The sequence below is a fragment of the Massilia sp. Root335 genome (assembly GCF_001425685.1).
GTDB classification, from domain to species: domain Bacteria; phylum Pseudomonadota; class Gammaproteobacteria; order Burkholderiales; family Burkholderiaceae_D; genus Telluria; species Telluria luteola.
Window position 1 is genome coordinate 56942 of sequence record NZ_LMCY01000005.1, and the last position, 57671, is coordinate 114612.

General features: G+C 65.1%; 43 protein-coding genes, 2 tRNA genes and 1 pseudogene (2 of these 46 running past the window's edge). 32 read left to right on the plus strand and 14 right to left on the minus strand.

The features are described from left to right. The 8 genes from hisA to tatC all read left to right on the plus strand — a co-directional run. Window positions 1-277: the 3' portion of a 1-(5-phosphoribosyl)-5-[(5-phosphoribosylamino)methylideneamino]imidazole-4-carboxamide isomerase gene (gene hisA, locus ASC93_RS04490; RefSeq protein ID WP_056437724.1), read on the plus strand. 500 nt of this gene lie to the left of the window's left edge; the window shows 277 of its 777 coding nt (coding positions 501-777); its start codon lies off the left edge, out of view; it ends in the stop codon at window positions 275-277. Window positions 278-401: 124 nt separating this feature from the next. After that, on the plus strand, window positions 402-1163 hold the full coding sequence (hisF, locus tag ASC93_RS04495; protein ID WP_056437728.1) for an imidazole glycerol phosphate synthase subunit HisF: 762 nt from the start codon (window positions 402-404) through the stop codon (window positions 1161-1163). 18 nt (window positions 1164-1181) lie between these two features. Continuing rightward, on the plus strand, window positions 1182-1613 hold the full coding sequence (gene hisI / locus ASC93_RS04500) for a phosphoribosyl-AMP cyclohydrolase (RefSeq protein ID WP_056438072.1): 432 nt from the start codon (window positions 1182-1184) through the stop codon (window positions 1611-1613). 9 nt (window positions 1614-1622) lie between these two features. Then, on the plus strand, window positions 1623-1964 hold the full coding sequence (locus ASC93_RS04505; protein WP_056437731.1) for a phosphoribosyl-ATP diphosphatase: 342 nt from the start codon (window positions 1623-1625) through the stop codon (window positions 1962-1964). Window positions 1965-1982: 18 nt separating this feature from the next. Continuing rightward, complete coding sequence (locus ASC93_RS04510) at window positions 1983-2357, plus strand: histidine triad nucleotide-binding protein (RefSeq protein WP_056437734.1); 375 nt, start codon at window positions 1983-1985, stop codon at window positions 2355-2357. A gap of 97 nt (window positions 2358-2454) precedes the next feature. Then, window positions 2455-2691 carry a Sec-independent protein translocase subunit TatA gene (tatA, locus tag ASC93_RS04515; RefSeq protein WP_056437737.1) on the plus strand — a complete coding sequence of 79 codons (237 nt, stop codon included), beginning with the start codon at window positions 2455-2457 and terminating at the stop codon, window positions 2689-2691. Window positions 2692-2706: 15 nt separating this feature from the next. Further along, window positions 2707-3213: a Sec-independent protein translocase protein TatB gene (tatB, locus tag ASC93_RS04520; protein ID WP_056437740.1), complete on the plus strand. Its 507-nt coding sequence runs from the start codon at window positions 2707-2709 to the stop codon at window positions 3211-3213. 37 nt (window positions 3214-3250) lie between these two features. Further along, a complete protein-coding gene (gene tatC / locus ASC93_RS04525; protein WP_056437743.1) occupies window positions 3251-4006 on the plus strand; it encodes a twin-arginine translocase subunit TatC in 756 nt (251 codons plus the stop codon). Window positions 4007-4194: 188 nt separating this feature from the next. Here the strand turns inward: tatC and ASC93_RS04530 are convergent, their stop codons facing one another. The 4 genes from ASC93_RS04530 to ASC93_RS04545 all read right to left on the minus strand — a co-directional run bounded on the left by ASC93_RS04530 (window position 4195) and on the right by ASC93_RS04545 (window position 14411). Next, the gene (locus ASC93_RS04530) at window positions 4195-6246 is read right to left on the minus strand and encodes a gluconolaconase (RefSeq protein WP_056437745.1); all 2052 of its coding nucleotides are present in this window, start codon (window positions 6244-6246) and stop codon (window positions 4195-4197) included. Beyond that, entirely contained in the window at window positions 6247-8133 is a 1887-nt protein-coding gene (locus ASC93_RS04535) for a DUF885 domain-containing protein (RefSeq protein WP_056437747.1), read from the minus strand. It abuts the gene before it with no gap. Between the two features lie 168 nt (window positions 8134-8301). Continuing rightward, window positions 8302-12471 (minus strand): DEAD/DEAH box helicase, encoded by a 4170-nt coding sequence (locus ASC93_RS04540; protein ID WP_056437751.1) that lies wholly within the window; start codon window positions 12469-12471, stop codon window positions 8302-8304. Next, entirely contained in the window at window positions 12468-14411 is a 1944-nt protein-coding gene (locus tag ASC93_RS04545; protein ID WP_056437754.1) for a S9 family peptidase, read from the minus strand. The genes ASC93_RS04540 and ASC93_RS04545 overlap by 4 nt, the downstream gene beginning before the upstream one ends. A 144-nt stretch (window positions 14412-14555) precedes the next feature. Between ASC93_RS04545 and hemE the strand changes: the two genes are divergently transcribed. The 3 genes from hemE (at window position 14556) to ASC93_RS04560 (ending at window position 19709) form a co-directional block, all read left to right on the plus strand. Beyond that, window positions 14556-15638, plus strand: a complete 1083-nt coding sequence (hemE, locus tag ASC93_RS04550) for a uroporphyrinogen decarboxylase (RefSeq protein ID WP_056437758.1) — start codon at window positions 14556-14558, stop codon at window positions 15636-15638. A 558-nt stretch (window positions 15639-16196) separates the two neighbouring features. Then, entirely contained in the window at window positions 16197-18203 is a 2007-nt protein-coding gene (locus tag ASC93_RS04555) for a primosomal protein N' (protein WP_056437760.1), read from the plus strand. Between the two features lie 69 nt (window positions 18204-18272). Beyond that, a complete protein-coding gene (locus ASC93_RS04560) occupies window positions 18273-19709 on the plus strand; it encodes a dihydrolipoyl dehydrogenase (RefSeq protein ID WP_056437763.1) in 1437 nt (478 codons plus the stop codon). Between the two features lie 43 nt (window positions 19710-19752). Here the strand turns inward: ASC93_RS04560 and ASC93_RS04565 are convergent, their stop codons facing one another. Continuing rightward, window positions 19753-20238, minus strand: a complete 486-nt coding sequence (locus tag ASC93_RS04565) for an SRPBCC family protein (protein ID WP_056437765.1) — start codon at window positions 20236-20238, stop codon at window positions 19753-19755. 181 nt (window positions 20239-20419) lie between these two features. On the opposite strand from ASC93_RS04565, the gene ASC93_RS04570 reads away from it, so the two are divergent. The 12 genes and pseudogenes from ASC93_RS04570 to ASC93_RS04620 all read left to right on the plus strand — a co-directional run bounded on the left by ASC93_RS04570 (window position 20420) and on the right by ASC93_RS04620 (window position 35144). Continuing rightward, window positions 20420-21301: a hypothetical protein gene (locus ASC93_RS04570; RefSeq protein WP_157201746.1), complete on the plus strand. Its 882-nt coding sequence runs from the start codon at window positions 20420-20422 to the stop codon at window positions 21299-21301. Window positions 21302-21423: 122 nt separating this feature from the next. Continuing rightward, window positions 21424-23484: a UvrD-helicase domain-containing protein gene (locus ASC93_RS04575; protein WP_056437771.1), complete on the plus strand. Its 2061-nt coding sequence runs from the start codon at window positions 21424-21426 to the stop codon at window positions 23482-23484. 112 nt (window positions 23485-23596) lie between these two features. Then, window positions 23597-25783 (plus strand): DUF4214 domain-containing protein, encoded by a 2187-nt coding sequence (locus ASC93_RS04580; protein ID WP_157201747.1) that lies wholly within the window; start codon window positions 23597-23599, stop codon window positions 25781-25783. A 111-nt stretch (window positions 25784-25894) separates the two neighbouring features. Then, complete coding sequence (locus tag ASC93_RS04585) at window positions 25895-26098, plus strand: SlyX family protein (protein ID WP_056437778.1); 204 nt, start codon at window positions 25895-25897, stop codon at window positions 26096-26098. A gap of 496 nt (window positions 26099-26594) precedes the next feature. Further along, window positions 26595-27839: a GNAT family N-acetyltransferase gene (locus tag ASC93_RS04590; protein ID WP_162251793.1), complete on the plus strand. Its 1245-nt coding sequence runs from the start codon at window positions 26595-26597 to the stop codon at window positions 27837-27839. A gap of 166 nt (window positions 27840-28005) precedes the next feature. Continuing rightward, window positions 28006-28506 carry a hypothetical protein gene (locus tag ASC93_RS04595; RefSeq protein WP_056437783.1) on the plus strand — a complete coding sequence of 167 codons (501 nt, stop codon included), beginning with the start codon at window positions 28006-28008 and terminating at the stop codon, window positions 28504-28506. A 212-nt stretch (window positions 28507-28718) separates the two neighbouring features. Beyond that, window positions 28719-28863 (plus strand): annotated as a pseudogene (locus ASC93_RS29440) (TMEM175 family protein); the annotation flags it as partial. A gap of 86 nt (window positions 28864-28949) precedes the next feature. After that, a complete protein-coding gene (locus tag ASC93_RS04600; RefSeq protein ID WP_082547768.1) occupies window positions 28950-29387 on the plus strand; it encodes a DUF4279 domain-containing protein in 438 nt (145 codons plus the stop codon). A gap of 31 nt (window positions 29388-29418) precedes the next feature. After that, a complete protein-coding gene (locus ASC93_RS04605) occupies window positions 29419-30027 on the plus strand; it encodes a TMEM175 family protein (RefSeq protein ID WP_056437786.1) in 609 nt (202 codons plus the stop codon). A gap of 226 nt (window positions 30028-30253) precedes the next feature. After that, window positions 30254-32380: a M3 family metallopeptidase gene (locus ASC93_RS04610; protein WP_056437789.1), complete on the plus strand. Its 2127-nt coding sequence runs from the start codon at window positions 30254-30256 to the stop codon at window positions 32378-32380. Between the two features lie 128 nt (window positions 32381-32508). Beyond that, complete coding sequence (locus tag ASC93_RS04615) at window positions 32509-32790, plus strand: DUF4404 family protein (RefSeq protein ID WP_056437793.1); 282 nt, start codon at window positions 32509-32511, stop codon at window positions 32788-32790. A 77-nt stretch (window positions 32791-32867) separates the two neighbouring features. Next, window positions 32868-35144, plus strand: coding sequence for a YgiQ family radical SAM protein (locus tag ASC93_RS04620; RefSeq protein ID WP_082547769.1), 2277 nt, complete (start codon window positions 32868-32870; stop codon window positions 35142-35144). Between the two features lie 81 nt (window positions 35145-35225). Here the strand turns inward: ASC93_RS04620 and ASC93_RS04625 are convergent, their stop codons facing one another. Continuing rightward, the gene (locus ASC93_RS04625; RefSeq protein ID WP_157201748.1) at window positions 35226-36362 is read right to left on the minus strand and encodes an AI-2E family transporter; all 1137 of its coding nucleotides are present in this window, start codon (window positions 36360-36362) and stop codon (window positions 35226-35228) included. Continuing rightward, entirely contained in the window at window positions 36359-36841 is a 483-nt protein-coding gene (locus tag ASC93_RS04630; RefSeq protein ID WP_056437798.1) for a cyclic nucleotide-binding domain-containing protein, read from the minus strand. The genes ASC93_RS04625 and ASC93_RS04630 overlap by 4 nt, the downstream gene beginning before the upstream one ends. Before the next feature lie 224 nt (window positions 36842-37065). On the opposite strand from ASC93_RS04630, the gene ASC93_RS04635 reads away from it, so the two are divergent. Then, window positions 37066-38220 carry a GGDEF domain-containing protein gene (locus ASC93_RS04635; RefSeq protein ID WP_056437803.1) on the plus strand — a complete coding sequence of 385 codons (1155 nt, stop codon included), beginning with the start codon at window positions 37066-37068 and terminating at the stop codon, window positions 38218-38220. A gap of 11 nt (window positions 38221-38231) precedes the next feature. Here the strand turns inward: ASC93_RS04635 and ASC93_RS04640 are convergent, their stop codons facing one another. The 4 genes from ASC93_RS04640 to ASC93_RS04655 form a co-directional block, all read right to left on the minus strand. Next, window positions 38232-38864, minus strand: a complete 633-nt coding sequence (locus ASC93_RS04640) for an ATP-binding cassette domain-containing protein (protein ID WP_229412594.1) — start codon at window positions 38862-38864, stop codon at window positions 38232-38234. Beyond that, window positions 38861-39934 carry a hypothetical protein gene (locus ASC93_RS04645; protein ID WP_056437809.1) on the minus strand — a complete coding sequence of 358 codons (1074 nt, stop codon included), beginning with the start codon at window positions 39932-39934 and terminating at the stop codon, window positions 38861-38863. Before ASC93_RS04645 ends, ASC93_RS04640 begins: the two co-directional genes overlap by 4 nt. A gap of 61 nt (window positions 39935-39995) precedes the next feature. Continuing rightward, window positions 39996-40072 (minus strand) — tRNA-Asp (locus tag ASC93_RS04650). A gap of 42 nt (window positions 40073-40114) precedes the next feature. Continuing rightward, window positions 40115-40190 (minus strand) — tRNA-Val (locus ASC93_RS04655). 353 nt (window positions 40191-40543) lie between these two features. Here ASC93_RS04655 and ASC93_RS04660 point away from each other — a divergent pair. The 5 genes from ASC93_RS04660 to ASC93_RS04680 all read left to right on the plus strand — a co-directional run bounded on the left by ASC93_RS04660 (window position 40544) and on the right by ASC93_RS04680 (window position 49057). Beyond that, window positions 40544-42766: a TonB-dependent receptor gene (locus ASC93_RS04660; protein WP_056437813.1), complete on the plus strand. Its 2223-nt coding sequence runs from the start codon at window positions 40544-40546 to the stop codon at window positions 42764-42766. 475 nt (window positions 42767-43241) lie between these two features. Next, complete coding sequence (locus tag ASC93_RS04665; RefSeq protein WP_056437817.1) at window positions 43242-45083, plus strand: S8 family peptidase; 1842 nt, start codon at window positions 43242-43244, stop codon at window positions 45081-45083. A gap of 150 nt (window positions 45084-45233) precedes the next feature. After that, a complete protein-coding gene (locus ASC93_RS04670) occupies window positions 45234-46880 on the plus strand; it encodes a S8 family peptidase (protein ID WP_056437820.1) in 1647 nt (548 codons plus the stop codon). 114 nt (window positions 46881-46994) lie between these two features. After that, the gene (gene dinB / locus ASC93_RS04675; RefSeq protein ID WP_056437823.1) at window positions 46995-48071 is read left to right on the plus strand and encodes a DNA polymerase IV; all 1077 of its coding nucleotides are present in this window, start codon (window positions 46995-46997) and stop codon (window positions 48069-48071) included. Window positions 48072-48160: 89 nt separating this feature from the next. Continuing rightward, window positions 48161-49057, plus strand: a complete 897-nt coding sequence (locus ASC93_RS04680) for a recombination-associated protein RdgC (RefSeq protein WP_056437827.1) — start codon at window positions 48161-48163, stop codon at window positions 49055-49057. Window positions 49058-49146: 89 nt separating this feature from the next. Here ASC93_RS04680 and ASC93_RS04685 read toward each other — a convergent pair whose 3' ends face one another. Continuing rightward, entirely contained in the window at window positions 49147-50769 is a 1623-nt protein-coding gene (locus ASC93_RS04685; protein ID WP_056437832.1) for a catalase, read from the minus strand. Window positions 50770-50900: 131 nt separating this feature from the next. Next, a complete protein-coding gene (locus tag ASC93_RS04690; protein WP_056437836.1) occupies window positions 50901-51386 on the minus strand; it encodes an asparaginase domain-containing protein in 486 nt (161 codons plus the stop codon). Between the two features lie 135 nt (window positions 51387-51521). Between ASC93_RS04690 and ASC93_RS04695 the strand changes: the two genes are divergently transcribed. Further along, window positions 51522-52286: a hypothetical protein gene (locus tag ASC93_RS04695; RefSeq protein WP_056437840.1), complete on the plus strand. Its 765-nt coding sequence runs from the start codon at window positions 51522-51524 to the stop codon at window positions 52284-52286. Between the two features lie 62 nt (window positions 52287-52348). Here the strand turns inward: ASC93_RS04695 and ASC93_RS04700 are convergent, their stop codons facing one another. Next, a complete protein-coding gene (locus tag ASC93_RS04700; protein ID WP_056437846.1) occupies window positions 52349-53335 on the minus strand; it encodes a D-2-hydroxyacid dehydrogenase family protein in 987 nt (328 codons plus the stop codon). A gap of 443 nt (window positions 53336-53778) precedes the next feature. Here ASC93_RS04700 and ASC93_RS04705 point away from each other — a divergent pair, with 443 nt between their 5' ends. Together ASC93_RS04705 and ASC93_RS04710 are read left to right on the plus strand one after the other, a co-directional pair. Continuing rightward, complete coding sequence (locus ASC93_RS04705) at window positions 53779-55644, plus strand: phosphoenolpyruvate carboxykinase (GTP) (protein ID WP_056437848.1); 1866 nt, start codon at window positions 53779-53781, stop codon at window positions 55642-55644. 237 nt (window positions 55645-55881) lie between these two features. Next, window positions 55882-57671, plus strand: the 5' portion of a protein-coding gene (locus ASC93_RS04710) for a phosphatase PAP2 family protein (protein WP_229412595.1). It continues 94 nt past the right edge of the window; the window shows 1790 of its 1884 coding nt (coding positions 1-1790); its start codon is at window positions 55882-55884; its stop codon lies beyond the right edge, outside the window.

The following is a 57671-nucleotide window of genomic DNA, read 5'->3' on the forward strand; positions in this document are numbered from 1 at the left end:
CTACGGCGTGGAATCGATCGTCTACACCGACATCGGCCGCGACGGCATGATGGGCGGCGTGAACATCGAAGCGACCGTGCGCCTGGCCCAGGCCGTGCGCATCCCGATCATCGCCTCGGGCGGCCTGCACAACCTGGCCGACGTGGAAGCGCTGTGCGCCGTGCAGGACGAGGGCATCGAGGGCGTGATCTGCGGCCGTTCGATCTACGAAGGCACGCTCGACCTGGCCAGCGCGCAGGAACGCGCGGACGCATTGACCGAGGGCGCGCAGGCGTAAAGGCCGCCACCCCTAAAACCGTCGTCCCCGCGAAGGCGGGGACCCAAGTTTTGCGCGCATATCGACTGCGCGTGCAAATTGGGCCCCTGCCTGCGCAGGGGCGACGAGCTAACTTAGTAATCTTATGCTCACAAAACGCATCATCCCCTGCCTGGACGTCACCGGCGGCCGCGTCGTCAAGGGCGTCAACTTCACCGAATTGCGCGACGCCGGCGACCCGGTCGAGATCGCACGCCGCTACAACGAGCAGGGCGCCGACGAACTCACCTTCCTCGACATCACCGCGTCTTCCGACGGCCGCGACCTGATCCTGCCGATCATCGAGGCCGTGGCATCGACCGTGTTCATTCCGCTGACCGTGGGCGGCGGCGTGCGCAAGGTCGAGGACGTGCGCCGGCTGCTGAACGCCGGCGCCGACAAGGTGTCGATGAACACCTCGGCCGTGACCAATCCGCAGCTCGTGTACGACGCCTCGCAGAAGCACGGCTCGCAATGCATCGTCGTCGCCATCGACGCCAAGCAGGTCGCGCCCGGCAAGTGGGAAGTGTTTACCCACGGCGGCCGCAACGCGACCGGCATCGATGCCGTCGAATGGGCCCGCAAGATGGAAAGCCTGGGCGCCGGCGAACTGCTGCTGACCAGCATGGACCGCGACGGCACCAAGTCCGGCTTCGACCTGGGCCTGACGCGTGCCGTATCGGACGCGGTCGGCATCTCCGTGATCGCGTCCGGCGGCGTGGGCGGCCTGCAGGACCTGGCCGACGGCGTACTGAAAGGCCATGCCGACGCCGTGCTGGCCGCCAGCATCTTCCACTATGGGCAGCACACGGTCGGCGAGGCGAAGCGCTTCATGGCGGACCGCGGCATCCCGATGCGCCTCGACTGACTGATGGAACCGACGACCATGGTGACTCCGACCACCCCCCCGACGATCCCGGCCCAACCCTGGCTCAAGAAAGTCCAATGGGACGAGCACGGCCTCGTGCCGGTGATCGCCCAGGAAGCCGGCAGCGGCGACATCCTGATGTTCGCCTGGATGAACCGCGAAGCGCTGGCCAAGACCGTGGAGCTGGGCGAGGCCGTGTACTGGAGCCGCTCGCGCAAGAAGCTGTGGCACAAGGGCGAAGAGTCCGGCCACGTGCAGAAAGTGCTGGAAATCCGCCTCGACTGCGACGAAGACGTGGTGCTGCTGAAGGTCGAGCAGGCCGGCGGCATCGCCTGCCACACCGGCCGCCATTCCTGCTTCTTCCAGAAGTTCGAGGACGGCGACTGGCACAGCGTCGAGCCGGTGCTGCAGGACCCGGACACCATCTATACCAACCCGAAAAAGAAATAGCAGGAATAAATGAGCACGCAACTGGAACGCCTGGCGGCGCTGATCGAAACCCGCAAGCCGGCCAACGGCGGCGACCCGTCGTCCTCGTACGTGGCCAAGCTGTTCGCCAAGGGCGACGACGCGATCCTGAAAAAGATCGGCGAGGAAGCCGTCGAGACCGTGATGGCCGCGAAGGACGTGCGCGCCGGCGCGGACGTCTCGAAGCTGCTGTACGAAACGGCCGACCTGTGGTTCCATTCGATCGTCCTGCTGGCGCAGTTCGGCCTCACGCCGCAGCAGGTGCTGGACGAACTGGCGCGGCGCGAAGGCATTTCCGGCATCGAAGAAAAAGCGTCGCGCCCACAAGACTGAAGGAAACCTGGAGAGACCATGGATAACTGCATCTTCTGCAAGATCGCCGCCAAGCAGATTCCGGCCAGCGTGGTGTACGAGGACGACGAATTGCTCGCGTTCAAGGACATCAACCCGGCGGCACCCGTTCACCTGCTCGTGATCCCGAAGCTGCACGTGGCCACCCTGTCCGATTGCACGGACGCGCACGCGGCCATCCTCGGCAAGATGCTGGCGCTGGCGCCGAAGCTGGCGGCCGAACACGGCATTGCCGTCAAGACGGGCCCGGACGGCCAGCGCAGCGGCGGTTATAAAACACTGTTCAACGTCGGTCCGGACGGCGGCCAGGAGGTCTATCACCTGCACCTGCACGTGTACGGCGGCCCGCGTCCGTGGCGCGGCCTGGGCACGTAATTCCCCAAAGGAAAGAGGGCATTCCCGCCCTGCATGGCTTATACTGGCGTAGCTTTAGCTTACGCTGATCGGGCTGCTGCCCGGCAAGGAGAAAACAATGGGTTCGATGAGTATCTGGCACTGGCTGATCGTGCTGGTCGTGGTGGTGGTGGTGTTCGGTACGGGCAAGCTGCGCAATGCGGGCTCGGACCTGGGCAAGGCCGTCAAGGGTTTCAAGGATGGCGTGAAGGGCGAGGAAGACAAGGCCCCGGGCCAGACGACCGCGCAGCCGCCGCAGCAGGTGGCCGACAAGTCGACGATCGACGTCGACGCGCGCGAAAAAACGCGCCACTGATCCCGTCAGCCGTCCATGATCGATCTCGGTCTTACCAAACTCGCCATCATCGGCGCGGTGGCGCTGGTCGTGATTGGCCCCGAGAAATTGCCTAAGGTGGCGCGCATGGCCGGCACCCTGTACGGCCGCGCCCAGCGCTACCTGCACGAGGTGAAATCCGAGGTCTCGCGCGAGATCGAGATGGAAGAGTTGCGCAACCTGCACAAGGATATCCAGGACAGCGCGCAAAGCTTCAAGTCCGAGGTGGAGACGTTCAAGTCCGAGGTCGAGACCACCGTCTCGAGCCATATGGGCGAGGTCGAGTCCGCCTGGCGCGGCGACACGGCCGTCATGCCCACGACGGCCACGCCGGACGACATCGAGCGCAAGGCGCGCGACTTCCGCCGCAAGAAGCTGGCCAGGACGTCGAGCATGCCGGCCTGGTACAAGAACCGCCAGGGCACGCGCCAGCACGTGCTGTCCGGCGCCGCGCGCGTGCGCAAATTCCGCCCCGGCGCCACCTCCAACACCACATTTTTCTAGATGACGGCCGCCTCCGGGCGCCGCACCCTTGCGCCAGATGACTGAAGAAACCGCGGGCGAAGAAACCTTCATCTCCCACCTGGTCGAGCTGCGCGACCGCCTGATCAAGGCGACGTACGGCATCGTCCTCGCATGCATCGGGCTGCTGGTGTGGCCGGGCCCGGCGCGCATCTACGATTTCCTTGCCGCGCCCATGCTGGCCGCGCTGCCGGCCGGCTCCAAGATGATCGCCACGGGCGTCGTCTCGCCGTTCCTCGTGCCGATGAAGGTCACGTTGCTGATCGCCTTCATCCTCGCGCTGCCGTGGGTGTTCTACCAGGTCTGGGCGTTCGTCGCGCCCGGGCTGTACGCGCACGAAAAACGGCTCGTGCTGCCGCTCGTGATCTCGTCGTCGGTGCTGTTCATCGCGGGCGTGGCGTTCTGCTATTTCTTCGTGTTCGGCCGCGTGTTCCACTTCATCGGCAATTTTTCTCCGAATTCCATCGCCGTGATGCCGGACATCGAGAACTACCTCGATTTCGTGATGTCCATGTGCCTCGCGTTCGGCGCCACGTTCGAGGTGCCCGTCGTCGTCGTGATCCTCGTGCGCATGGGCATCGTCAGCGTCGAGAAGCTGCGCTCGATCCGTCCGTACGCCATCGTCGGCGCATTCGTGATCGCCGCCGTCGTCACGCCGCCGGACGCCGTCAGCCAACTGGCGCTGGCCGTGCCGATGTGCCTGCTGTTCGAGCTGGGCCTCATCATGGCGCCGATCTTCGTGCGTGTGTCGCGGGCGCCGGAGGAACACGCCTGAGCGTGCATACCGCTCCCTGAACGACGGCGCCTGCGGGCGCCGTTTTCGTTGTAAACAAGCGCAAATGAGGACGCAGAGGTGCCGGGACCGGATCGGCCCCGTCCCCGGCATGCCGCTGACGATCCGGCGGCTCCGTCGTACATGTCGCCCGAGCCTGTTCGTGCCGGCGGAGCCTTCACCGCCCGTTCCTATTCCACCGTGATCGGCAGGTCGCGCCCTTCCAGCGCCACCTGTCCCGCGAAATCCGCCGCGTAGATGCGCAGCACGTAGTCGCCCGGTTCCAGGCTGTCTACTTTCCAGCTGCCGGGCAGCGCGACGCCATCCTGCAGCGTGTTGTTGACGGCATAGGCGAACACCGTGGCCTTGCTGCCGTAGACCGTGATGCCGCTGTTTTCCGCGTACAGCAGCTTCACCGCTTCGCGCTCGCGCGGCAGGCGGTCGTAGGTTTGCGTGATGCGCGGCGCCTCGAACCCGGCGACCGGGCTGCCGTCCGCATGCAGCAGCTGGTAGCCCAATTTGTACAGGCCGAGGCGGCGCCGCGCCAGGTTGCCGTCCATCCGGTCGTAGGTGGCGGCCACGATCGTGAGGTCGCCGAGCGCGCGCGCCACGTGCAGGCGCTTGCCCCTTTTGCCAGGCAGGCGCTGGCCGCCGGCGTCGTACAGCGCGATGCTCTGGATGCGGGGCGGCACCGTGTCGCGCAGGCCGACGAACGGCAGCGCCAGCGCGTTGACGGCGCGGCCGCCGGGGTAGTACTCCATGTGCACGTGCGCCATCGGATTGATCGTGCCGAGCGCGTCGCCGACGGCAAAGCGCGTGCCGCGCCGCACGCGTACGCGTTCCGGCTTGCCGTTCGCGCCGGCCAGCACCTGGAAGCGCGGGTCGAGCGCATTGCCCTTGGCGTCGCGGCCCACGCGCATGTGGATGTACGACAGCGGCCCGATGCTCATACCTTCGCCCAGCTGGCCGAACGCCCAGTTGGGATCAGGGTCGCCGACCGTCGCCGGCAGGACCGCCAGCACGCGCGCGCCCACGTCGGCGCGGATGTCCAGGCCCGCATGGAAGTGGTCGCGGTTCTCGCCGTCGTAGCTGCCGCGCACCTCGCCCAGCACGCCGACCACTTCGTGCGGTTCCCGTTGCGGGGCCACGGGCCAGGGCATGGATGCCACCGCGGGCAGCGCCGGTTTCGCGTACACGGGCGGCGCGCCCGGCCGGGGAGGCGCCAGCACGAACACCTGCTGCGCCTGGCCGTCCGCCACCAGCAGCGCACCGTCGCGCCTGACCGCGATGCCGCGCGGCGCGTACAGCCGCACGCTGCCGTCGCTGGCGTAGCTCGTGCCCGGCGGATGGTCGGCATCCGCCAGCGCGTGATACTGCCCGGCCGGGTCGAACTGGAGGATGCGTCCGCCCGCGCCGCTCGCGTACAGATAGCCGTCGTGCGTCAGCGCCAGCGCGACGGGGCGCCGCAGCAGCGGACGCCGCTCGGCCTCGGGTGCGCGCGCCAGCGTCGTCACGGCGCCGGCCGTGTCGATGCGCCGGATCGCGTTGTTGCCGGTATCGGCGACGAACAGCACGCCGTGCTTGTCGACCGCGATGGCGCAGGGCGTATCGAATGCCGCCGCGACGCCGACGCCGTCCAGGTAGGCGGGCGTGCCGCTGCCGGCCACCGTCGTCACCGCGCCGTCCCTGGCGATGCGCCGGATGCGGTCGTTGTAGGTGTCGGCCACGTAGACGTTGCCGTCGCGGTCGACGGCCACGCCGACCGGCCCGTCGAAACCGGCGCCGCCGCCCGCCAGCGTGCTCACCCTGCCGTCGGGCGCCACCTTGCGGATCGCGTTGTTGCGGGTGTCGGCCACGTAGAGGTTGCCCAGGCGGTCGATGGCCAGCGCCGACGGCGTGTCGAACGCGGCGGCGGCGCCCAGGCCGTCCGCGAAGCCCGCGCGGCCGCCGGCGAAGGTCGTCATCCGGCCGTCGGGCGCAATGCGGCGGATGCAGCTGCAGTCGCCGCCGTCGGCCACGAACACGTTGCCGTGGGCGTCGACGACGGTGCCGAACGGATCGCCGAAGCGGCCCGCCAGCGGCATCACGCGTGCGCTCCACGCGGCCCTGGTCGGCGCGTCCGCGGGGCGCCAGAAGGGCCGTCCCGGCGTGGCGTCCTGGCGGGCGTTGAAGACGTACAGCGCCGTACCCCCGGCCAGCACGACGGCGCCCGCGAGCGCCGCGGCGAGAGGTTTGCGCTTCACTTACCGCATCAACTCGCCGATGATCTTGACCGGCGCATTCCCGTACCCCAGGAACTGGTCGTGGAACTGCTTGAGGTCGAAGCGGTCGCCCAGCTGCTGCTTGCGGCGTTCGCGCAGTTCCATGATGTCGCTGTAGCCGCTGAAATAGCTGGACAGCTGCACGGACGACAGCTGCGCGCGACGCCATTTTTCGGCCGCTTCCTGCGGGGTCTGGAAGGCCTGGCGCACCAGCAGGTCCATGGCCTGCTCGCGCGTCATGCCCAGCACGTGCACGCTGTAGTCGAGGATCGTGTTGGAGACGCTGCGCAGGTTCCACTTGCACCACATCAGCCACAGCTCCGGCGCGTTGTCGCCGTAGCCCGAATCCAGCATCATGCGCTCGCCGTACACGGCCCAGCCCTCGACCATCGCGCCGTTGCCGAACAGGGTTTTCACCAGCGAGGGCGAACGGTTGGCGTTCATCAGCTGCGTGTAGTGGCCCGGGATCGCCTCGTGGATGTTCAGGATTTGCAGCATCCAGTTGTTGTACTCGCGCAGGCTGCTTTCGGCCTGCTCGGGCGTGAGGCCGTCCAGCGGCGTCACGTTGTAATAGGTTTTATCCTTCGGACGGTACGGCCCCGGCGCATCGATGCTGGCGCCGGCGACGCCGCGCTGGTACAGCGGCGTCTCGCGCACGACGAGCGGCTTGCTCGGATCGATCGTCACGAGGTTGTTCTTGACGACCCAGTCCTGCAACTGCGGGATCTGGCGGCGGATCTCGGACAGGAAGTTCGCCGGCGTCGTGTGCTGCAGCGAGAGCTTGTCGATCACCATGCCGATCTTCTTGTAGCGGTCGGCCGGCTTGGCGGTGCCGGCACCCACGGTCTTGTCCCACAACTGGTCCGACAAAGCGTCCATGCGCGTAAGGAGTTCGTCGCGCGCGGCCAGCGCCTTGCGGTAGGTCTGTTCGCCCGTGTTGGACGACTGGATCTCGAAGGCGAACTTTTGTTCGTACAGGTCCTTCCCGATGCGGAACGAGCGGGCGCGCTGCATTTGCACCTGCGATTTATCGAGGTCCGTCAAAAAGTCGACCCAGCCCAGCACCGCCGTGCCGGCGTTCGCGATGCGCACGGCGAAGATCGCCTTTTCCTGCGGCGAGAGAATCGATTCCTGCGCGGCCTTGCCGAGGTCCGCCAGCACGACGAGCGTGCCCGGCGCCTGCTGGATCGCCAGTTGCGTGTGTTCGTGCGTCGGGTTGACGATGGACGCCTGCGCCGCCTGGTAATAGGCCGGCACGTCGGCCAGGCGTTTCAGGATCGTGCGCAGGCGCTGTGCCTTGGCCGCGTATTCCGTATTCAGGATCAGGTCGAAGGCCTGCGCCACGTTGTATTCGGCCGGGTTCCATTCGAACTCGCGGAACGTGGTCAGCTGCCAGCGGTCGTATTTGAGTTTGTTGAGGAGGACGGCGAGGTCGGTGCGCTGGTTCGGCGACAGCTTGTCGGCGTTCAGCTTGCCGAACTTGTCGAGCCATTCGTCGATGAAGGCGAGGCGCTTCGCGCGCGAGGCGGCGTCCGGAATCGTCAGCCTGGCGGCCGCATCGAACTTGCCGACGTAGATGCCGTCTTCCGGATCGATGCGCCACAGCGCGGTGAGGAATTGCATGGACAGCGAGTCCATGAAGCGGTCGTTGCGGTTCTGCGGCGCGGCGACGACGGATGGCGCGGTCTTGTTGCGCGCTTCGTTGTGGGAGCGCCCTTTGGCGGCGGGCGCCCTGGCCTTGCTCTTCGACGAGACCTTGGCCTTCGTGCTGTGTGGCGAGGCCTTGTGATGGGGTTTGGTGCGCGCACTCGCCGGCGCCAGCGCGACGCTGGTCAGCAGTACGGCAAGCGCGATTTTCGATTTCATCATGTTCGATCTGCCTGGTTGAATAAAGGGCCAGATGGCACGCATCACGCGGGACGCGCGCGGGGGCGCCAGATTAGCATCATTCGGCCTGCTTGCGGGTATCTGAAACAATCGGTCACGCCCGTGTCTTGACGCGAACCGCCGCCAACGCCCTCGCAACGGCGCTTATCGTCACCCGGACCGCCATTCGGCGGCCGACGGCGCGCGCGGGCCCGCGCCACCGGACAGCCCCGCCTGCAGCATGGCCAGCATGTCCGCCGGCGACATGCGCGCGGCCATGTCCGTGCCTTCCAGCAGGCTGTCGGCGAGGTCGCGCTTGTGGCGGTGCAGGTCGACGATGCCTTCCTCGATCGTGTGGCGTGCGACGAGCCGGTAGATCGTGACGGGCCGTTGCTGGCCCATGCGGTGCGCGCGGTCGCTCGCCTGGTCTTCCACCGCCGGATTCCACCACGGGTCCATGTGGATCACGTAGTCGGCCGCCGTCAGGTTGATGCCGACGCCGCCGGCCTTGAGCGAGATGAGGAATAAATCGCCGTCGCCGGCCTGGAACGCATCCACGCGGCGCTTGCGTTCCTGCATCGGGGTCGAGCCGTCGAGGTACTGGTAGCGGATGCCGCGTTCATCCAGATGCTTGCGGATCAGGGTGAGGTGGTCGACGAACTGGCTGAACACGAGCGCCTTGTGGCGGTTCTCCAGCAGTTCGTCGACGAGGCGCGCGAACGTTTCCAGCTTGCTGCTGCGGATGCCGCTGTCGGGCGCGACGAGCACCGGATTGCAGCACGCGCGGCGCAGCTTCATCATCTCGGCCAGGATCTGGATCTGTTTTTGCGACTGCGGCGTTTCCAGACTCGCGATGCGTTCCAGCGCTTCGCGCCGCAGCGATTCGTACAGCGCCATCTCTTCTTCCGAGAGCTGCACGGGCAGATTGACCTCGGTGCGCGGCGGCAGCTCGGACAGCACCTGCGCCTTGGTGCGGCGCAGGATGAACGGCTGCGTGAGGCGGCGCAGGCGCGTGCGTGCCGCCAGTTCCGCACGCTTGTCCGACGCCTTTTCGATGGGGCCGGCGAAGCGCAACTGAAACTGGTCGCTCGTCCCGAGCAGGCCCGGATTGATGAACCGGAACAGATTCCACAGCTCGCCCAGGTGATTCTCCAGCGGCGTGCCGGTGGCGACCATTTTGAAATCGCCTTGCAGGGCCATCACGGCCGCCGAGCGGCGCGTGTACGGGTTCTTGACGGCCTGCGCTTCGTCCAGCACGATCGTGTGCCAGCGGATGCCCTCGAACAGCGCGGACTCCAGTTGCAGCAGGCCGTAGCTGGCGACGATCACGTCGAACGGGCCCGCTTCCTTCAGCATCGCGGCGCGGTCGCCGGGGCCGAACAGGCGCACGTTCAGCGTGGGCGCGAAGCGCTCGGCTTCCGCCAGCCAGTTGGTCGCGACGGACGTCGGCGCCACCACGAGCGTCGGCCCGCCCGGTGCGCGCGCCAGGATCAGCGCGAGCGCCTGCAACGTCTTGCCGAGGCCCATATCGTCCGCGAGGCAGGCGCCGACGCCCCAGTGCGCGAGGCGGGACAGCCACTCGAAGCCTTCGATCTGGTAGTCGCGCAGTTCGGCCTGCAGGGTGCCGGGCAACTGCGGCTTGTATTCCGCATTCGCCTGCATGTGTTTCAGATGCGCGCGCCACGCCTTGTCGGCATCGACGCCGCCCGCGTCCTGGGCCATCTCTTCCAGCGCGAAGCTGGCGAGCGGATGGAAGCGCAGCGCGTCCTTGTCCGCATCGCTGTAGGCGGACAAATCCAGCAGGCGGCGGTGCAGTTCGTGCGTGAGCGCGAGGAACTGGTTGTCGCCGAGCGCGATGAAACGGTCCTCGCGCACGCGCGCGAGCAGCTCGCGCAAGTCCATCACCTTGTTCTCGTCGACCTGCACGTCGCCGTTGGCCGCGAACCAGTCCTTGTCGCGCCGGATCTGCAGGCGCACGGACTTCGACGTGATCTTCTTCGACACGCGGAACGATTCGCCCTCGGGCCACGCGACGAGGACCCGGGAGGCATCCAGTTCCTGCAGCTGGACGACCAGTTCCAGGCAGTGGATCGGCGCCGCGAGCAGCCACTCGCCGTGTTCCATCTCCGCCTGCTCCAGCGCGGGCAGGTCGGCCAGCAGCTGGCGCTCGGCCTCGCGTTCGCCATTGAGATCGCGGCGCGCTTCCGTGCGCACGCCCGCCAAGTCGGCGATCACGCTTTCCGCGCCGTCGCCCGGACGGAAGTACGGACCGGCAGCGGGCAGCGGCCGCACCATCACCTGGATGCGCAAGCCCTGCTGGTAAGGCAGCAGGTTGACGTGCAGGCGCGGGTCGGCCGCCACCTGCTCGATGTCCGCCGCGCTGCCGCCGATGTCCGACTGCACGGTGACGATGGAGGCGATGGCGCTGATCGCCTGCAGCACGCGCTTCTCCGCTTCGAGCGGCACTTCCAGTCCGTCGCCGACGATGGCGCCGATGCGGCGGTGCTCGTCTTTTACGCGCACGATGCGCAATCGCGTCGGCGTCTCCTTCGTGACGACGACGTCGCCCTGCTGCTCGCGCAAGGGCGGCACCAGCGAGATCCGGACCTTGCCGCCGCCGGCGCGCACGACCAGCTGCGGTTCGCCCGGCAGCAGTTCGATGCGCGTGCCCGGCGAATCCATCCAGAACAGCAGCGGGTGGCCGGCCAGCGCGGCCACGGCCTTGTCCAGGTCGAATTCATAGCGCGTGCCGGTGCCGCTGTAGTAGCGGAAGGCGCCGATGCTGGCGGCCACCTGCACGTCCTGCGCGGTGAGAAAGTCCAGCTCCGCCGCGTCTTCCGCGAGGCGCTTGAGGCCCAGCGGACGGCCGCGCGTCCAGCCGCCCTGCACGTCGCGTTTCTGTTCCCTCGGTTCGATGGCGCGCACGCCCAGGTGCGCGTCCCACGCGACCAGCCAGGCGAGGCGCGATTCCTTCACGACTTCCACGTTCACGGCCGGCTGCAGGTTGATGAGGGCGTTCAGCTGGCGCTCCCACGGCTGTTCGCGCTCGAACCACAGGGCGAGGTCGACGAAGCGGTGCTGCTGGCGCAGCGCGATCGCCTGCCGCTCGATGCCGATCATCCCCAATTGGCCCAGCACGGACGCGATCTGCGCCGCGATGAAATCGAAGCCCGCGGCCAGCGCCACCTCGAACTGCTGTTCCAGCATGGCACGCTTGTCGGCAAGTTGCGGCATGCCGAGCCACCAGTGCAGCAGGGCGCGGAACATCACCGGCTGCAAGCCGGTTTCCCAGTTGCGCGACGGGAGCACCTCGGCATCGACCGTGCCGCCGCGGATCTGGCGCAGCATCGACAATTGCTGGTACACGGCGGTGTCGTGGCTTTGCACGGCGCGCGTGGCGTTGTCCAGGTAGGCCTCGGCGGCCTTCGCGTGCTTCGGGTCGTCGCTGCGCAGCAGTGCCGTCACATACAGATGGCCGCCGATGCCCTCGAACACGGCTTTTCTCTTGCCCGTCTCGCGCCGGAGCAGCTTCAATGCCTTGTCGAAGCCGGCCAGCGCGGGTGCCGTGTCGCCCCGCAGCAGTTGCAGCACGCTGTGGTAGTACAGGGTCGCGGATTCGTCGAGGTCGACGAGCAGGCCGGCCGCGGCGTCGAGGCGGCCGCACAAAATGAAATGCTCGGCCAGTGCCGTGCGCAGCACCATCGACGCGCCGCCTTGCGCGACAAGGTCTTCCGCGTAGGCGCGGATCGCGGGCGCGCTCGCGGGTTCGCGCTGCACGTGGTTGACGAGGACGGCGAGCACGTCGTCGCGCACGAGGCCATTGATGCGCTCCATCAGGTCCGGCTCGAACGGCCGCGCGCAGATGTCGACGAGCGGATGCAGGTACGCCGCTTCGTGGCAGCGCAGGCAGGCGGCGAGCAGCGGTGCGATGGTCTTCGGGCCTTCGCCGGCCAGCAGCGCCATGCGCAGCAGCGCGACGCCCTGGCGGTAGCTGCGCAGCATGGGCGTGCCCTGCCAGTCGACGCGCAGCGGCGTCACCTGCTGGTAGACCTCGCGCAGTTCGTTGAACCGGCGCGCGCGCAGCACCCACTGGATGGCGGGCCAGGCGACATCGGCGTCGATCGTGTAGCCGCGCGACGGCAGTTCGCCGATCAGGCCATCGGCGCGCAGGCGTTCGAGCGCTTCGGCCACGTCGTCCTCGTTCGCGCTGGCCGCAAGCGGCGCCAGGTGGTCGTGGATGCGGCGCCGTCCCATCGGTTCGCCGGTCAGCGCCAGCAGCGCGAGGATCAGTTTCCGGCGCTCGTCGCAGGCCTCGACCACCGCGTGCAACACCTCACTCATGCAGGCAGGTTCTCGATCCCGATGGCCGGCAGGCTGGTCGGAACGGGAATGCCGAACACGCGCAGATAGAAATACAGCTCCGCTTCGAGCGTGCGCACGATGCTCTCGGCCTTGCGGAAGCCGTGGCCTTCGCCTTCCAGCGTGACGTAGGCGACCGGCACGCCGCGGGCGCGCAGGGCGCACACCATCACTTCCGATTGCGGCGGCGGCACGACCTTGTCGTCCAGGCCCTGGAAGAAGATCATCGGCCGGTGCAGCTTATCGGTATGGTTGATGGGCGAGCGCTCGGCGTAGACGCGGTCGGCGCTTTCCTTCGGCGCGATCAGGTATTCGTTGTAGTGCGATTCGAACTTGTGCGAGTCGGCGTCCAGGCCCTTCAGGTCGGACACGCCGTAATAGCTGGCGCCGGCCTTGAACACGTCGTGGAAGGCGAGGGCGCACAAGGTCGTCAGGCCGCCGGCGCTGCCGCCGCGGATCACGAGGCGCTCGCGGTCCACGAGGTCCTGGTCGGCCAGATACTGGGCGCCGGCCACGCAATCCTCGACGTCGATCACGCCCCACTGGCCCTTGAGCAGGTCGCGGTAGGCGCGGCCGAAGCCGGTGCTGCCGCCATAGTTCACGTCCAGCACGGCGACGCCGCGGCTGGTCCAGAACTGCGTGGCCAGTTTCAGGGTGCTGGACGCCATGCCGGTCGGACCGCCGTGGCCGATCACCATCAGCGGCGGCAGCTCGCCCGGCTGCGGCGCGTAGTCGCGGTTGGTGGGCGGATAGTAAAACGCGTACGACGTGCGTCCATCCTTGCTCGGGTAGCGGATGCTTTGCGGGACGGACAGGTAGCCCACGTCCGGCAACTGTTCGATCGAGCGCGCCGGCACGTCGCGCTGGCCGGTGGCCAGGTCGATGCAGGCGATTTCCGCCGCCAGCGTGGGCGCGCCGCCCAGCAGCGCCACGGTGTCGCCGGCCACGCGCAGCTCGCGGATTTCCTGGTAGGGCGTGTCGATGTCGGCCAGCCTGCCGCAGGCCGTGTCGATGCGCGCGAGGCGGCTGACGCCATGTTCGATGTACGTGCAGACGATTTCCGTGGCCGAGCGGAAGCCGTACATGCTGTTCCCGAAGGTCCAGTGCGGGCCGCCGAATTCGGCCGCGCGCGGGCACACGCCATGCACGACGCCGTGCTCGTAGCGGTACAGGTTCCACCAGCCGCTGCGGTCGGAGACGAAGTGCAGCGTTCCGTCCGGCGACCATTCCGGCTGGACGATGGCTTCCTCGGCGCCGCCCGCGACCAGCCGGCCGTCCAGCAGCGTGCCGTCGGCGCCGATCTCGGCCAGCCACAGTTCCGTCCCCTGCCACGGCATGCGCGGGTGGTCCCAGCTCAGCCAGGCGAGCTGCGTGCCGTCCGGCGAAATGCGCGGCGACGAATAGAAATCGTTGCCGTCGACGAGCACCGTCTGCGTGCCGTCGGCGCCGAGCGCGCACAGCGTGTTCTGCGGATAGGTGCCGCCCGCCGAATGGTCTTCGCGCACGCCGATCAGGCGAAGGTGGCAGCGGTCCAGCACGAAGTCGGCCCAGCGTTCGGCGCCACCGGCGCTCACCGGCTGCGGCGCGCCGCCCCCGATGCGGTCGATGCGGTAGACGCGGTTGTCGGCGAAGTTCGAGAACCAGATGTGGCTGTCCGCGACCAGCGTGGCGCCGCCGCCGTACTCGTGCACGCGGGTGCGCACGTTGAACGGGGCCGGCGTCAGTTCCTCGACCTGCCCGCCGCGGCTGCGCATCAGCGTGTTGCGGCCGCCCTCGCTGGCGCGGCCGGCCAGCCAGTAGACGTCGCCGCCATCGAGCAGCACCTGCGACAGCGGCGTGGCGCCGGCCGCGACGATGGCGGCGGTGATCGGGGAAGTCCAGGCGCCGCAGGGCGTGGCCTGTTTGCGGGTGGTGTCGGTCATGGTCGGTCCTGAAGATGGGGGACGGCAGCGGGAAGACAAGCATTATAAGTGCCCGCCGCGGCGAAGCATGTCCGGGAAGTCGCCTGCGCGCGCCAGGAATGCGATAATAAACGTTTGCCCTCGATTTCGACCGGATTGTCAGCCATGCCACAATTTGCCCCGCTCCAGAACGACACCTTCCTGCGTGCGCTGCTGCGCCAGCCGACGGACTACACGCCGGTGTGGTTGATGCGCCAGGCGGGGCGCTACCTGCCGGAGTACCGCGCCACGCGCGCGCGCGCCGGCTCGTTCCTGGGGCTGGCCAAGAATCCCGACTTCGCCACCGAAGTCACGCTGCAGCCGATCGACCGCTATCCGCTGGACGCGTCGATCCTGTTCTCGGACATCCTGACCGTGCCGGACGCGATGGGCCTGGGCCTGTATTTCGAGGATGGCGAAGGCCCGAAATTCGAGCGTACCGTCCGCACCGAAGCCGAAGTCGCCGCCCTGCGCGTGCCCGACATGGCGTCCCTGCAGTACGTGTTCGACGCCGTGACGTCGATCCGCACGGCGCTGAACGGCCGCGTGCCGCTGATCGGCTTTTCGGGCAGCCCCTGGACCCTGGCCTGCTACATGGTCGAAGGCGGCGGCTCGCGCGAATTCCACACGATCAAAAAGATGCTGTATGCGCGTCCGGACCTGATGCACCGCATCCTGGACATCAATGCGGAAGCCGTCGCGCAATACCTGAACGCCCAGATCGACGCGGGCGCGCAGGCCGTCATGATCTTCGATTCCTGGGGCGGCGCGCTCGCGGACGGCGCCTACCAGGCGTTCTCGCTCGCGTCCATGCGCAAGGTCGTCGCGCAACTCCAGCGCGAGAAAGACGGCGTGCGCATCCCGGCCATCGTGTTCACGAAGGGCGGCGGCCTGTGGCTGGACGAGATGGCCGACATCGGCGCGGACGCGCTGGGCGTGGACTGGACCGTCAACCTGGGCCGCGCGCGCGCCCAGGTCGGCGACCGCGTCGCCCTGCAGGGCAACCTCGATCCCGCCATCCTGTTCGCCGGTCCGGAGCAGATCCGCGCCGAGGTCGAAAAGGCGCTCGCCAGCTACGGCACCCCGTCCGCCGGCCACGGCCACGTATTCAATCTCGGCCACGGCATCTCGCAATTCACGCCGCCGGAGTCGGTGACGGCGATGGTCCACGCCGTGCACGATTTCAGCCGCCGCCAGCGCACCGCCTGACGTCCGCCGCGCTGCCGTCCTTTGCGCAGCGCGATAAGCGTGCAATCACACTTATTCACAATAATTTGCGCTGCGCCGGCGCGGACTGTAGAAATATACAGTGGCCGCCCGCATATGGTAAGTAATTGATTTTATTGGATTTAGTGCCGCCGTGAGGGCGTCGTGCCGGTGTGCTTCCCAGGGAGTGACCGGTTATCCACCGAAGCTGTCAGCCTATTGTTCACAAAGTTATGCACAGCTTCTGTGCATAATCCGGAAAAGTGCTTGGTTTACCGTGGTTTACGAGTTTTCTTCAAGTGTTGCATCAAGTTTTTGCTGCACTGCGCTCAAGTTTTTCACCGGAAAGGCGCAGTTATGCACAGAAGCGCTCAAGCGATGAGAAATTTCGTGTGCTCAAAGTCGAAAAAACTAAGTCATTGAATTTATAGGGTATTTTTAGGGATATACATAGAGATTTTCCTAACGTTTTGATCTAGCGTAAACCTTCTCCACGGTCAACTTTTCCATTTTCCACAAAGTTTTCCACAGTTCTCCACAGTTTCTCGACAAGGTCCCGGATTGTCCCACTGCATCCTGCAAATCGCGCTCGACACGCCGCTCGACAGCCTGTTCGACTACCGCTGGGCATGCGAACCCGGTAGCGAGCCGCAAGTCGGGCAATTGGCGCTCGTGAACTTCGGGCGGCGCGAGGCGGTCGGGCTGATCGTCGCCGTCAAGCACGAGACGGACGTCCCGGCCGACAAGCTCAAGGACGCCATCGCCGTGCGCAGCCAGCTTTCTCCGCTGCCTGAACGATGGATCGCGCTGGCGCGCTTCGCCGCCGCCTACTATCACCGGCCGCTGGGCGAGGTGGCGCTGCCGGGCCTGCCGAAAAACCTGCGCCTGTCGACGACGGTGGCGCTGGACCGCGCGCTCAAGAAGCTGGCCAAGCTGCCGGACGCGCATGACCCGATGCCGACCGACATGCCCGTGCTGAATGCGGCCCAGCGGCAGGCGGCGGATGCCATCGGCGGTGCGCTAGGCTTCAGTCCGATGCTGCTGTACGGCGTGACGGGCAGCGGCAAGACCGAGGTCTATCTGCAGGCCTGCGCCCAGGTGTTACACCGCGACGACGCTGCGCAGATCCTGATCCTGGTCCCCGAAATCAACCTGACGCCGCAGCTGGAAGCGAACATCCGCGCGCGCTTTCCCGGCGTGATGCTGGCGACGCTGCACAGCAGCCTGTCGGAAGGCGAACGCATGCTGCACTGGCTGGCCGCGCACACGGGCCGCGCGCGCATCGTGCTGGGCACGCGGTTGGCGATCCTGTCATCGCTGCCGAACCTGAAAATGATCGTCATCGACGAGGAACACGACCCGTCGTACAAGCAGCAGGAAGGCCTGCGTTATTCGGCGCGCGACCTGGCCGTATGGCGCGCGCGCCAACTGGACATTCCGATCGTGCTCGGGTCGGCCACGCCGTCGCTGGAAAGCTGGCACCACGCGCAGACGGGCCGCTACCGCAGGCTCGAACTGCGCGAGCGCGCCGTGCGCGATGCCGTGCTGCCGCGCGTAAAACTGATCGACATGGAGCGCGACAAGCCGAAGGAGGGCCTGACGCCGACGCTGATGCAGGCGCTGCGGCTGCGCATCGAACGGGGCGAGCAATCGCTGCTGTTCCTGAACCGGCGCGGCTACGCTCCCGTGCTGTGCTGCGAGGCCTGCGGCTGGATCAGCAACTGCACGCGCTGCACCGCATTCATGGTCCTGCACCGGCCGGAACGGCGCCTGCGCTGCCACCACTGCAGCCTGGAGACGCGCATCCCGCACGCGTGCCCGACCTGCGGCAACGTCGACCTGCAGCCGCTGGGCCGCGGCACCCAGCGCGTCGAGGAAGGCTTGCAGGCGCTGTTCCCGCAGGCGCGCATCCTGCGCATCGACGCCGATTCCACGCGCCGCAAGGGCAGCGCGCAGGAGGCGTTCGATACCGTGCACCGCGGCGACGTCGACATCCTGATCGGCACGCAGATGGTCGCCAAGGGCCACGATTTCAAACGGCTGACCCTCGTCGGCGTGCTGAATCCGGACACGGCGCTGTTCTCGCAGGATTACCGCGCCAGCGAGCGCCTGTTCGCGCAACTGATGCAGGTGGCGGGACGCGCCGGCCGGGCCGGACTGGAATCGGAAGTGCTGATCCAGTCGCGCTACTGCCAGCATCCGCTGTACGGCGCCGTGATGCGGCACGACTACGACCGCTTCGCCGGCAGCCTGCTGGAAGAACGCCACCAGGCCGCGCTGCCGCCGTACATGTACCAGGCGCTGCTGCGTGCCGAGGCGCCCGAGCTGGCGACCGCCATCGAATTCCTCGAGGCCGCGCGCGACGCGATGCCGTCGGACGCGGTCGTCATCAACGATCCGATCCCGATGACGATGACCCGCGTGCACAACGTCGACCGCGCGCAACTGCTGGTCGAATCGAATTCGCGGCCGGCGCTGCAGGCGTTCCTGACCGAGTGGGTGGAGGCGTTGCGGGCGCTGAAGTCGCGGGTGCGGTGGTCGCTCGAGGTCGATCCGCTGGATATTTGATTTCCCCCTCCCAAGCCGAGTTCCTGAAAACAGCGTATCGTCACGCTCGTGAACTTCCCGGAGGTGAGGATGAAGAAACTGAAGGTCGATGTCGCCATCATCGGCGCCGGCACGGCCGGCCTGGTCGCCTACCGCGCCGCCAGGGCGCAGGGTGCGCGTACGGTACTGATCGAGAGCGGCGTCTACGGCACCACGTGCGCGCGCGTGGGCTGCATGCCCAGCAAACTCCTGATCGCCGCCGCCGAGGCCGCGCACATGCTGCATCTCGCGCCGGGGTTCGGCGTGCATCCGGGCGCTGTCCGCATCGACGGCGTGGCCGTGATGGAACGCGTGCGGCGCGAGCGCGACCGCTTCGTCGGCTTCGTCGTCGACGGCGTCGATGCCATGCCGGACGAGGACAAGGTGCGCGGCCACGCCCGCTTCACCGATCCGCACACGCTGATGGTCGACGACCACACCGAGATCGACGCCTGTCGCATCGTGATCGCCACCGGCTCCAGCCCGACCCGCCTGCCGGCGCTGGACAATGTAGGGCCCGGCGTGATCACGAGCGACGACGTGTTTTACTGGAACGACCTGCCGCGTTCCGTGGCCGTGATCGGCACGGGCGTCATCGGCCTGGAAATCGGCCAGGCCCTGGCTCGCCTGGGCGTGCGCGTGCGCATGGTCGCGCGCGGCGGCAGCGTGGCGCAACTGTCCGACCCCGTCGTACTCAAGACCGCCGCGCGCGTGCTGTGCGAGGAACTCGACATCCACTTCCAGTCGCGCATCCTGCGCGCCGAGCAGGACGGCGACGACGTCGTGCTGACGACGGGCCGCCACGACGAAGCGCATACGGAACGTTTTCAATACGTGCTGCAGGCCGCCGGCCGTACGCCCAACGTGCACGACCTCGGCCTGGAAAACGCCGGCATCGCGCTGGACGGCAACGGCGTGCCGCTGTTCGACCCGCGCACCATGCAATGCGGGAACAGCCACATCTTCATCGCCGGCGACGCCAACCACGAGCGGCCCGTGCTGCCCGAGGCGGCCGACCACGGCAAGATCGCCGGCGACAACGCCGGCCGCTTCCCGGACATCCGTCCCGGCCTGCGCCGCACGCCGCTGACAGCCGCGTTCACGGAGCCGAACGTCGTCACCCTGGGCGCCAGCTACAAGACGCTGTGCGCGCCGGGTAGGTCGAAGTTCGCGGTGGGGCAGGTGTCGTTCGAGAACCAGGGCCGCAGCCGCGTGATGTTGCAGAACAAGGGCATGCTGCGCGTCTACGGCGAGTACCGCACGGGCCGCTTCCTGGGCGCCGAGATGATCGCCCCGCGCGGCGAACACATCGGCCACTTGCTGAGCTGGGCGGTGCAGTCGCGCATGACGGTCGACCAGATGCTGGAGATGCCGTTTTACCACCCCGTGATCGAGGAGGGCGTGCGCACGGCGCTGCGCGACCTCGCGGCCAATCTCGCGAAGGGAGAAAGCGACATCGATCCGGACGAGGTGGAACCCGGTACGTGATGCGTGGTTCAGTCGTAGCGTGGGCACCCCGTGCCCACCATTCCTAATTCAGCAGCGAGGCGTCCAGTTTTCCGTCCGCCGCCAGCTGCCGCACGACCTTGACGGTGTCGATGTCCGCTTCCTTGTACGCCGATTTCTTGAAGTCCTCGTACATCCGGCCGGTCTCGTCGGTGGCCGACGGATTGCCGTCGTCGTAGCGGAAGCGCACCACCAGCGCTTCCTGCGTCGGCGTCTCGATGCTCATGGTCAGCAGCGATTGGGCGATGTCGCCCTGCGCCGGCACTTCGTAGCGCACCTCGCGCAGCGGGGTCAGGATCACCTTGTCGTCGATGACGAGGTCGCCATAGCGCAGGCGGCGCGCGAAGCTGCCGCTGGTCCGTTCGCTGATCGTGCATTCGTCCAGGTGCGGCACGAACAGCTTCGGATCCTCGGCGCGCAGCACGAGGCCGCGCCACAGCTGTTCGCGGGTGATCGTGTCCATCAGCGGGTTGAGGGGATCGTTTATCTCAATCAGGTGTTCAAATTTCATTTTGATTAACTCGTGCAAACGGCGCCGGAGGCGCTGACAGGGCGATGGTAACGCATACCGTGTCCGGGGCGCGACATATCGGTCCATGCATTTGTAAAGGGTCGTTAAACCACGCGACATATGCGGACGAATTGCGGCACACTCTCGGCGATTGTGTCACCCATATTGTCGAGTATTTACAATGCCCCTGCATCGCGTTCCCCCTATTCTCAAAAGCGTTGCCCTCGTGCGCAACTGGCTGGTCGAAAACGTTCCCTGTACCGATTCGATGCTCGGCTACGACCTGTTCCTCAAACTCGGCAACGACTTCGTCGCCGGCCAGCGCCTGAAACTGTCCGCGCTGGCGCAGGGCCTGCCGTACTCCGCCGAGGAGGTTGCCGCCCAGTTGCGCCGTTTCGAGGAACACGGCCTGGTGGCGCTGGCGAGCGATGCCGACGACGGCCTCGTGGTGGAAGGCACCGAGCGCTTCCTGGCGCTGCTGGACCGCTACGGCCGCGTCTTCGACGCCGTGTTCATCGTGCGCGGCGAATTGCGCGGCCAGCAGTTGCTGGTGTCGTCGAACCAGCCCGAACTCGCCGATTTCGGACGCCTGCTGTACGACCGCATGTATGACCTCGGCTGGCTGTACCTGCACAATTTCGGCAGCGCGTGCTTCCTCATCGCCTCGCTGGCACGGCGCCTGGCCGAACTGCACGGCCACCGCGCCCGCATCGTGTCGGGCCTGGTCGAAGTGGAAAACCAGGGCAATATGTTCCTGCTGGGCGGGCAGGGCTTCGCGAAGCCGGGCCAGATCGACGGCCACGCCGTCTGCGTGATCGACGACGCGCTCGTCCTGGATTTCGGCCTGGGCAACGTACGCAAATCGTACCGGCGCGATTTTTATTGGGGCACGATCGCCGATTACGAGCGCGACGGCGCCGTGTTCGCCCGGCTGACGCTGCCGGACGGCGTCACCATGGCCTGGAAGGACGACTGGCAGTCGCCCAACACCGAGGCCGAGCTGGCCCGCTACGCGCCGCACATCGACGAATTGGCCGCGCAATACGTCGCCCGCTACCGTTGAATCCGGCGCCCTTGCCGGCGCGTCAAGGCAGGTCTGCAACACGGCCGTGCGCATTTGCGCCGGCCCGCTTCAACGCGGGGACGAGCTTGTTACAATGCTGAGCTCTCCCATCCAAGGTTCCCATGTCCAACGCCCCGAATTTCGGCCTGAACGGTCCGCAAAGCGAAGCCGTGCTCTATCTCGACGGTCCCTGCCTGGTGCTGGCCGGCGCCGGCTCGGGCAAGACGCGCGTCATCACGCAGAAGATCGCCTACATGATCGAGCACCGCGGCTACGATCCGCGCACGATCGCCGCGCTCACGTTCACGAACAAGGCCGCGCTCGAAATGCAGGAACGCATCGCCAAGCTGCTGAAACAGCCCAAGCAGGCCAAGCAGCTGACCGTATCGACGTTCCACTCGCTGGGCGTGAAAATCCTGCGCCAGGAAGCGGCCGGCGTCGGCCTGAAGGACCGGTTTTCCATCATGGACAGCGACGACTGCTATACCGTCGTCTCCGACCTCGCCGTCACCACGGATAAACAGGAGATCCGCCGCATCCAGAACGCGATCTCGCTGTGGAAGAACGGCCTCGTTGACCCCGAGGACGCGATCCGCGACGCGCGCGACGAGGACGAGGCCCAGGCCGCCCGCATCTACCGCAGCTATGTCGCGACCTTGCAGGCCTACCAGGCCGTCGACTTCGACGACCTGATCCGCTTGCCGGTGGAATTGTTCCGCAATAACGAGCCGATCCGCGACCGCTGGCAGCGCCGCCTGCGCTACCTGCTGATGGACGAGTACCAGGACACCAACACCTGCCAGTATGAACTGGTGAAACTGATGGTGACGGGCCTCGGCAAGAAGCCGATGTTCACGGCCGTGGGCGACGACGACCAGGCGATCTACGCGTGGCGCGGCGCGTCGGTGGAAAACCTGCGCACCTTGCAGACCGACTTCCCCGACCTGAACGTGATCAAGCTGGAGCAGAACTACCGCTCCACCACGCGCATCCTGCAGGCGGCCAATGCCGTGATCGGCAACAACCCGAAATTGTTCGAGAAATCGCTGTGGTCCGAGCACGGATTGGGCGAGCCCATCAAGGTGCTGGGCATGCCGAACGACGAGACGGAGGCCGACCAGGTCGCGATCATGATCTCGGCCGACCACTTCCAGCGCAAAAATAAATGGTCGGACTTTGCGATCCTGTACCGCGGCAACCACCAGGCCCGCGTGATCGAGCAGGCGCTGCGCAAGGAACGCATCCCGTACACGATCTCGGGCGGCCAGAGTTTTTTCGACAAGGCCGAGATCAAGGACATCATCGCCTACCTGCGCCTGATCGCGAACGAGGGCGACGACCCGGCATTCATCCGCGCGATCACGACCCCCAAGCGCGGCGTCGGCATGACGACCCTGGAGGCGCTGGGCGAATTCTCGAAGCAGTGGAACTGCTCGCTGTTCGAGGCCGCGCTGAAGGGCGGCATCGAAGCCAGGCTGCAGGACCGGCAACTCATTCCGCTGCGCGAATTCTGCCACTTCATCAACGACATGGAAGCACGCGCCACGCGTCCCGGCCCATCCGGCAGCGGCGACAACGCCGCCGAACTGCTCGACGACATGATGAAAGAGATCAATTACGAGCACTACCTGTACGAGAACTTCGACGACCGGGCCGCGCAAGGCAAGTGGCAGAACGTGCTCGAGTTCACCAACTGGCTGAAGGAACGGGGCCGCGGCGGGCGCGACCGCGACGGCGAGGAAAAAAACCTGCTCGAACTGACGCAGATGGTGGCGCTGATGTCCATGCTCGAGGGCCAGGACGAGGAGCCGGACGCCGTGCGCATGTCGACCTTGCACGCCTCGAAGGGCCTCGAATATCCGCACGTCTACCTCGTCGGTTGCGAGGAGGGCATCCTGCCGCACAAGGGCGACCCCGACGACCCTGTCGAAAAGATCGCCGCCCGCATCCAGGAAGAACGCCGCCTGATGTACGTCGGCATCACGCGCGCGCAGCGCAGCCTGCACGTTACCTGGTGCAAGAAGCGCAAGCGGGCGGGCGAGCTCGTGCATTGCGACCCGTCGCGCTTCATCAAGGAAATGGCGCTCGACGTCGGCGACGCGGTCCCCAAGGAAAACGAAGTCATGACGCCCAAGGAACGCCTCGCCAACCTGAAAGCCCTGCTGGCCACGCCCAAGGTCTGACGCACGGCCGGAGGCGCAGGGTGCGCACGATTGAAATTCTTATTTGACTTCAACTGTTGCGCGGGAAATACTTTCACGAATCAATTTTCACGCAGCAAGCATCGTTAATTTAATGGCTACCGTATCCGACATCACGACCACCCCCTTGTCCGGGCTGAACTATATCGATGCCCTGCTCGACACTGGCCCGGACTGGAATTTCCTGACGAATTCCTCGGGCACACCGATCACCACGCTGACCTATACGTTTTCGGTTGCTTCCGGTAACGAAGACGCGGCTTCGGCGCAAACGAATTTCACGGGGTCGGCGCAAGCGTTCTCCGCTTCGCAGCAGGCTGCGACCCGTGCCGCCCTTGCCTATATTTCCAAGCTGACAGGCATCCAGTTTGCCGAGACGAGCGACGGCAACGCCGCGCAGATCCACCTGGCCGATGTCAACCTGGCTGCCAGCAATGTGACCGGCCTGTGCAGCTGGCACAGCAGCTATGGCTACAGCGGCGTCCAGCTGAGCAGCTACGATGCCGATGCCTATGTGTATCTCGACAACGTCGAGTGGAATTTTCAGAACGCCAACCTGACCGCGGGCGGCGAGGGCTACCAGACGTTGCTGCATGAGCTGGGCCATGCGCTCGGCCTGAAGCACCCGTTCGACGACAACATCAACCTGCCGGCATCCGAGGACAACACGTCGAACACGCTGATGTCCTACACCGACGTCGGCGGTCCGTATTCGACTTACCAGCAGGACGACATCGCCGCGCTCATGTGGCTGTACGGCGACGACGGCCTGCGCGGCAAACTGGGCATCAATTCGACAGCGGGCGCCCACTACCTCGTCGGCACCACCGGTGCGGACGTCATCACGGGAACGGGCGCGGACGACAAACTTGAAGGCGACGGAGGAAACGATATGATCGACGGGGGAGCAGGGACCGACACCGCGGTATTCCGCGGCGTACGCAGCAGCTATACCTTCAGCGCGCTGGCCAACGGCAACTTGCAGGTGACCAGCACGAACGGCAGCGATGGGGTCGACACGCTGCACTCGATCGAGGTCCTGCAGTTCGCGGACATGAGCGTCAGCAGCGCGGACGTCGTCAATGCCGACACCACGGCACCCGGCGCGCCCACGCTGGCCGTGACCAAGAACGCCAACGGCTACGCGGCCGGCAGCAATCCGGCCGTCACCGGCGCCGCCGAGGCGAATGCCACGGTCAAGGTCTATACGGCGGACAATACCCTGGTCGGCACGGCCACGGCCGACGCGAGCGGCGTGTGGAGCCTGACGACGACGAAAGCCTTCGTCGACGGCACGGGCTATTCGATCTTTGCTACCGCCACCGACGCCGCCGGCAACACGTCCGCGGCCAGCAGCGCGGTCACCTTCAACATCGACGCGCACGCGCCCGTGATCCCGGTCGCCACGCTGTCCTACACCGAGGGCGGCAACCAGGCCACGTTCAGCGGCACCGGCGAGGCCGGCACGACGATCGAGCTGATTCGCGGCGGCGACTTCGTCGACATCGCCACCACGACCGTCGGCGCCGACGGCAAGTGGAGCGTCACGACGTCGCCGCTCCCCAACGCCACCTATACGGTCAGCGCCGTCTCGGTCGACCTGGCCGACAACGCGACCAGCGCCGCCAGCACCATGGGATTCACCGTGGCCAGCAGCGCCAACCTGGCCGGCACCACCGGCAACGACAAACTGACGGCCACTGCCGGCAACAATGCGATCGACGGCCAGGCCGGCATCGACACGGTCGTCTACGCCGGCCAGCGCGCCAATTACACGGTGGCCAAGGAAACCCTCGGCTTTGGCGTGACGGACAAGGTCGGCGACGGCGGCCATGACGCCGTCATCAACGTCGAGCGCCTGCAATTTTCCGACGGCGCGGTGGCGCTGGACATCAGCGGTTCCGCGGGCCAGGCTTTCCGCCTGTACCAGGCCGCGCTCGACCGCCCGGCGGAAAGCGCCGGCCTGGGCTTCTGGATCTATCAGCTGGACCACGGCCTGACGCTGGACGACATGGTGCAGGACATCATTAAAAACCAGCCGGAATTCACCCAGAAATACGGCGCCAATCCGACCGATGCCCAGTTCGTGAACCTGCTGTACGCCAACGTGCTGCATCGTGCACCCGATGCCGCCGGCTACGATTTCTGGGTGAATGCGCTGGCGCACCACGATACGACGCAGGTCGGCATCGTCAAGTTCTTCAGCGAAAGCCCGGAAAACCAGGCGCAGGTCATCGGCACGATCCAGGACGGCATCGCCTACACGCCCTGGGCGGGCTGAGTTCCCGCCGGTTTCCCGTTTTTCTCCGCAAAGAGCCGCTTTCGAGCGGCTCTTTGCTTTTGCGCGGCGCAGTATTATGCGCCTTTTACTTTTTTATCGAAGGATAGCGACGTGAGCGACGAAAACCGTTTTATCGACATCGAAATCAAGCTGGCCGACCAGGAAAACCTCGTCGACACCCTCAACCGCACGGTCTACGAGCAGGGCCGCCGCATCGATCAACTGGAAGCTATGGTGGCCAAACTTGCCGAACACGTGCGGACCTTGCGCGACGCCGGACAGGGGCCGGTCAACGAGAGGCCGCCGCATTATTGAGTCCACGCCAGGGTGGGGCGCGAAGTCACAATTGGAGAAAGAGTCTGGTTATTCTGGAAATTTAAGGAATCTGATAGTGACTTTGGTTACCAATGAAAGAAGAAACATTATTGCACAAATACATTTTTTGTTTGATTTATGCAACGATTACATTTGAGTAAATTGATTATTTGAGCGGCGTTTTGCGCGCGCTCAAAAAATGCCTTTCGGCATCAAAACCCATGTATTTTCTCTTATTTTTCCGATTTGCAAGAAAATAGGCGCTGTTTTTGGTTATTTTTAGAAAATTTAGAGCGAAAGCAGCGTGCTACATCGATTTTATCAATATGTCATCTTCAATTTTCCTGTCTAATCTGTAATCAAATTTAGCTATACCTTCAGGATGAGCTCAAGGTAGTATCGCGTAAATACATACTGCTCGGCAGTGTGTATTTGGCCCGCAAAAACGTTAAATCGCGGGTTTTTCCTTCTCCAAACGAGGGCTGACACGATGTTCATGCGTAACCTTGAGATGAGCGAATTCGCGCCATCGGCGCCGGCGCCATTGCTCGTCCGTTCCCGGGCGATGCGGTGCCCGGACCGGTACGAACTGAACGTCGCGACCGGTTATTACGACCGCCCGGACATCCTGGATGCGTGGCATCGAATGCTGGCCGTCGCCACCAGCCCGGAAACGCTGTACCAGTCCCCGCAATTCTTCAGCCACCTGATCGACATGTATCGTGGGCAGGATGCGAACTGCGAACTGTTCATCGTCCGCCGCAGCGTCGATTACGCGATCGTCGGCTTCATCCCCGTGCGCACCATCGCGTGCGGCCTCGAGTTCCGCGTCGGCCCGGTGCCGCTGTTCAAACGAACCATGCGCGCCTGCCAGATTCTCGGCAGCGTCCCGTTGCTGGATCCAGCGGAAGAAGGCCTCGCCGAGTTCGTCATTCAGCAATTGCTCGAACGCTATGCGCAGTGCGACGTGCTGTACATGCAGGCCGTTCCGGAAGACGCCGGCGCCGCCCTGGGCGGCATCGCGGGCGTGTCGGCCTATGTCATGAACGGCTGGCGCGCGTGCCATACGCAGCCTCTGCCGGACAGCGTCGACGGCTATCTGCAGAAATTCAGTGCCAAGAAGCGCTACAACCTGTCGCGCCAGGTCCGCCTGCTGACGGAAGCGGCGGGTGCGCTGCAGGTGCTGCGTATCGAGCAACCCGGGCAGATTCCGGCCATGCTCGACGCCATGATCGCCACGGGCGCGTGCCCAGGCGCGGAGCGCGGCGCCGAACAGGCCCGGCTGGAAGGCCTGGCGCGCCACGGCCTGCTGCTGTCCTACGTGATCCGTTGCGGCGACGAGGACGTCGCCGTCGTGTACGGCTCGCGTTCGGCCTCCGTCTGGCACGTCTACAAAATCGCCTGCCTGCAGAAGTATCTGCACCTGTCCGTGGGTACGAGCGCGATCCACCTGGCGGTGCAGGACGTGCTGGCCCATTTCGCGTTCAGGGACATCGATTTCGGCTACGGTACGCCGAGCGCGGAATTCCGCTCGACCCATGTGCTCAAAACGCGCGGGCTCGTGCTGCTGCACCGCGCGCGCAGCCTGACCGCCTTGTCGTTGAAGGTACACGGCATGTACGACGCCATGAACGACGCCCTGATCCGCCAGGTCAAGCGGGCGCAGAAATGGCACGCGCAACGCCGGCAGGCGACCAAAAAGACGTCGCCCAAGGCCGACACGGCGCCGACCGTTTCCTGAGCGCGCCGGACGCGCACCGCCATGGCCGCCGCGTGCGGCCATTTTCTTTTGTGTGCCGCCAGCGGGCAGCCGGCGTTTCTTGTTGTTATTGCCAGTCTGTTATGGGATTATTTTCCGATCCGGCCGACCTGCGCCCCTGGCCCACCAACGACGAGGAACCCACGACATGCCTCTGCCACCCGACGCCAACGCCCCCAGCGATTTTGATTTCATCATCGGCGACTGGCTCGTCAAACACAAACGCCTGAACGCCCGGCTCGCGGGATGCACCGAATGGACGGAATTCGAAGGTCGGACGTCGACGATGAAGATTCTCGGCGGCTTCGGCAACCTCGAAGACAATCTCCTGCATTTTCCCGAAGGCGCCTTCCGCGCCGCCGCCATGCGCTCTTACTGCCCCACGTCGGGCACGTGGTCCATCTGGTGGCTGGACGGCCGCAACCCGACGGCACTCGACACGCCCGTCGTCGGCAGGTTTGCCGATCACGTCGGTCTGTTCTTCGCGGACGACTTCCTGGACGGGCAGCCCATCAAGGTGCGGTTCATCTGGACGGCGCGGCCGGGTGCGCACCCGCGCTGGGAACAGGCGTTTTCGAGTGACCAGGGTCAAACCTGGGAGACGAATTGGGAGATGGAATTCATTCCTGTCGGCGGTGGCGAGGGGTGACGGAATATGCGCCAATAGGTGAGTTACCTGTCATCCACCAACAAATAGGAACACGACACAAATGGATAACGGCCCTCCGGACAAGCGCGGCTTGAAAATCCTGATAGGCCATTACTGGTCGTCTCAAGGCTGGGTTCCCGAGAATGAACGGACCGTGACGCCGGAAGACTTCGAATATGCGAAGTCGAAAGGGCTGATGTTTGATCCGAGAGATGGGCAAGAACCGCCTGGAGGCCTTCAGCGATGGCGTCATCGCCGTCATCATCACCATCCTCGTGCTGGAACTGAAAGTCCCGCACGGCGGGACTTTTCATGAGCTACGTGATGAGTCTCATCGACATCGGCATCTACTGGAACAAGCGCCAGTATGCGGATCACTCACCAGTTTCGGCCTTACCGATGCTGAAGCCTCGACTCACAACTGCCTGACGACAGGATCGGTTATGGCACAAATACACCATTCGGCAGCATGCCTACGTATTTTCGGAGATGGTCTGATACCAGAAGAGATAACTCAGGCTTTGCGATGCGCGCCAACCGTAGCGCAGAGAACTGGTGAGTTGATTCGTTACCAGTCTGGGCGTGAGCGCGTCGTGAGGTGCGGGAACTGGCGATTGGAGGCTGAGTCGGCAGAGCCGGAAAATATCAACGGGCAGGTGCGTTGGCTGTTGTCGCAGGTCGAATCTGACCCTGAGGTGTGGAAGGCGCTGGTACAGCGGTTTGACGTCGATATCTTTTGCGGTCTTTTCATGCAAGAGTCGAACGATGGCATGTCCTTGGCTCCTGACGTCATGGCGCTACTGGGCGAACGAGGGATTCATCTAGCCCTCGACATATACAATGCCAGCGAAGACGACGACGTCACGCCGAGCCAGACTTGAACTCAGCCTTCCCTAACTCTAAAGAAAACACATGGGCAAAAACCGCCTGGAAGCCTTCAGCGACGGCGTCATCGCCGTCATCATCACCATCCTCGTGCTGGAACTCAAAGTCCCGCACGGCGGCACGTTCGACGTGCTGCTGCCGCTATGGCCCGTCTTCATGAGCTACGTGCTCAGTTTCATCTACGTAGGAATTTATTGGAACAACCACCATCACCTGATGCACGCCGTAAAGGAAGTCAGCGGCGGCGTCCTGTGGGCCAATCTGCACTTGCTGTTCTGGTTGTCGCTGATCCCGTTCGTCACCGCGTGGATGGGCGAGAACCATTTCGAGACCGGGCCGACCGCGGCGTATGGCTTCGTCCTGTTCATGTGCTCGGTTGCGTATCTGCTGCTGGTCAAAAGACTGATCGCCAATCATCCGAAGAACGCCAAGCTGGCTGAGGCAATCGGCAACGATCGCAAGGGCAAGCTGTCGTGCGTCCTGTACCTGGCCGGCGTGGCGCTGGCGTGGTTTGCCGCCTGGCTCGGATTCCTGGTCTATGCGGCCGTGGCGATCGTATGGCTGATTCCGGACCGGCGCATCGAGGAAAAAGTCGCCGAGGAGACCGAGCAGGAAGAGCAATCCGAACGGGGTTGAGCATCTCCGGAACTCCTTTTTTTCGGCCGTAAATATGTAACATACGGCAATATCCCTGCTATGCTTTGCGGGCACTGCCGCCGGGCTCGCCCGGCGGTTTCCATTCCGGTGTCCGTACGTGATCGATAAACCGCACGGCGCGGATGGGTGTGCGCGTAGCACAAAAAGAGATTGGCCCGTGGCACAAGCATGGGCGGATCCGACAACCCTCCGGAGATCCCAAAGAATGAACCGTTCGCACATCCTGGCCGTCGCTGTTACCGCAGCCGTCGCCAACCTGGCCTATGCCGCCCCCGCTTCGCTGCTGCCGGCGTCCAATCCGTTCGCCAAGCCGAGCACCCTGCAATACCAGTACCCGGCCTTCGACAAGATCAAGAACGACGATTTCGCGCCGGCGTTCGACGAAGGCATGCGCCAGCAGTCGCTGGAAATCGACGCCATCGCCAATAACAAGGCGGCGCCGACCTTCGACAACACGATCGTCGCGATGGAGCGTTCGGGCCAGCTGCTGAACCGCGTCTCGACCACGTTCTTCAACCTGGTCGGCTGCAACACCAATCCGACCCTCGACGCGCTCGACAAGGATCTCGCGCCGAAGCTGGCCGCCCACACCGACAAGATCCGCCTGAACGACAAGCTCTACAAGCGCATCCAGACCCTGTACGACAAACGCGCCAAGCTGCACCTCGATCCGGAATCGGCCTACCTGCTCGAGCGCTACCACACCGACTTCGTGCGCGCCGGCGCCAAACTGTCCGCCGCCGACAAGGAAACGCTGAAGGCGTATAACGGCAAGATCGCCGCCCTGCAGACCCAGTTCAGCCAGAACGTGCTCAAGGAAGCGAACGCGTCGGCACTCGTCGTCGACACCCGCGCGGAACTGGCCGGCATGTCGGACAAGGCGATCGACGCCGCCGCCGCGCTGGCGAAGAAGGATGGGCTGGACGGCAAGTTCAAGGTGCCGGTCGTGAACACGACGCAGCAGGCGCCGCTGTCCGTGCTGACCAACCGCGCCACGCGCGAGAAACTGCTGGCGCTGTCGCTGGCACGCGGCAGCCATGGCGGAGACTATGACAATCGCCAGATCGTGCTGGACCTGGTCAAAGCACGCGCCGAGCGCGCCAAGCTGCTCGGTTATCCGAGCCACGCCGCCTACATGCTGGAAGACCAGACCGCCAAGACGACGGGCGCCGTCAACCAGCTGCTGGCCGAGTTCGCCAAGCCGGCCGTGCGCAACGCGAAAAAGGAAGCGGCCGAGATCCAGAAGGTCATCGATGCCGAAGGCGGCAAGTTCCAGGCTACCGCTTACGACTGGAACTATTACACCGACAAGGTGCGCCAGGCCCGCTACGCGTTCGACGAAAACCAGCTGCGTCCGTATTTCGAGTACAACAACGTGCTGTTGAACGGCGTGTTCTATGCCGCCAACAAGGAATATGGCATCACGTTCAAGGAACGCCACGACCTGCCGGTGTACAACCCGGACGTGCGCGTGTTCGACGTGTTCGATGCCGACGGCAAGCAGCTCGCGATCTTCCTGCACGATCCGTACGCCCGCTCGAACAAGCGCGGCGGCGCGTGGATGAATGCGTACGTCGGCCAGAACAAGCTGATGGGCACGCATCCGGTCATCGCCAACCACCTGAACATCCCGAAGCCGGCCGCCGGCGAGCCGACCCTGCTGACGTATGACGAAGTGCGCACGATGTTCCACGAGTTCGGCCATGCACTGCACGGCATGTTCTCGAACGTGAAATACCCGCGCTTCTCGGGCACCCGCGTGCCGCGCGACTACGTCGAGTTCCCGTCGCAGGTCAACGAGATGTGGATGGCCTGGCCGGAAGTGCTGGCGAATTATGCCAAGCACTACCAGACGGGCGCGCCGATGCCGAAGGAGCTGCTGGATAAAGTCCAGGCATCGTCGAAGTTCAACGAGGGCTACCGCACGACCGAGTACCTGGCCGCGTCGATCCTCGACCAGAAATGGCATCAGCTGGGCGCCGACCAGATCCCGGCCGACGTGCCGGGCTTCGAGGCGACCGCGCTGCATGACGCCGGCGTCGACTTCCCGCTCGTCCCGCCGCGCTACCGCACGACCTATTTCTCGCACGTGTTCTCGGGCGGCTACTCGGCCGGCTACTACGGCTACCTGTGGGCCGAGAAGCTGGACGCCGACACCGTCGAGTGGTTCAAGGAAAACGGCGGCCTGCTGCGCAAGAACGGCGACCGCTTCCGCCAGATGCTGCTGTCGCGCGGCGGCACGATGGATGCGATGGAGATGTACCGCAACTTCCGCGGCCGCGACGCGAAGATCGAGCCGCTGCTGGAGCGCCGCGGCCTGACGGGCGAGTAAGCCGCACGCGCGCGCCGTTCCCGCCGCGGCGGGGACGGCGTTTTATTTATCACGCGTAAACACCGCCGCGCGCCAATCCTCCCCCATCAGGTATAAACTTTCTCACAACACTCTACTGTGAGAAAGCCATGCTGCCCGATAACGAAGACACCCTGAAAGCGCACCTGAAAGCCCTGCACCGCAGTCTCGAGGAGCGGGGCGAGGTCGACGACGAACTGGAAATGCTGCTGCGCCAGCTCGATGGCGACATCAAGCACGTACTCGACAGGCGCGCCCAGGACCCCGACGCGACGACGTACGGCCTGGCCTCGCGGACGCAGGAGCTGACGGCCCGGTTCGCCATCCGCCATCCGCACCTGGAACCGGCCCTGCGCGAGCTCGGCAACATCCTGGCGAGCATGGGGATTTGACACAAGCCATTGAAAATTAAGCCATTTTTACGACGATCGGCAGATTAATACAGCGTTTTCCGGTAAAATGCCGGCCAATGAACTCCCCTGCCAATCTTTTCGCGAACGTCGCCAAACGTTCCAGCCGCGCCCCTGCCGCCCCGTTCCTGCCCATGTCTCGTGCCGAGATGGACAAACTGGGCTGGGATTCGTGCGACATCATCCTGATCACGGGCGACGCCTACATCGACCATCCGAGTTTCGGCATGGCCCTCGTCGGCCGCCTGCTGGAAGCGCAGGGGTATCGCGTCGGCATCATCAGCCAGCCGGACTGGACCTCGGTGGAACCGTTCCGCGCGCTGGGCAAGCCGAATCTGTACTGGGGCATCACGGCCGGCAATATGGATTCGATGGTCAACCGCTATACGGCCGACCGCAAGATCCGCTCGGACGACGCCTACACGCCGAATGGCGAGCCGAATAAACGTCCGGACCGCGCCGTGACCGTGTACTGCCAGCGCGCGCGCGAAGCGTTTCCGGGCGTGCCCGTCATCGCCGGCAGCATCGAGGCGTCGCTGCGCCGCATCGCGCACTTCGATTACTGGTCGGACAAGGTGCGCCGCTCCGTGCTGTTCGAATCGAAGGCCGACCTCGTCATCTTCGGTAACGCCGAACGCGCGCTCGTCGACATCACCCGGCGCATCGCGGCGGGCGAGAACGTCAAGACCATCCGCGACGTGCGCGGCACGGCCTTCCTCGTGCCGCATGGCTGGCTGCCGGACGAGGAGTGGACCGTGCACAATTCCACGCGCGTGGACGTGCCGGGCCGCATCGACGCGCAACCGAATCCGTACGCGATGGCGCTGGAAGATCCGAAGCAGTGTGCGCTCGACAACGCCGCGCCGGAACCGGCAGTGAAGCCGATCGTCATCATGACGCGCGAGGAACGCCAGGCCGCCGCGAAGGAAAAGGCGCGCAAGACCGTCGTGCGCCTGCCGAGTTTCGAAACCGTCAGCGAAGACCCGGTGATGTATGCGCACGCGTCGCGCGTGTTCCACCTGGAATCGAATCCGGGCAATGCGCGCGCCCTCGTGCAGCAGCACGGCGACCGCGACGTCTGGCTGAACGCGCCCCCGCTGCCGCTCGCGATGGACGAGATGGACGGCGTCTACGACCTGCCGTACGCGCGCGCGCCGCACCCGAGCTACGGCAAGGCGCACATCCCGGCCTGGGAAATGATCCGGTATTCGGTGAACATCATGCGCGGCTGCTTCGGCGGCTGCACGTTCTGCTCGATCACGGAGCACGAGGGCCGCATCATCCAGAGCCGTTCGGAACCGTCGATCCTGCGCGAGATCGAGCTGATCCGCGACACGACGAAGAACTTCGCCGGCACCATCACGGACCTGGGCGGCCCGACCGCGAACATGTACCGTCTCGCGTGCAAGGACAAGAAGATCGAGGAAAGCTGCCGCCGCCTGTCGTGCGTGTATCCGACCATCTGCAGCAACCTGGGGACGGACCACAGCAAGCTGATCTCGCTGTACCGCAAGGCGCGCGCGATCCCCGGCATCAAGAAGATCCTGATCGGCTCGGGCCTGCGCTACGACCTCGCCGTGCGCTCGCCGGAATACGTCAAGGAACTGGTCACGCACCACGTCGGCGGCCTGCTCAAGATCGCACCGGAGCACACGGAAGAGGCCACGCTTTCCAAGATGATGAAGCCGGGCATCGGCGCCTATGACGAGTTCAAGGCGTTGTTCGACAAGTACTCGAAGGAAGCGGGCAAGAAGCAATACCTGATCCCGTACTTCATCGCCGCGCACCCGGGCTCGACCGACGAGGACATGCTGAACCTGGCCCTCTGGCTCAAAAAGAACAATTTCCACCTCGACCAGGTGCAGACGTTCACGCCGACCCCGATGGCGATGGCGACGACGATGTACCACTCAGGTAAAAATCCGCTGCACAAGGTCACCGAGGATTCGGAAGACGTCGTCACGGCCAAGAGCGGCAAGACCCGCAAGCTTCACAAGGCGTTCCTGCGCTACTACGATCCGGAAAACTGGCCGGTCCTGCGCGAAGGTCTCAAGCGCATGGGCCGCGGCGACCTGATCGGCAACGGCGAGCGCCACCTGGTGCCGCCGGCCGGCGCCGAACCGGACGCCGCGCCGCAGCGTGGCGGCGAACGCCGTCCGCCGGCGGGCCCGCGCAACGACGCGCCGAAAGGCCGCGTGATCGAGGTGGCAACCCGGCGCAACGGGCGCGGCGGCGAGCGCCGCGGCGAACCGGCACCGTTCATGGCGCCGCCGTCCAAGGCGAAGGCGGGCATCCTGTCGACCATCAAGTCCAAGCCCAAGGCAGGGCGTAAATAAACACACACCGGGGTCAGAGCCCGTTTTTTGGCAATAGCTCAAAAGCCATTGCCTAAATTCGGGCTCTGACCCCGGTGTTCTTTATACGCTCAGGTCGGCGCTCGCCTGCTTGTCCCGCAACCGGCGCGCATACCGGTGCCGCGCCCTGAGCCGCGGATTGGTCATGAGTCTGCCCATGGTCTCGCCGACCACCATCACGACGCCCAGCAGCGGCAGCACGAGCATCAGGCCGGCCACGCCGGACAGCGCGCCGCCGATGAAGATCATCAGCACCGTCACCAGGGGGTGGATGTGCAGGCTGCGGCCCAGGGTCAGCGGCATGAAGACGAAGTCGTCCAGCAGGCGGGCCAGGATGAAGACGACGATCGCGCCGTAGGCGATCAGCGGGTTGGCCGGGGCGTCCGTGGCGGCGACGACCACGACCATCATGCAGCCCACGATCGAGCCGACGAACGGCACCCACGCCAGCAGCGCGGAGATCAATCCCAGCACCAGCGGCGACGAGACGCCGATCACCCACAGGCCGAAGCCGAGCACGATGGTGTCCAGTACGGTCAGCCTCAGTAAGCCTTCGAAGTAGCGGCGTGCCGTCTGGTCGACCTGGTGCAGCAGGAACAATGTGCGTTCGAAATAAGCGTTCGGCACGGCGCGCGCGAGGAATTTTTTGAAGCGCAGGCCGTCGCGCAGGAAGAAGAAGGCGAGGAACGGGGCCAGCAGCAGCGACGGCAACCAGCCGGCCGCGCCCAGCAGGATGGACGTCAGGTGGCGCTGGGCGAAATTGTCCGTATAAGCCTTGAAGCGCTTGTTGACGATCGCGGTCAGGTGCATCTCGGCCAGGATGGGGAACTTGGCTTCCAGCAGCGTCATCGTGTTGCGCACGAAGGCGACGCCGCCGTCCAGGTACAGGGCGCCCGTCTTGTGCCAGCTGTCGGCGTCGCCGGGGGATGCGGTCCAGGTCATCGCCGCCATCAGCAGCAGGGCGCTGGCGCCGTAGAACACGGCGCACACGAGCGTGGCCGAGACGTTGCGGGTAAAACCGGCGCGCAGCAGCCGTTGCATCGGGCCAAGCAGGATGTAATACAAGACGGTGCCGAGGATGAACGGCAGCACCAGCCACAGCATGTGTTCGAGCAGCACCAGCAGTAAACAGGTGATGCCGACGATGCCGATCCAGACGAACGGGCCGTTGCGCTCGTCGCGGAGGGGGGCGTGGATCACAGGGCCTCCACCTGGGCGTGGCCGTCGAGCCAGCCGCGCAGGCGCTGGCCGATGTGGCGCGCCAGTGCGAGCGAGATCTTGTAGCCGATCACGGCATCCGTTTCCATCAAGGCCAGGAAGTCGTCGCGGAAGAATACGGCCAGTTCGCAGGCGTCGAGGGCGCGTACCTGGGCGCTGCGTGGCGAATTGTCCAGCAGGGCCAAGTCGCCGAAGAAACTGCCCGCTCCAAGGTCGCCGACTATCTGGCGGCCCCTGCTGTGGCTGCGGCTGATCTGCACGCGGCCACTCATCACCAGATACAGGGCCTGGCCCTCCTCGCCCTCGTCGAACACGATTTCGTCCGGCAGGTAGCGGCGTTCGTGCATGAGGCCGTCGACGAACTTGATTTCCAGGGGCTTGAGGGAACGGAACAGTGGCGTGTTCTGCAGCCGGAGCTGACGGGGGGACAACGTGTGCGATTTGAGGAAACCAAAGATCACGAAAGCTCCGGGACAATGCAGCAGAGTAGCTGTACGTCAATTATGAACGATTCATTTGTGCTTGCGCAGCTACTACGCAACGCTCGGCAATCACGGTGCATATCGCTCAACAGTTGATATGAATCATGCGTGCGCGCGATTGAAAAACGTGTAATATAATTCCTTTGGGAAATATTCCTTACATTAATGGCATCATCTCACCACTTCCGACCAGGAGGAACCGAGTGATCGATATCCAGACCTTCATGCTGGCGCTTGGCGTCGGTAACACGGCGTTTGCCCTGCTGATGGCGGGCTATATGCGCGGCGCCGTACCGAATCCCGCGTTGCGCACCTGGATGTGGGCGCGCCTGTCGTCCGGGCTGGCGCAGATCTGCTGCTGGATGGCGCCGCATGCCGGACTGCCCATCGCCGAGGAACTGGCCGCCTTCGGCTGGGTTGGCGGTGTCGCGCTGGAACTGGCGTCGTATTGCGTGTTCTTCGGGTTCCGCAACTGGCACCGGGTGCTTGCGCCGGCCGCCGTCGCGGCCCTGCTCATCGTCGCCGCCGCGGCGATGGCGCAGGCGTCGCGCGAGCAGATGACGCAGGTGGTGGCCGTGATCGTCGCCCTGTTCGCGTCCGGCGCCGCCGCCATCCTGCTGCGGCCCCAGGCCGACGCCCCGCTGCTGCAGCGTGTCATCGGCGCCAACGATGCCCTGTTCGCCATCGCGATCTGGACCTGGATGGCCGTGGCCAACGGCGGCGTCGGCATGTTCGATGCGAATCCGGTGTATGGCTTTGCCTATCTGGCGAGCTATTTACTGATGATCGTCAATGGGTTCGGCTTCTTGTTGTTGTGTAAGCTCAAGGACGACCAGCGCATGCACCACCTGGCCACGATCGACGGCTTGACCGAGATGCTGAATCGCCGCGCCTTTTTCGAACGGGCCGAAAAGGCGCGCCAGCAGGCTGTGCGCCTGCGCAAGCCGATCGCGCTGATGATGCTCGACCTCGACCATTTCAAACAGCTCAACGACGGCTTCGGCCATGCCTGCGGCGACGAGGCCCTGCGCCTGTTCGCCGACACCGCCCGCGCGCGCCTGCGCGACAGCGACGTGATGGGCCGGCTGGGCGGCGAGGAATTCGCGCTGGCGATGCCGGGCACGTCGCTGGCGGGCGCGCAACACGCGGCGGAACGCCTGCGCGCCGCCGTCGCCGAGGCACCGGGACTGGCCTGCGCCGCGACCTATCGCATGACGGTCAGCATCGGCGTCGTGATGATCGATCCGAACGAGGAATTGACGGCCGCCCTGGCGCGCGCCGATCACGCCTTGTATGCGGCCAAGACGGGCGGACGCAACCGCGTCGAGATCGGCGGACCGCTCCTCAAGCGGGCCTGAACCGCCGGCGTTCACAGCACACCGGGTTGCGCGTCCAGGTCGAGCGTGGCCGTGGGCGGGATGCGCAGGTCCAGGTGGCTCGTCAGCACGATGCAGCGGTTGTCCGCGTGCGCGCGGCGCGTCAATGCCGTCTCCAGCACGTCGACCGCCTGCACGTCCAGGCCGTTGAACGGTTCGTCCACCAGCAGCAGGCGCGCCGGCAGGGCGAGCGCCAGCGCCAGTTGCAGCTTCTTGTATTGGCCCAGCGACAGGCCCGCGACCGGCTGGCCGCCGATGTCGGCGATGTGAAAAGCGTCCAGGTGGCGGCCCAGTGCGTCGCGGTCGGCGTCGGCGTAGAGCGCCAGGTGCAGTTCGAGCCATTCGCGCGTCGTCAGCCAGTCCAGTGCCGGCGCTTCTCCGCCGCAATAAAAGCTCAGGCGCCGGTAGGCGAGCGCATCCGTTGCGCTGTCCAGGCCGTCCAGGCGGATGTGGCCGCGGCTTGGCGCCAGCGCGCCGCCCAGCAGTTTTAATAATGTCGTCTTGCCGCGGCCGTTGCGGCCGCGCAGCCAGGTGAGGCCGGGGCCGAGCTGCAGGTTCAGCCCGACGAAGACGCTGCGCGTCGCAAAGTGAAAACCGAGGTTCTCGACGGCGACGGATGGACTCATTCCCATAATTTGCTTCCGGTGGCGCACAACAGCATGATGGCGAGCGCGACGAGCGCCATGCGGCCGCGTGCCGTGAAGGGAGGCGTCAGCACGAGCAGCGGCGCAATGCCCCAGGCCAATGCGAGGTAGAGGTGGCCGGCCGTGCCGTGCCACGCACCGGCCGCCGAGCCGATGCCGGTCAGCATGGCCAGCGCGGGCGTCAGGATCAGCAACGTCATGGCACGCGCGTGCCGGGCCAATGCGGCAACGTCGATGGGCCAGCCGGCCGCCGGCACCCGCACGCGTGCCAGCTGGGTCCGCAGCGCCTGGTCGGCGTCGTGCACGAGCAAGACCAGCAGGATGCTCGTCAGCACCGCGCCGAGCGCGCGCGGCATGGCCTGCGGCCCCATCATCCACAGCGCGGCGGCGCCGGCGGTGGCGGCCAGCAGCACGCACTGGCGCGCGCCGGCGATGGTGCCGCGCCACAGCGGCAGCCAGAACAGCCGGCGCCACAGGTACAGCGCGCCGATGCGGGACGCGCGCGGGTGGGTGCCGGCAACGGCAACGGCCGGCGCCCGGTGCGCAGGTTGCGGGAGGCCGGCGCCGCGTACGAGCAGCACGGTGGCGCACGTCCAGGTCAGCAGGAAGGACAGCACGGTCCCGGCGACGGCGCGCGGCGGCGCCAGCCAGTCGGGACGTTGATACAACCAGACCGCCAGCGAGGCCACGTACGCGAGGCCCAGCGGCCCGGTCAACAGGGTGGCGACAACGGCGGAGGCGCGCAGCAGCAGGCCGGGCGGCACCGGCAACGGATGCAGCCACGCGCGCACGTGCGCGGGCATGACGCGGGACCGCAACAGCACGACGGGCAGGCTCATCGCGACACCATGCAGGCACAGCAGGGGCAGGGCGAGCGGCAGCGGTTCGGCGGCCGCGAGCATCGCGGGCATGGCGGCAAAAGCGAGCAGGCCGACGAGGGTCGGACCCAGCACGAACATGACGATCTCGGCGGAGCCGCGCAGGCGCGCGGCCAGTTGCGCCAGGGCGTGGCGGGCGAGACGGAGACGGAACCGGGTGTAGGGATGCGTCATCGATAGAGTAGGGAGATAAAACGAAAAAAGGTCCGACGAATCGGACCTTTTTTCTTGATACTGGCGGAGCGGACGGGGCTCGAACCCGCGACCCCCGGCGTGACAGGCCGGTATTCTAACCAACTGAACTACCGCTCCGTTTACTCTGATCGGTTCTTCACTTTGCAAATTGCCGGAACCTGGTGGGCGCTGAGAGGCTCGAACTCCCGACCTAATCCTTGTAAGGGATCCGCTCTACCAACTGAGCTAAGCGCCCGTCACTTTGTTCCGGTTTCTTGCCAACGTTTGTCATCACGTCCGAAGAGGCCCGAATCATAGCGTATCCCTTCAAAAACGTGCAAGGGTTTTTCAGAAAAAAGTGAACAGGAATGCAGCGTGCCACTTTCTCATATACAACAAACTGTTGTAAGGATGTATGCGGCCGGCTGTATTCCTTGCATAAGGATATACACATAATCGACAATTGCCGTTTTACACGCCGGCAATATTTAGACATCAACAACCAGGTGCGAGTTTGCCGAGGCCCACAGCCTGCCCTACCCGGGTGCCTCAGGAGAGACAGCGGAGACAACGCGGCAGTTTTTTTCACTCTTCCCTAGGAAAAACTCAATGATCAAGATGTCCAAGATGCACAAGCGCGTCCTCGCCGCGCACGGCGCGCTGCTGGCGCTGGCCGCCGTACCCGGCGGCGCGGCCCTGGCCCAGACTGCGCAGGCGACCCAACTGCAGACGGTCACCGTGACCGCGCAGCGCCGTACCGAAAACATCAAGGAAGTACCGGTGTCCGTCACCGCCATCAAGGGCGAAAAGCTGGACGTGCTCGTGTCCGGCGGCGCAGACATCCGCCTGCTGGCGGGTAAAACCCCCAGCCTGAACGTTGAGTCCTCGAACGGCCGCACGTTCCCGCGTTTCTATATCCGCGGCTACGGCAACACGGACTTTTCGGAATTCGCGTCGCAACCCGTGTCGCTGGTCTATGACGACATCGTCCAGGAAAACCCGATCCTCAAGGGCTTCCCGATCTTCGACCTGGCCGGCGTGGAAGTGCTGCGCGGCCCGCAGGGCACGCTGTTCGGCCGCAACACCCCGGCCGGCGTCGTGAAATTCGAATCCGAAAAGCCGAATTTTAAAAAGGTCGAGGGTTACTACAACCTGTCGTACGGCACTCACGGCACCACCAACGTCGAAGGCGCGGTCAACGTGCCGCTGTCGGACAAGTGGGCGATGCGCGTGTCGACCCTGCGCCAGCACCGCGACGACTTCGTCGACAACTACAGCGACATCGCGAAGACGAACAAGACCGGCGAACTGGACGGCTACAACGAACACGCCGAACGCGTGCAATTCCTGTACAAGCCGGATACCACGTTCAGCGCCCTGTTCAACGTGCACCAGCGCACAACCACCGGCAGCGCCCGCCTGTTCCGCGCGAACCTGATCAAGAAGGGCACGAACGACATCGTCGACGGCTACGACCTCGACAGCATCGTCACCAACGCCCAGAATTTCCAGAACCTCAAGACGAACGGCGCCAACGCCCGCATCACCTGGGACCTGGGTCCGGTCCTCTTCCACTCGATCACCGGTTACGAGTCGGTCGGCAATTACTACAGCCGCGGCGACATCGACGGCGGCACGCCGCAAGGCCCGGGCTTCATCCCGTTCCAGTCCGAGACGGGCGGCTTCATCGACGACCTGAAGCAGTATTCGCAGGAATTCCGCGTCGAATCGAAGGATGCGGGCTCGCTGCACTGGCAGGCCGGCGTGTACTACTTCAAGGAAGACGTGACGGGCGGCAGCGACGGCTACAGCAGCGCCACCGGCGCCCGCACGTCGCGCCAGTCCAGCGAGCAGAACAACAAGGCCTGGGCCGCGTTCGGTTCGGTGATGTACAACATCAACGACGCCCTGTCGGTGCGCGGCGGTATCCGCTACACGGACGACAAGAAGGACTTCCACACCGTCACCGCGATCGGCTTCACTCCGGTCGGCCCGAACAGCGTCGGCGAAAGCAAAGACAAAATCAACTGGGATCTGTCGAGCACGTACAAGCTGAATGCCGACGTGAACCTGTACGCCCGCATCGCGACCGGCTTCCGTGCCCCGAGCATCGCGCCGGCCTCGACCTTCGCTCCGGTGGGCATCACCGTCGCCGACGCCGAGACCATCACGTCGTACGAAGGCGGCATCAAGGCCGACCTGTTCGAGCGCCGTGCCCGTGTCGCGTTCTCGCTGTACGACTACGACGTCAAGAACCAGCAGCTGACCGTGGTCGGCGGCAACACCAACGTCACCAAGCTGATTAACGCGAAGAAGACCGAAGGCCGCGGCGCCGAATTCGACTTCGAAGGCCTCGTGACTCCGGACCTGCGCGTCGGCGCCAGTGCCTCGTACAACTTCACGGAAATCCGTGACCCGAGCCTGTCGCTCAGCAAGTGCGCAGCTTGCACGATCACCGACCCGCTCAACGCCGCCGGCAACGTCGTGATCGACGGCAATCCGCTGCCCCAGGCACCGAAGTGGATCATGAACCTGAACGCCCGCTACAGCATGCCGGTGGGCGATGGCGAGTTCTACGTTTACACTGACTGGTCGTACCGTTCGAAGATCAATTTCTTCCTGTACGAAGCGAAAGAGTTTACGGGCAAGCCGCTGACGGAAGGCGGCCTGCGCCTGGGCTATATCTGGGCGGACGGCAAGTATGAAGTGGCCGCCTTCGGCCGCAACATCCTCGACCAGCGCCGCATCACCGGTGCGATCGACTTCAATAACCTGACGGGCTTCACCAACGAACCGCGCACCTACGGTGTTCAGTTCAAAGGCAACTTCTAAGGTTTAGCGAGTCGTTGGACAGAAAGGCCGCGAGCGATCGCGGCCTTTTTTTTGCCCCAAAGATTGTGCCAAAAACCGGGCTCTGACCCCGAATTGACGACTTCAGATCAAACTTGCGGAGAAGGTCGTGCGACACGATTGAGCTATCTCAACGCCCATAAATTGGATCTGTGGGCAACGCCAGAAAGTCACCGTACATTGTTAATTCACGGGCAGTTTTATTGGCGATATCTTCTTCTGTTGAGTTCACATTTTTCCGAAGAATCTAGGTTTTAGCGCTATCAGATCGGCGATGTGTTGTATAGACATCGAATTCAATTGTGAAATTTCTACACGGTTATTCCTTTCGCGCTAATCTGCCGTGTCCGCTTTCAGACGGGCAATCGGTGCTCACAAAATGACGCCGAACAACTAGATCTCAGGCAATCCTGCCTGCGGAAAATCAAACTTTTGTGTTTTTCTAAAAGGAATAAACATGAAGTCTCAGCAATCGAAGTATCCGGCAATGTTGAAACTGTGCGCCGTGGCCGTCCTCGGTCTCGGCGCCGGCGTCGCGGGCGCGGGGACGCCCACGAACGTGCAGGCCGCACCCGCCGGGAAGCAGATGGTCGTCGCGGACCTGACCGACCGCATCATCGTCAAGTACAAGGACGAGAGCGCACCGGTTGCCGTCAAGAGCGCGAAAGGCATGGCGACCATCAGCCGCAGCGCCGCGCCGCTGGCGGCATCGCGCAAGGCCATGGTCGACCGCGCCGGCCAGCAGTTCGGCATGCTGGTGAAGGAATCGCATTCGATCGCCACCGGCGCCCGCGTATTCAAGCTGGACCGCAAGGTGTCGCTGGCCGACGCCGCCAGGCTGGCCGCCGACCTGAAGGCGCGCGATGCCTCCGTCGAGTACGCCGAGCCGGACCGCATGATGCACCCGCTGTTCACGCCGAACGACTCGATGTACAGCCAGCAGTGGGATTACTTCGAAGCGACCGGCGGCATGAATCTGCCGGCCGCCTGGGACAAATCGACCGGCACCGGCATCCGCGTGGCCGTGATCGACACGGGCTACCGTCCGCACGCCGACCTGTCGGGCCAGATCCTGGCCGGCTATGACTTCATTTCCGATACTGCCGTGTCGAACGACGGCAACGGCCGCGACAGCGATGCCAGCGACCCGGGCGACTGGGTGACGGCGGGCGAGTGCGGCAGCGGCCAGCCGGCCGAGAACTCGAGCTGGCACGGCACCCACGTGGCCGGCACCATCGCCGCGCTGACGAACAACGGCACCGGCGTCGCCGGCATCGCGTACGGCGCCAAGGTCGTGCCGGTGCGCGTGCTCGGCAAGTGCGGCGGCTACACGTCGGACATCGCCGACGGCATCATCTGGGCGTCGGGCGGCACCGTGTCCGGCGTGCCGAACATCGCGGCGCGCGCCCAGGTGATCAATATGTCGCTGGGCGGCGGCGGCGCCTGCGACACGACGACGCAGAACGCGATCAACAGCGCCCGTTCGCGCGGCACCGTGGTCGTGGTCGCCGCCGGCAACGAGTCCCAGAACGCCAGCAACAGCAACCCGGCCAACTGCGCCGGCGTGATCGCAGTGGCGGCGACGAACCGCTCCGGCGGCCGCGCCTCGTACTCGAACTACGGCACCATCGTCGACGTCGCGGCACCGGGCGGCGATACCGGCGCCGGCATCCTCTCGACGCTGAACGCCGGCACCACGTCGCCGGGCGCCGACAGCTACGCTTCGTACATGGGGACGTCGATGGCGACGCCGCACGTGGCGGCCGTCGCTGCGCTGATGTTGTCCAAGAACCCGGCCCTGACGCCGGACGACGTCGAAGCCCGCCTGAAGTCGAGCGCACGGCCGTTCCCGGCCAGCTGCTCGGGTTGCGGCGCCGGCATCGTCGACGCCTCGGCCGCGATCGATGCGGCTGCCGGCACCGGCGGCGGCGGCACGACGATCTCGGAATCGGAGTCGAACAACACGGTCAGCACCGCCGACAGCGTGACGACGTCCGGCACGACGGTCAACGGCACGATGGGCAGCTCGACCGACTCGGACTATTTCGTCGTCCAGCTGCCGGCCGGCAAGACCCTGACCGCGACGATGACGCCGAACGCGAGCTCGGACTACGACCTGTACATCTACAACAGCGCCGGCACCTTGCTGTCGTACAGCGAGAACGGTACGGGTTCGGTGGACAGCGCGACGTCGTCGAACACGGGCTCGAGCACGTCGGCCCGCTATGTGCGCGTCGTGTACTACGCCGGCGGCACCGGGTCGACCAGCGGCAAGTACACGCTCAAGCTGACTTGGTAACGCCTGTTATAACAGGAATAATTACCGTTAAAATTCAATCACTTAACTGAAATTTTCCTGTTGTAAAAAACCCGAAAACGGCCCGTTGCGGGCCGTTTTTCGTTACGCTGCCCAGTTCGCTTAGTTCGGTACTCCCGGAAAGGATGCAGCATGACGCAGCGCCACACGATGTCCCCGATGTTGAAACTTTGTGCCGCGGCCCTGATCGCCGCCGCCCCGCTGGTTGCCGGCGCCGCCGGCCAGGACGCGGGCCTGGGCACCCATTACGTGGTCCAGACGGACCGCCTGATCGTCAAGTACAAGGACGACGGCGACACGTCGAAGACGGGCGTGGCGGCACGCGGCATCGACCGCGCGCGCCAGGCGCTGATCGACCGCGCCGGCCAGACCTACGGCGCCACCCTGCGCGCGCTGCGCGCGACGGCGAACGGCGCGAACGTCCTGCAACTCAACCGCACGATGTCGCTCGACGAGGCGCGCCAGCTGGCCGCCGAGCTCAAGTCGCGCGACGCCAGCGTCGAGTACGCCGAGCCGGACCGCATCATGGTCCCGCTGGCCACCCCGACCGACCCCAGCTACACCCAGCAGTGGGACCTGTACGAGGCCACCGGCGGCATCAACGCGCCGGCCGCCTGGGACAAGTCGACCGGCGCCGGCATCAACGTGGCCGTGATCGACACGGGCTACCGTCCGCACGCGGACCTGTCCGGCCAGATCCTGCAGGGCTACGACTTCATCTCCACGAGCACCGTCGCCAACGACGGCGGCGGCCGCGACGCGGACGCCAGCGATCCGGGCGACTGGGCACCGGCCGGCAGCTGCGGCACGGGCATCCCGGCCGCGGACCAGAATTCGAGCTGGCACGGCACCCACGTGTCCGGCACGATCGCCGCGAAGACCAACAACGGCCTCGGCGTCGCGGGCATCGCCTACAACGCCAAGGTCGTCCCGGCGCGCGCGCTGGGCCGCTGCGGCGGCTACACGTCGGACATCGCCGACGCCATCGTCTGGGCGTCGGGCGGCACCGTTACCGGCGTGCCGGCCAATGCCAACAAGGCGCGCGTGCTGAACCTGTCGCTGGGCGGCAGCGGCGCCTGCGACACGACGACGCAGAACGCGATCAACAGCGCCCGTTCGCGCGGCGCCGTGGTGGTCGTCGCGGCCGGCAACGCGAACACCAACGCGTCGAATACCAACCCGGCCAACTGCGCCGGCGTGATCACCGTCGCCGCGACGAACCGCGCGGGCGGCAAGGCGTCGTATTCGAACTACGGCACCAACGTGACGATCGCGGCACCCGGCGGCGACAACGGCGCCGGCATCCTGTCGACCCTGAACTCGGGCACGACGACGCCGGCATCGGACAGCTACGCCGCGTACATGGGGACGTCGATGGCGACCCCGCACGTGGCCGGCGTCGTTGCGCTGATGCTGGCGGCGAATCCGAACCTGACGCCGGACGACGTGGCCGCCAAGCTGAAGTCGACGGCGCGCGCATTCCCCGCCCCGTGCTCGGGCTGCGGCGCCGGCATCGTCAATGCGGCGGCTGCCGTGAACGCGGCGCTGGCGTCCGCCACGACCACGGCGCCTCCGACGACGACGGCCGTGACCTGGACCACGTGCGCCACCGAAGGCGGCACGTGCTCGTTCAGCGGTACGCGCGACGTACGCTACGGCACCGCCACGAGCTTCGTGACGAAGACGTTCACGAGCGCCGTCAAGTGCTCGAACACCGTGTTCGGCGACCCGGCGCACGGCATCGTCAAGTCGTGCAGCTACTCCAGCGCGACGAAGTAATACCTGCCTCATCCGCCGCCGCGTCCTGCGGCGGCGTTCCCACTTGCATTAAACCCACAATCCGACGATACTGTATGCAATTACAGTAGTCGCTCGGCGCGGGCGACCGTCACCGTGAACGCCCACGTCCGCAAGATCATCCACTGCGATTGTGATTGTTTCTACGCATCCGTCGAGATGCGCGACGATCCGTCCCTGCGCGGCCGGCCGCTGGCCGTGGGCGGGCGGGCCGAGCAGCGCGGCGTGGTGGCCACGTGCAACTACGAAGCGCGCCGCTACGGCATCCACTCGGCGATGGCGACGGCGCAAGCCGTCAAGCTGTGCCCGGACCTGATCCTCATTCCGCCGAACATGGAAAAGTATCGGGTCGCGTCGCGCCAGATCATGGACATCTACCGCGACTACACCGACCTCGTGGAACCGCTGTCGCTGGACGAAGCCTACCTCGACGTGACCAACTCGCCGCACTGCAAGGGCAGCGCCACGTTGATCGCCCAGGAGATCCGCCGGCGCATTGCCGAGACGGTCGGCATCACGGCGTCCGCCGGCGTCGCGCCGAACAAGTTCGTGGCCAAGATCGCCAGCGACTGGAACAAGCCGGACGGCTTGTTTCTCGTGAAGCCGGGCGAAGTCGACGCCTTCGTTGCCGCGCTGCCCGTGAAAAAATTGTTCGGCGTGGGCAAGGTGACGGCTGCCAAGCTGCACAGCCTCGGCGCGCAAACCTGCGGCGACCTGCGCGACTGGAGCATCGACAAGCTGCAGCAACACTTCGGCTCGTTCGGCACGCGGTTGCACGACTTGTGTCGCGGCATCGACTACCGCGACGTGAATCCCGTGCGCGAGCGCAAATCGATCAGCACGGAGGAGACGTACACGCCGGACGTGCCGGATCTGGCCGCCTGCCTCGCGCTGCTGCCCGACCTGTACGAGCACTTGCTGGGCCGGATCAAGCGCAATAATGCTGAAAAATTCATCAACAAGTTATTTGTAAAAATTAAGTTTGCCGATTTCCAGCGCACGACGGTCGAGTGCGTCGGCTACGCGCCGAACCTGGAGACGTACCGCCACCTGATGGAGACGGGCTGGTTGCGCGCGAGCCGTCCCGTGCGCCTGCTGGGCGTCGGCGTGCGGCTCAGCGATACGGAGACGGTCGAGCAGCTGAGCTTGTTTGACGAACGTGCAACACATTAAAAAACCATCGCCAACGACGTGAATTTTGCCGCCAGTCAGCGTGTAGAATGTCGTTCCTTTGAAATATCGAGATAACTGGAAGCAACGTTATGTGGTTCAAGAATCTTCAGATCTACCGCCTGCCCGCACCGTGGAATTTTTCCCCTGAACAGATGGAAGAGGCGCTGCAGTCGCAGGCGTTCACGCCCGCCAGCAGCAATGAATTGCTGCGCCAGGGCTGGGATTCGCCACGCGGCAACGGCAAGCTCGTCCACGTCGTCAACAAGCAGATGCTCATGATGCTGGGCACGGAAAAGAAATTGCTGCCGAGCTCGGTCATCAACCAGGTCGCCAAGGCCAGGGCCGCCGAGCTGGAAGAGCAGCAGGGCTTCCCGCCGGGCAAGAAGGCGATGAAGGAACTCAAGGAACGCGTGGCCGACGAGCTGCTGCCGCGCGCCTTCTCGATCCGCGGCAACGTGTGGACGTGGATCGACCCGGTCAACGGCTGGCTCATCGTCGACGCGGCCAGTCCGAGCAAGGCCGACGACGTCATCAAGCTGCTGCTGAAGGCCGTCGACAAGATGCCGCTCGAATCGCTGCGCGTGCAGCGCTCGCCGGTCGCCGTGATGACGGGCTGGCTGGAATCGGACGAGGCGCCGTACAACTTCACGATCGACCAGGACACGGAACTGCGCGCCACGGGCGAAAGCAAGGCCGCCGTGCGCTACGTGAAGCACTCGCTGGACCCGGAAGACATCCGCCGCCACATCGCCGCCGGCAAGCAGTGCACGCGCCTGGCCATGACGTGGAACAGCCGCATCTCGCTCGTGCTGACCGAGCAGCTGGCCGTCAAGGGCATCAAGCCGCTGGACGTGATCAAGGAAAACGAGACCATCACCTACAGCGATGACGAACGCTTCGACAACGACGTCATGCTGATGACCGGCGAGCTGGCCAAGATGCTGGCGGATCTGGTCGAGGCGCTGGGCGGCGAGGCGAAGGCGTAATTTGGCGGTGTGCATGGTGGGCACCCCGTGCCCACCGATCGTGCCGCGCCAACAAAACGGCCTGGATGCATGTCCGGGCCGTTTTGCTTTTATTTCGCCGCCGCCACTTCCTCCGTGGTCGCCGGCTCCTTCTTGCCGCCGCCGGTTTCCGGCTGGCCGCCCGTGTACGTCGGCGTCTCGCGGCGCTGTCCCGGCGCCGGCTTGCCCGGCAGCGGCTGCAGGGCCCTGGCCTGGTCCAGATCGATGCCGGCGACCTCGGCCACGCGGCGGCCATAGTCCTCGTCGCAATGCCACAGATGCCACACCATGCGCAGCTGGATCACGTCGGGACATTTCCTGAGGTCGCCGCCGACGTTGTTGACGAGTTCGTCGCGCTCCCAGTCCGCGAACGTGCGGTAGCGCTCGCCCGCTTGCCGGTAGTCGTCGGCCGTGCGGCTTGTCTGGTAGCGCCCCAGGTGGCCCTCGACGTGCTGGTGATAATCCTTGTCCGGCTGCGGCGCTTCACCCAGGCCGCCCAGCAGGCTCGGTTCGTAATTGATGTGTTTTTCTTCGCCGCCGCCGTCGACATAAAACGTCATCTGGCCGTCGCGCTGGTTCGTGCGCGCCATGGCTTTGTCTTGCGGGGCATTGATCGGTAGTTGCAGGTAGTTCGGACCGATGCGGTAGCGCTGGGTGTCCGAGTACGACAGCGTCCGGCCCTGCAGCATCTTGTCGTCCGAGAAGTCGACGCCGTCGACGAGCACGCCCGTGCCGAAGGCCGACTGTTCCGTTTCGGCGAAGACGTTGTCCGGGTTCTTGTTCAGGACCATGCGGCCCACGGGCAGCAGCGGGAACTGGTCTTCCGGCCAGCGCTTGGTGTCGTCGATCGGGTCGAAGTCGAGTTGGGGATGTTCGCCGTCGCTCATGACCTGCACGCAGAATTCCCATTCCGGAAACTCGCCGCGCTCGATCGCATCGTACAGGTCGCGCGTGGCGTGGCTGGTGTCGTGCGCCTGGATTTCGGCCGCTTGCTGGCTCGTCAGGTTGCGCACGCCCTGTTTCGGTTGCCAGTGGAATTTGACGAGGTGGGCGATGCCCTGGTCGTTCACGAGTTTATACGTGTTGACGCCCGAGCCTTCCATCTCGCGGTAATTGGCCGGGATGCCCCAAGGGCTCTTGACCCACGTAACCATGTGCAGCGCTTCCGGATGGCTGCAGATGAAATCGTAGAAGCGCCACGGCTCCTGCTGGTTCGTGACGGGGTCCGGTTTGAAGGCGTGGATCATGTCCGGGAACTTGATCGCGTCGCGGATGAAAAAGACCTTCAGGTTGTTGCCCACGAGGTCCCAGTTGCCGTCGACCGTCTTGAGCTTGACGGCGAAGCCGCGCGGATCGCGGGCCGTCTCCGGCGAGTCCTTGGCGCCGATCACGGTCGAGAAGCGCACGAACACGGGCGTCTGCACGCCTGTCTCGTTGAGCACGCGGGCGCGGGTGTACTTACCGGCCGGCTCGTCGCCGATCTTGCCGTAGGCTTCGAAGTAGCCATGCGCGCCCGTGCCGCGCGCATGCACCACGCGCTCGGGGATGCGTTCGCGGTCGAAGTGGGTGATCTTTTCGATGAACTGGTAGTTCTCGAGGGTGGCCGGACCGCGTTCGCCGACGGAACGCATGGCCTGGTTGTCGCGGACGGGATGGCCCTGGCGCGTGGTCAGGGTGGGGCGCTGCTCGCTCATCGCAATGGCTCCTCAGGTTCGTGGGGAAAACCATTATAGGAACTGGCGACCGCGCGCAGCGCCCGGCACACCGGGGTCAGAGCCCGATTTTGGGAAATTTCCAAAATCGGGGCTCTGACCCCGGTGGTGGGTTACAGTGCCTGGAACACGCCCGCTGCGCGGTTCTTCGTGACGTTATCCCAGGTGAACACTTTGCCGTTCATCGCCACGTAGACGCCCGGCGGCAGCGTCTGCGCCGCGGCGCAGGCGAAGCCCAGGTTGAACAGCGCGTCCGAGTTGGCGATCTCGTACGGGATCATGGCGCCCGTGAAGACGATGGTCTTGTCCGACACGGCCGCGCCCAGCACCTCGGCCGTTTCGCGCATCGTATCCGTGCCATGCACGATCACGATCTGCTTTTCGCTGGCGCCCTGGCACGCGGCCAGCACGTTCCGGCGGTCGCTGTCCTGCATGTCCAGCGAATCGAGCAGGGAGACGACCTGCAGCTCGACGGGAATGGTCATGCGGGAACGCGCGATGACCTCCGGCAGGTGGCTTTCGGCAAAGCCCAGAACGCCGTTGAGTTCGTTGTAGTGTTTGTCGAAAGTGCCGCCGGTGGCGATGATCCGCAAAGTCATGATGATTTGAAAACTCGGTAAAAAAAGGTGGGTAATGATAGCCGCAAACCGTAGTGTATCCGTATGTGTCTGCGCTAGAATCGTTCGGATCGGATGAGTATCCTTTCTCCTTTTTGGGCCGAGCCCGTCTTCCCAATGAAACCCGTCGCACCCGGAACCGTCATCTTCCACCGCCATCGCGGTTATGGCGTCATCACCCACGTCAACCTGCTGACAGGCTGGATTTCCGCACGCTTCGGCAACGAAACGCGTACGCTCGACCTGAACCTGTCGACCGACGAAGTGCAGCACGCCGACGGCGAAGCGATCCTGTTCCGCCGCTCGCCGCCGGACCGCATGCCGCATGCGCGCCTGATGGCGATGGTGCGCGAGCTGCACAAGGCCGGCTACGAAAAATTGTATTTGTATTCCTGGCCGAAACCATCCGGGCTGCACTGGCGCTGGCATCTGTTCACGGGCCAGCGCGACTGGATGCAGCGACCCTGGCGCGAAGGCTGGTACGGCTCCGGTGCCGACTACAACAACAATCCCGTGATGGGCTGGAGCGACGCGCCCGGCGCCAGCACGGACGAGCTCATTCACGCGCTGGCGATGTTCGACCCCGAAGGCCTCGCGCGCGCGCTCGGGCGCGACGACGACCACACGGCCTGGTTCGCGAACGTGTGCGACGCGCTGCTGCCAGGCTACATGTATTCCTTCGACATGGCGCCGATGCAAAAGAACGCGGACGGCGGCCTCGTCGAGATGCCGCCGGTGCCCGTCGTGCCCGTGCGCGCCGGGCTACCCGCGTACGCCGGGCCCGTGATCGATTGGCCGCCCGGATGGGCCGGATTGTGGACGCGCCGGCACGAGATGCCGATGCGTAAGCCCAATTTCACCGGCGAGCCCGAGCTCGGGTGAGTCGTTGGGCACGTGACGTATGCGGTTTGTTGGCGTAACGCGTGGGCGGATGGCCGCCCACCCTACGAAAGCACGTCCGCATTCAGGATATTGGTCGGATTTCCGTTCGCGAACTGCACGACATTCTCGAACGCCGCCCGGAAATACAGCTCATAACTGTCGCGCTCGACATAGCCCAGGTGCGGCGTCGCCAGCACGGTCGGAATCTTCAGCAGCGGCGCATCCGCCGCCAGCGGCTCGCTCGTGAACACGTCCAGCGCCGCCTGGCCCGGCCGGCCCTTGCGCAGCGCATCCTCCAGCGCGCCTTCCTCGACCAGTTCCGCCCGGCTCGTGTTCACGAACAAGGCGTCGCGCTTCATGCGGCCCAGGTCGTCGGCCGTGACGATGCCCCGCGTCGCATCGTTCAACCGCAGGTGCAGCGTCACCACGTCGGCCTGCTCGAAGAACGCCGCGCGCGTCGGCGCGGCCGACAAACCGTCCGCGGCCGCGGCGGCACGGCTTTTTTCGCTGCCCCACACCATCACCTGCATGCCGAACGCCTTCGCATAGCCCGCGATCAGGTGCCCGATCTTGCCGTAGCCCCAGATGCCCAGCGTGCGGCCTTTCAGTACGCGGCCCAGGCCGTTGAGCTCGGGATTGATCGAGGCCGTCTGCCACAGCCCGTCCTTGAGGTTATTGGCGTAGGGCACGATCTTGCGGCTGGCCGCCATGATCAATGCCCACGCCAGCTCGGCGGGCGCGACGGGCGAGCCGATGCCCTCTGCGATCGCGACGCCGTGCTCGGTCGCGGCCACCACGTCGATGTGGCCGGCGACCTTGCCCGTCTGTGACAGCAGCTTGAGATTCGGCAGCTTGGCCAGCAGCGCGCGCGGAAACGTGGTGCGTTCGCGGATCAGCACGAGGGCGTCGAACGGCGCCAGGCGGATCGCCAGCTGGCCCAGGCCGCGGGTCGAACTGTTGAACACTTTGACGTCGTGGCCGTCCAACAAACGGAAGCATTCGAGGCCGCGTACGGCGTCTTGGTAATCGTCAAGGATCGCAATTTTCATGGGTGTTGGCAGATGTTATCGGCAAGAAAGTAATGAAATGACAGAATTTGAACGGCAGGAAATAGCCTACTACATTACTCAACCAAAATTCCTACATTTTTGTTATTGAAGCATTTGAAACGGGTTTGCGCAGGTGTAGAATCGACCAGACATAAGAGCCCATGATGTCAGATTGATATTACTTGAGGCCAGTAGCACACGTTCCAACCAGTCCGGCGGCACCGCGCACACGCGTCCCCTGGCTGGCGACATGACCGCCGTAGCGCCGAGCCGTGAACCGCACGGATTCCCTGGTGCGGGCCCACGAGGCCATCCTTGACGACGATCCTGCCGGGACAAGATTAACGGGATTTCGATGACCGCGCGCATTGCAGGCCGCCGCCTCTGCCGCATGAAAAGGCATCGGAATCGCCAGGAATTCTTAATTGGCATTGGAGGTATGTATGAACCAGCCCGTGATGGGCGGCGTCGCCGCACTGAACGTCCCAGCTTACATCAAGCACAACAAACTCATCAATTGGGTGGCCGACATCGCGGCCCTCACGAAGCCCGACGCCATCTACTGGTGCGACGGCTCGGAAGAAGAGTATGACCGCCTGTGCGCGCAGATGGTCGAGGCCGGCACGATGAAGCGCCTGAACCCGGAAAAGCGCCCGAATTCCTATCTGGCGTGCTCCGACCCGAGCGACGTGGCGCGCGTGGAAGACCGCACCTTCATCTGCGCGGCAACGAAGGAACAGGCGGGCCCGACCAACAACTGGGTCGACCCGAACGAGATGCGCCAGACCCTGAATGGCCTGTTCGACGGCTGCATGGCCGGCCGCACGATGTATGTCGTGCCGTTCTCGATGGGCCCGCTGGGCTCGCCGATCGCGCATGTCGGCGTGGAACTGTCGGATTCGCCGTATGTCGCGGTCAACATGCGCATCATGACCCGCATGGGCAAGGCCGTGTATGACGTGCTGGGCAGCGACGGCGACATCGTGCCGTGCGTGCACTCCGTCGGCATGCCGCTGCAGGCGGGCCAGCAGGACGTGCGCTGGCCGTGCAACTCGACCAAGTACATCGTGCACTACCCGGAAACGCGCGAGATCTGGTCGTTCGGCTCCGGCTACGGCGGCAACGCGCTGCTCGGCAAGAAATGCTTCGCGCTGCGCATCGCCTCGAACATGGGCTATCAGGACGCCCAGCAGGGCGGTCCGGGCTGGCTGGCCGAACACATGCTGATCCTGGGCGTGGAATCGCCGCAGGGCGACAAGAAATACGTCGCGGCCGCGTTCCCGTCGGCTTGCGGCAAGACGAACTTCGCGATGCTGATCCCGCCCGCCGGCTTCGAGGGCTGGAAGGTCACGACCATCGGCGACGACATCGCCTGGATCAAGCCGGGCGCGGACGGCAAGCTGTACGCCATCAACCCGGAAGCGGGTTACTTCGGCGTCGCCCCGGGCACGAACGAAAAGACGAATCCGAACTGCATGGCGTCGCTGCGCGAAAACGTCATCTTCACCAACGTGGCGCTGACCGATGATGGCGACGTGTGGTGGGAAGGCATGACGAAGGAGCCGCCGGCGCACCTGATCGACTGGCTGGGCAACGACTGGACGCCGGCCTCCGGCACCAAGGCCGCGCACCCGAACGCGCGCTTCACCGTGGCCGCCACGCGCAACCCCGTGATCGACCCGGCCTGGGACGATCCGACCGGCGTGCCGATCTCGGCCTTCATCTTCGGCGGCCGCCGTTCGACGACGGTGCCGCTCGTGACGGAAGCCCGCAACTGGACGGAAGGCGTGTACATGGCCGCCACGATGGGCTCGGAAACGACGGCCGCCGCCGCCGGCCAGATGGGCATCGTGCGCCGCGACCCGTACGCCATGCTGCCGTTCATCGGCTACAACATGAGCGACTACTTCCAGCACTGGCTCGATCTCGGCAAGAAAGTGGCCGCCAAGAACCCGCAAGCGCTGCCGAAGATCTTCTGCGTCAACTGGTTCCGCACCGATGACCAGGGCAAGTTCGTGTGGCCGGGCTACGGTGACAATATGCGCGTGCTGAAGTGGATCCTGGACCGCAGCCAGGGCCAGGCCGGCGGCGTCGAGCACATGTTCGGCACCACGCCGACGTATGGCGACCTGAACTGGACCGGCATCGACTTCACGACCGAGCAATTCGACCGGATCACGTCGATCGACAAGGATGCCTGGCGCGAAGAACTCAAACTGCACACCGAGCTGTTCGACAAGCTGGCCTACCGCCTGCCGCAGGAACTGGTGGCCACCAAGCAGCAGCTGGAGAAGCGCCTGGCCGAGTAACACCGGCCGGAGAAAGATCAGTGGGGAGACGACGGCGGCCCCATGAGGCAGCCGCAAAAACGGAAGAAGGGACAGGCGTGCGCCTGTCCCTTTTTTTCATGGAAATTTCAGTAAGCGCACCCCGTACCGGTCGACGTTTCATCGCCTATTTCATGACGCCGGCGCACGCATGCGAGCTTCACGTTCTCGTCATATTGCAAAGGAATAATGCGCGGCTCCACTGTCTCCGGAGCAACCATGCCACGTTCCCACGCCGTCCTGTCCCGCCACGCGATCGCCATCGCCGTCCTCGTACTGTTGTCCGCTTGCGGCAGCAGCGACTATATCGATGTCGCACCAGTCTCGACCGCCCCCGCCGCGCCGGCCGATCCGGGCTTCGTCGAGAATGTACCGGCGCCATCCGTCGCCGCCTTCGTCGACAATGCCGCAACTAACCAACAGAGCCAGCCGACGGTCGACGTCAATGCCGGCGTGCGCGCGCTGGCGCCGTTCCTGGAACTGTGGCAACCCGTCACGCAGACGGTCGACGTCAGCACGTGGAACGGCCTGCCGGGCCAGGGCACCGTGCTGAACCAGGCCGTGCACGACAAGAACATCCAGTACGTCGTCGACGCGACCACGCAGCGCACGGCCGCGCAGGCGACGAACGCCTACCTGGACGACCGCCAGAACCAGGCCTACAGCATCGTCGACGGCATGGGCCCGCTGACGGCGGCCTGGCGCGCCGGAACCAGGGCGACGACGACGATCACGGCCGTCGCGCCCGACGCCACGACGGTCAAATATGACGACGGCGGCAACGGCGCCGGCGATGCGACCACGGCCGAATTCGGCTCTGTCGTGTCGTTCATTAATGCGATGCGCAGCAATGGTTCGACGGAACCGTCCAAGCGCTTCTACAAATACCCGCGCCCGTGGCGCTGGACCAGCGCGGTCAAGGTCGTGCCGGCACTGGAACCGGCGAAAAGCCCGACGCCCGCGACGGACGGCGGCTTCCCCAGCGGCCACACGAATGCCGCGATGCTGAATTCGCTGGCGATGGCGTACGCGCTGCCGGAGCGCTTCCAGGAAATGATCTCGCGCGGCCTGGAACTGGGCGAGAACCGCATCCTGGCCGGCATGCATTCGCCGCTGGACGTGATGGGCGGCCGCATGCTGGCGCATGCCATCTTCACGGGCAATATCAACGCCGCCGCCAACGCGACCCTGAAGCAGAAGGCCTATGCCGACGCCCACGCCTGGCTGCAGGCGCAGACGGGCACGACTGCCGACACCTTGTATGCCTACGCGCACGGCGGCACGACCGCGACGGACCGCTTCGCCGACCACGACACGAACAAGGCGAATTATCTGCGCCGCCTGACGTTCGGCTTCACGCCCATCAAGGCGACGAATGTGCCGGCCGTCGTGCCCAAGGGCGCGGAAGCCATCCTCGAGACGCGCCTGCCCTACCTCGATGCGATGCAGCGCCGGGCCGTGCTGCGCAGCACGGCGCTGCCGTCGGGCTATCCGCTGCTGGACGACGCCGAAGGCTGGGGCCGCCTGAACCTGTTCGCCGCGGCAGACGGCTACGGCGTGTTCACCGGCAGCGTCGTCGTGACGATGGATGCGTCGCGCGGCGGCTTCTGGGCGATGGACGCCTGGCGCAACGACATTTCCGGCAGCGGCAAGCTGACCCTGAAAGGCACGGGCCGGCTGGCGCTGTATGGCAAGAACAGCTGGACGGGCGGCACCGAGATCGCCGGCGGCACGCTGGAAGCGGATGCGAACGGTGCGCTCGGCACGGGCGACGTGTATGTTGGCGGCGCGGGCACGCTCGCGAGCGCGGCGCCGGGCCAGCTCGCCATCGGCGGCAACTATGCGCAGCTGGACAAGGGTACGCTCGACATTTCCCTCGGCGCCAATCAGGCGGGCACGGTGGCGGTGCGGGGCACGGCGACGATCGTCGGCGGCACCCTGCACGTGACATTCGCCGGCGGCTTCAGGCCGTCCGCCGGCACCACGTATCCAGTGCTGTCGGCCGCCAG

Excerpts from the sequence above, each read along its gene's own strand:
- ASC93_RS04565 (WP_056437765.1), bottom strand. The coding sequence starts at position 20,238 with ATGAAATTTGAACACCTGATTGAGATAAACGATCCCCTCAACCCGCTG.
- ASC93_RS04680 (WP_056437827.1), top strand. The coding sequence starts at position 48,161 with ATGTGGTTCAAGAATCTTCAGATCTACCGCCTGCCCGCACCGTGGAAT.
- tatB (WP_056437740.1), top strand. The coding sequence starts at position 2,707 with ATGATCGATCTCGGTCTTACCAAACTCGCCATCATCGGCGCGGTGGCG.
- ASC93_RS04605 (WP_056437786.1), top strand. The coding sequence starts at position 29,419 with ATGGGCAAAAACCGCCTGGAAGCCTTCAGCGACGGCGTCATCGCCGTC.
- ASC93_RS04670 (WP_056437820.1), top strand. The coding sequence starts at position 45,234 with ATGACGCAGCGCCACACGATGTCCCCGATGTTGAAACTTTGTGCCGCG.
- ASC93_RS04505 (WP_056437731.1), top strand. The coding sequence starts at position 1,623 with ATGAGCACGCAACTGGAACGCCTGGCGGCGCTGATCGAAACCCGCAAG.
- hisF (WP_056437728.1), top strand. The coding sequence starts at position 402 with ATGCTCACAAAACGCATCATCCCCTGCCTGGACGTCACCGGCGGCCGC.
- ASC93_RS04575 (WP_056437771.1), top strand. The coding sequence starts at position 21,424 with ATGTCCAACGCCCCGAATTTCGGCCTGAACGGTCCGCAAAGCGAAGCC.
- tatC (WP_056437743.1), top strand. The coding sequence starts at position 3,251 with ATGACTGAAGAAACCGCGGGCGAAGAAACCTTCATCTCCCACCTGGTC.
- ASC93_RS04615 (WP_056437793.1), top strand. The coding sequence starts at position 32,509 with ATGCTGCCCGATAACGAAGACACCCTGAAAGCGCACCTGAAAGCCCTG.
- ASC93_RS04540 (WP_056437751.1), bottom strand. The coding sequence starts at position 12,471 with ATGAGTGAGGTGTTGCACGCGGTGGTCGAGGCCTGCGACGAGCGCCGG.
- ASC93_RS04620 (WP_082547769.1), top strand. The coding sequence starts at position 32,868 with ATGAACTCCCCTGCCAATCTTTTCGCGAACGTCGCCAAACGTTCCAGC.
- ASC93_RS04695 (WP_056437840.1), top strand. The coding sequence starts at position 51,522 with ATGAAACCCGTCGCACCCGGAACCGTCATCTTCCACCGCCATCGCGGT.
- ASC93_RS04560 (WP_056437763.1), top strand. The coding sequence starts at position 18,273 with ATGAAGAAACTGAAGGTCGATGTCGCCATCATCGGCGCCGGCACGGCC.
- ASC93_RS04645 (WP_056437809.1), bottom strand. The coding sequence starts at position 39,934 with ATGACGCATCCCTACACCCGGTTCCGTCTCCGTCTCGCCCGCCACGCC.
- hisI (WP_056438072.1), top strand. The coding sequence starts at position 1,182 with ATGGTGACTCCGACCACCCCCCCGACGATCCCGGCCCAACCCTGGCTC.
- ASC93_RS04685 (WP_056437832.1), bottom strand. The coding sequence starts at position 50,769 with ATGAGCGAGCAGCGCCCCACCCTGACCACGCGCCAGGGCCATCCCGTC.
- ASC93_RS04600 (WP_082547768.1), top strand. The coding sequence starts at position 28,950 with ATGGCACAAATACACCATTCGGCAGCATGCCTACGTATTTTCGGAGAT.
- ASC93_RS04535 (WP_056437747.1), bottom strand. The coding sequence starts at position 8,133 with ATGATGAAATCGAAAATCGCGCTTGCCGTACTGCTGACCAGCGTCGCG.
- ASC93_RS04665 (WP_056437817.1), top strand. The coding sequence starts at position 43,242 with ATGAAGTCTCAGCAATCGAAGTATCCGGCAATGTTGAAACTGTGCGCC.
- ASC93_RS04590 (WP_162251793.1), top strand. The coding sequence starts at position 26,595 with ATGCGTAACCTTGAGATGAGCGAATTCGCGCCATCGGCGCCGGCGCCA.
- ASC93_RS04690 (WP_056437836.1), bottom strand. The coding sequence starts at position 51,386 with ATGACTTTGCGGATCATCGCCACCGGCGGCACTTTCGACAAACACTAC.
- tatA (WP_056437737.1), top strand. The coding sequence starts at position 2,455 with ATGGGTTCGATGAGTATCTGGCACTGGCTGATCGTGCTGGTCGTGGTG.
- ASC93_RS04580 (WP_157201747.1), top strand. The coding sequence starts at position 23,597 with ATGGCTACCGTATCCGACATCACGACCACCCCCTTGTCCGGGCTGAAC.
- ASC93_RS04640 (WP_229412594.1), bottom strand. The coding sequence starts at position 38,864 with ATGAGTCCATCCGTCGCCGTCGAGAACCTCGGTTTTCACTTTGCGACG.
- ASC93_RS04570 (WP_157201746.1), top strand. The coding sequence starts at position 20,420 with ATGCCCCTGCATCGCGTTCCCCCTATTCTCAAAAGCGTTGCCCTCGTG.
- ASC93_RS04700 (WP_056437846.1), bottom strand. The coding sequence starts at position 53,335 with ATGAAAATTGCGATCCTTGACGATTACCAAGACGCCGTACGCGGCCTC.
- ASC93_RS04545 (WP_056437754.1), bottom strand. The coding sequence starts at position 14,411 with ATGACCGACACCACCCGCAAACAGGCCACGCCCTGCGGCGCCTGGACT.
- ASC93_RS04660 (WP_056437813.1), top strand. The coding sequence starts at position 40,544 with ATGATCAAGATGTCCAAGATGCACAAGCGCGTCCTCGCCGCGCACGGC.
- ASC93_RS04510 (WP_056437734.1), top strand. The coding sequence starts at position 1,983 with ATGGATAACTGCATCTTCTGCAAGATCGCCGCCAAGCAGATTCCGGCC.
- ASC93_RS04595 (WP_056437783.1), top strand. The coding sequence starts at position 28,006 with ATGCCTCTGCCACCCGACGCCAACGCCCCCAGCGATTTTGATTTCATC.
- hemE (WP_056437758.1), top strand. The coding sequence starts at position 14,556 with ATGCCACAATTTGCCCCGCTCCAGAACGACACCTTCCTGCGTGCGCTG.
- ASC93_RS04610 (WP_056437789.1), top strand. The coding sequence starts at position 30,254 with ATGAACCGTTCGCACATCCTGGCCGTCGCTGTTACCGCAGCCGTCGCC.
- ASC93_RS04705 (WP_056437848.1), top strand. The coding sequence starts at position 53,779 with ATGAACCAGCCCGTGATGGGCGGCGTCGCCGCACTGAACGTCCCAGCT.